The organism is Paenibacillus sp. FSL R5-0527 (assembly GCF_038008055.1).
Lineage (GTDB): Bacteria > Bacillota > Bacilli > Paenibacillales > Paenibacillaceae > Fontibacillus > Fontibacillus macerans.
Genome location: NZ_JBBOYI010000001.1, coordinates 6,304,314 through 6,361,984, shown reverse-complemented (window position 1 = coordinate 6,361,984; position 57,671 = coordinate 6,304,314). Strand labels below are relative to the sequence as shown.

Genomic DNA, 57,671 nt, shown 5'->3' with positions numbered 1-57,671 from the left:
TCTCTTGTCCGGTCTGTTTCACCTCCCCTAAACTTGATTCCTTCTCCTAAGCCCGTCTAAATTATCTCGAACCTATCTGCTACTCCACCAAATATTTTTCTCCCGAGCTTGTCTTTCTCTCTGCTACCTGATTAAACGGGATAATTGTGCAAAGACTCCGGAAAACAAGTGTTGATCTGCCGCCCCTTTCCCCCCCACTTCCCTATCCTCAAGCTTTCGGGCGCCCTTCCGCGTTTCTTGCCACGATCGGTTTTCGAATTAACCGTTATTTTCGGAAAAACGGAGGTTTGCAAAATGTAACGGCACAGATGACCCTATTTACCACAAATCTGCCTGGACAAGCCGCCCTCGGGAACATCTGCGCAAAAGTGCAAACGCCAAAATAAGCGAACGCCCGCCGTCCGTATCCGGGAAAAGGCGGATTTTCCCGGGAAAAACGGGATGAGGCTAGGTTATTTCACGGGCGGCATTCGCCAATTTCTAAGGCTTCCGGGTAGTCGTCCATGATGCACGTGTCCCCTCGGCATATATTTATTAAGACCCAGGAATCCCACAAAGATAGGATGAAGAGTTTGATGAACGAGATGGCAAATGCTCCCGGCGAAGCTTATCAGGCCGGATATAATGAGGGATACCGTTTTGGAGGATGCCGGGCCGTTCTGGACCGCATTCCGGCGGTTTCCCGGGAGAAACGCGGCTGGCGCGTACTTTATGTGCCTCAAGGATTTGAGGCGATCGACGGCGGAGTGGCGGCTGCCCTGCAGGAAGCGGTGCACGAGAGCAAGGTCGCATCTCCGGAAACGATGCTGCAGGAGGCGGAGCAGTTCCGACCCGATCTGGTGCTGGTGATGAACGCGCTGCATGTGTTCCCCGCCGATCATGCCGAGCAGATTTCCCGGATCCGCGAGATGGGTATGCGCACGGCCGTCTGGTTCGTCGATGATCCTTATTTTACGGATGATACCCGCAATCTGTCGCTATTTTACGACCTTGTATTCACACATGAGATGGAATGCGTATCCCTTTATCGGGACGCCGGCTGCCGGGAGGTTCATTATTTGCCCCTGGCGGCGAATCCGCAGGTGTTCAGGCCGGTGCGGACGGGTCCGGAGCATCGGTTTGACGTTTGTTTTATCGGCAACGCCTTTTGGAACCGCGTGGAGCTGTTTGATCATTTAACGGAGTTTTTGCAGGACAAAAAAGTGCTGATCGCCGGAGGGTATTGGGAGCGGCTGACGAATTACGACCGGCTGGCCCGGTTCATTCGTCCCGGCTGGATCCCCCCCGAGGAGACGGTCCCTTACTACAACGGCTCCAAAATCGTCATAAATATTCACCGCCCTACCTTGACGGGGCAGGACAATCGGAACGGCCTGAATATAACGGGAGGGTCCATCAATCCAAGAACGTATGAGATCGCCGCCTGCGGTGCGTTCCAAATCACGGATGTCCGATCCGACTTGACCTCCTATTATCATCCCGGTTACGACATCGAGACGTTTCGCGATGCCGCCGAGCTTAGGGATAAAATCGCGTATTATCTTGAGCGCGAACAGGAGCGTCAGCAGATCGCCTGGCGTGCTCTCTGGACGACGCGGCGCGACCATACGTTCGGCGACCGGATCGGACGTCTTCTCGAAGCCGTCTTCGCCGACGGCAGCCGTTAACGATCAAATTTTTGAAGGAGTGACATTATGTTGACAGTACAATCGCCTGAGTCCGTGATCTTTGCCCCTGTAAGCAACCCTGCCGATCCGGCGCAGCTCGGGAGAAGCTCCGGGCTGCAGGACGGATACCACGAAGGGTATTTGCGCGGCCGGGCCAGCGTTATCGTGCAGCGGGAACGGCCTCCTTTTGCGGTGCGCAACGCCAAGGTGGTATATGTCGCTTCCGGGAAAGGGTTCCCCTATGCTCCGATCGACGAAGCGATTACGGCGACGCTTCGGACATTGGTTACCGAGGTGATCGTTTTCGAGCCGGGGCAGCTTCTTCCTGATCTCGCAAACGCATTGCGACCGGATCTCGTACTCGTGCTCGACGGCATGGAAATGCCGACCGAACAAATCGACGCGGTGCGGGCCATGGGCATTGCCACGGCCGTCTGGTTCACGGACGATCCTTATTATACGGATATGACCGTCGAACTTTCCTCTCATTATGATTTCGTGTTTACACTCGAGCGCAACTGCATCGATTTATACCGCTCGGCCGGCTGCAGCCGCGTGCATTATTTGCCTTTTGCGGCGCATACGGAGCATTACCGTCCAACGCTGACGCCGTCGCCGATCCGCCGGAACCTCAGCTTTATCGGTTCGGCCTACTGGAACAGGGTGACTTACCTGCAGCCGGTGATCGGCGATTTGATGAACTATGGCTTGGTTATAAACGGCATCTGGTGGGATCGCCTGCCGGAATATGCGCTGTATGCCGACCGGATCGAGCTCGACAAATGGATGGGGCCGGTGGAAACGGCCGAAGCCTATAGCGGGACGAAAATCGTTCTGAACCTGCATCGCTCTCCGTTCGAGGAATCGGTCAACAACAATACGGCCGGCGTCCAGGCGGTGTCGCCGAATCCGCGGACGTTTGAAATCTCGGCCTGCGGCACGCTGCAGCTGGTGGATGCCCGCGATGATCTGGCGCTTTTTTACGAGCCGGGCAAAGAAATCGAAACGTTCTCTTCCCCTCAAGAGATGCTGGATAAGATCCACTTCTATCTGAACCATGAAAAAGAAAGACGAGAGATAGCGCTGAACGCTCTGGAAAGAACGTACCGCGATCATACGTACGCTAATCGCCTGGACGAAATGCTGCGTCACATTTTCGGATGACGGCAAGGTCCGGGATCTTCATAAACGGAGGTGACGGCGTTGCCGGAGCGAAAAAAGCTGTTTTTGTTCTCGCATGTCAGCAATGTCCGCAACATTACGGGGGCCGAAAAACTGCTGTTGTTTTTGGCCAGGAAGCTGTCCGCCAGCTTTGACTGCACGCTGGTCGTCCCCGGGGAAGGCCGGTTAACCTATTTGGCCCGGCGCAGAGGAATCGGCGTCCTGGTTTGCGATATTCCGCTGCTGTACGGGATGTGCTCCCCATATGAAGGACTGAACCGGGACGCTGAAGGGTTGATGGGCGGCAAGGCCGCCGAGCAGATCGCCGGCCTGCTTGCCGCACATCGGCCGGACGGCGTATTCGTCAATACCTGCGTCAATATCGTCCCGCCGGTCGCGGCCAAACGGCTTGGCATTCCGGTGGTGTGGCATATCACCGAGGTCGTGCGGGATAACGGCTATGCCGAAGAGCCGGTTCGCCTGATCGACTGTTACAGCGACCGGATCGTCGGCATATCCGAAGCGGTGTTAAGCCCCTTCCGCAGGCAGATTGCGGCGGATAAGCTGAACCTGCTGTTTCCTTCCTGGGAGAGCGGGGAGTTCCAGCCCCCCGGGAGTTGGCCGCAGCTGCGGCTGGGCAAACGGCGGGCATGGGGAGTCCGGCCGGAGGAGACGGTGGTTGGGTATATCTCCTCATTTCTCATCCGCGAGAAAGGCCCCGATCATTTTATCCAAGCCGCCCTGGGGTTGGAAAAAGCGTTTCCGCATGCCCGATTCGTCGTCATCGGCGGGGAGGCGGACCGCGCCTTCCACCGTTCTCTGCGCAAGCTGGCGGCTCAGGCGGGAAGCGGCCGCATCGTCTTCGTCGACCACGAGGACAGGATCGAGGCGGCTTACAGCGCCATGGACATTGCGGTCATTCCGAGCCTGATCAACGAAGGGTTCGGGATGACGGCGATGGAAGCGATGATCTTCGGCAAACCGGTAGTGGCTTACGCCTCCGGCGGTTTGCAGGAAATTTTAAATGGCACGGGCAACGGGGATTATCTGGTTACGGCCGGGGACATCGCCGGCCTGTCGGCCAAAATATCCGGTTTGCTGGCCTCTCCCGACACGATTGCGGCAGCCGGCCAGGCCAATCGCATTCGGGTGGAGGAGGTTTTTGGCCCGGCCGCCTATATGGGCCGGTTTCATGAGCTTTTGGAGCAGCTGCATCGCCTGACCTCCGCTCCGGGAAATACTCCTGCGGATGGAGGCAGGGCGGCGGGGGAGGCTTCGCCCCCGGCTGCCGCCGCGGAGGAGGGGGAGCAAGCGGCGCCCCCGCCTTCACTGTTGCCGGCGGCCGCGGAGCCTGCGCCTTCCGGGCATGGCGCGCCGCCCCGGCCCGCTCCTGGCGCAAAACGCCGTGCACGCCCCGCCAAAGCCAAACGCCGCCCGCGGCCTGCCGGGGCCAAGAAGCGGACGGGCGTTAGCCGTTCCGCCGGCAAGCGCAGGCCGGGTCCGGCGGCGCGAAAACATCGGCGCCGGACCCGGCCCGCGCGTTCCTCCGCGGGAAGCGTTCGTTCGCGGAAGCCCGGGCGGCAGCGCCGGCGTTCCGCTCCCGTACGCCGTCATCCTTAACGATTCTACAACAGGGAGTGAGAATGTGAAAATCATGACGATACTGGGCACCCGCCCGGAAATCATTCGCCTCAGCCTGATCATTCCGCTGCTCGACCGGTACGCGGATCGCCACGTCTTGGTGCATACCGGTCAGAACTTCACCTCCAGTTTAAGCGGTATTTTTTTTCGGCAGCTTGGTTTAAGGGAACCGGACTACTGCCTACAGGACCGCCAAACGACGCTCGGCGGCCAGCTTGCCGCCATGTTCTCGCAAATGGAGCGGATTTTGGAGGACGAGAAGCCGGACCGGGTGCTGCTGCTGGGGGATACGAACAGCGCCTTATGCGCGATTTTGGCCGAACGGATGGGGATTCCGGTCGCGCACATGGAAGCGGGCAACCGCTGCTTCGACCTGGAGGTTCCGGAGGAGAAAAACCGCAAAATCATCGATGCCGTCTCTTCGATCAACATGCCTTATACGCAGCAAAGCAAGCAGCATCTGCTCGCCGAAGGGATCCCCAGCCGCAGCATCGTGCTCACGGGCAACCCGATTTACGAAGTGCTTCAGCATTATGAACGTGAAATCTCAAGCAGCGACATTCTGCAGCGGCTGAATCTGACGGGGGGCGATTATTTTCTGGTGACGGCGCACCGCGCCGAAAACGTGGATCGCCCCGCCCATTTGCGCGAAATCCTGAACGGCCTGAATAAGGTCGCCGAAACGTACGGAAGACGCCTCATATGCAGCCTTCACCCGCGCACCCGCTCCAAGATGACGGAGGAATTGCGGATGAGCATGCATCCCCTCGTCGAGTTCCACGAGCCGTTTGGTTTTTTCGATTTCGTCAAGCTGGAACGCCACACCTGCTGCGCCTTGACCGACAGCGGCACCGTCCAGGAAGAATGCTGCATTATGGGGGTGCCGACCGTAACGTTGCGCCGGACGACGGAACGGCCGGAAACGGTCGATTGCGGAAGCAATATCGTCTCCGGACTGGACGCCGACAGCATCCTGCGGTCGGCGGCGGCGATGATCGAGCTGCCTCGGGATTGGGAGCCCCCGCAGGGCTATTTGGCGAAGGATGTATCGGTAAAGGTTGTCAAATTTCTGCTTGGAGGGAAACGGCATGTTTGAGAATAAACGTATTTTGGTCACCGGGGGGACCGGTTCCTGGGGACACGAGCTCATCCAGCAGCTGCTTCCGCAGCACCCCCGGGAAGTCATCATCTATTCTCGAAGCGAATCCGCCCAGGTCGCCATGAACCGGCAATTCGAGGATCATCGGCTCAGCTTCTGCATCGGCGACATCCGCGACAAAGAAGCGTTGTCGACCGCCTGCCAGGGCGTGGACTACGTGTTTCACCTGGCGGCGTTGAAGCACGTGCCGGTTTGCGAGGATCAGCCCTACGAGGCGCTCAAGACCAATGTGATCGGCACGCAAAACGTCATCGAGGCCGCGCTTGAAAACGACGTGGACAAAGTGATTTACATTTCAACGGATAAAGCCGCCAATCCGTCCAATTTTTACGGGATGACGAAGGCCATCGGCGAGAAGCTGATCGTTTACGCCAATTTGCTGCGCGGCAGAACCCGCTTCGTTACGGTACGGGGCGGCAACGTGCTGGGAACGAACGGCAGCGTCGTGCACCTGTTCAAGGATCAAATCCGCCAAAAGGGCGAAGTCTCGATCACCGATATGAATATGACGCGTTTTTTCCTTACGCTTCCCGACGCCATTTCCCTGCTGTTCAAAGCGTCGATCGAAAGCGTTGGCGGGGAAATTTTCGTCATGACAATGCCGACCTGCCGGATCGTCGACCTCGCCGAGGTGCTGATCGAGGATTCCGGTTTGCCGGACGTCAAGCTGGTGGAGCGGGGAATCCGTCCGGGCGAGAAGATCCATGAAATTTTGATGAGCGAATTCGAAAGCCTGTCGACGGTCGTCTACGACGAGCAATATCTCGTTATTTTGCCGACGATTAACATGCCCGAACTGAAGGAGCGCTACAAACATTGCCCGCCGGTTTCTTTCTCGAGCTTCAGTTCCGCCGACAATCTGATGTCGAAAGAGGAGATCCGGAACATCCTGCGGCGCGGGGGGTTCCTGTCATGAAGCTGCTGATTCTGGGCGGGAACGGGATGGCCGGCCACATTTTGGTGGACTATTTCCGGCGGCAGGGGCGGCACAGCGTGTTTTACACGACGCGGGATCACAGGGATCCGCACGGGCTGATCATGGACGCCGCCGACTGCGTGGCCGTCGAGAAGCTGGTCGAAGCGGTGCGGCCGGACGTCATCGTCAACGCGATCGGCGTACTGAACCAGTTTGCCGAGCAAGACAAGATCGTCGCGTATCACATCAACGGCTTCCTGCCGCACCGCCTTGCCCGGGCGGCCGATATTGCCGGTGCCCGGCTGATCCATATCAGCACGGACTGCGTGTTTTCCGGTACGCGCGGCGGCTATCGCGAGGATGACGAGCCGGACGGCACAAGCGTTTACGCGCTGACGAAAGCGCTCGGCGAAGTCCGGGCGCCCGGCCACGTGACGATCCGCACCTCCATCATCGGCCCGGAAATCCGCCCCGGCGGCATCGGGCTGATGCATTGGTTTATGAACAGCAAAGGGACGGTTTCCGGCTACCGGAAGGTGCTGTGGAACGGCGTGACGACGCTCGAACTGGCCAAAGCCGTCGACGCGCTGCTGGACTCTCCGCTTTCGGGCCTGATCCATCTCGCCTATCCGGAGCCGATCAGCAAACATGATTTGCTGCTGCTGTTCCGGGAGATTTGGGGGCGAACGGATATCGCCGTCGTGCCCAGCGACGAGCCGGTTCAGGATCGGACGCTGATCCAGACCCGCAGCGATTGGAAATACGAGGTGCCTCATTACCGCGAGATGCTGGAGGAGTTGGAACGATGGACGAAGGAGAAGCACTGCTAGGCCGCACTATTCTCGTCACGGGCGCTGCGGGGTTTACCGGCGCTCACGCCTGCCGGTATTTTGCCGGGCTTGGCATGAAGGTCGCCGGGCTCGTTCACAACCGGATCCCGGATACGTCCGGCGCCGACGCGGGGATCCGGTATTACTCCTGCGATCTGCTGGACTCGCGGCAATTACCGGCGATCGTTCGCGAAGCGGCCCCCGATTACGTGCTGCATCTCGGAGGGAAAAATTCCGTCCCCGAATCCTGGGACGACCCGCTTCTATACATGCAAACCAACGTATTTTCCCTGCTGTCCCTGCTTGAAGCGCTGCGCCCGTTTCCGGACTGCCGCGTGCTTATCGCGGGGTCGCGCTTATCGGTTCCGCTTACGCCTCCTTACCGTCCGCCTCATCCCTACAGCTTGAGCAAAAGCCTGCAGAAGGCGATCGCCCTTTCCTGGCAAGCGCTGTTCAACCAGTTCATCATGGTGGCGGAGCCGTCCAATTTGACCGGGCCGGGACCGTCGACGGGGATTTGCTCCCTGCTCGCCCGGCGGGTCGCCCGGGCGGAACTCGGCTTCACGGACGAACCGTTCCGGCTGTCGTCCCGGCTCGTCCGGCGCGATTTCCTCGATGTCCGCGACGCGGTCCGGGCTTACGGATATTTGCTCGCTTACGGCCGCAGCGGCGAGGAATATCCGGTATGCTCGGGGCAGGAGCGGAGCCTTTTGGAGGTGGCGGAAGCCGTGCAGCAGCTCGCGGGGACACGGATACCCCTGCAGTGGGGGGATTCCGATCCGCAGCCCTCCGGCGGGGAGGCCAAACCGGAGTTTCTGTCCCGGCTGGGCTGGGAGCCGCTCATTCCGTTTTCCGCCTCGCTAACCGACGTCATTGGTTATTTTCGCGGCACGAAAGGAGAATTTCGATGACACCGACGGTTTCGGTCATCATACCGTTCTATAACTGCCCGTACGTGGAGCAAGCGGTTCAAAGCGCCTTGAACCAGACCTACCGTCCGCTGGAGGTGATCGTGGTCGACGACGGCTCAACCAGTCATGCGGAGCGGCTTGCGCCGTACCGTCCGCATATTCATTATCTGGGAAAAGCAAACGGCGGAACGGCCTCGGCGCTCAATCACGGCATCCGCCATGCCAGCGGGGAATATATTGCGTGGCTCAGCTCGGACGACGTTTTTTATCCGGACAAAGTCAGCCGGCAAGTCGCTTTCATGCAGCGGCAAAACGCCGCCATATCCCATACGAATTTTCATTGCATCGACAGCGCGGGCAACGTGACGCGGCATCATGCCGTCCCGCCCGGTATGCTGCGGAACAACGCCGATTTATACCGGTGTTTTCTGCACGCGAATCCGGTTAACGGCTGCACGGTGATGATCCGGCGGGACCTGTTCGCGGCCGTTGGTTTGTTTGACGAGTCGCTGCCGTATACGCATGATCTCGATTTCTGGTACCGGGCGATTCTGAGCGGAACGTATTTTCCGTTTCTGAACGAATCTTTGACCGGCTACCGCTGGCATGACGGAATGGGAACGCTGCGGCACCGCGAGCAGATCCAGCAGGAGATCGCCCATACTCAAAACCGATACCGGGAGCGGGTAATCCGGATTTTGTCCTTGATGAACATCTGATCCCGGACTTTAACCATTCTAATGACATATAGAGATTTCAGCGCGAGAGCAGGAGGCTGACGCTTCCGGCCCTCGCGTTTTTTTGCGCCTGGGTTCGGAATTACGCGCTTGGCTCAAACCTCTTACTTTTTAAGAGAATATAGTAAACTACGAAACTAAAAAAATCTGAGAGGAGGTTGGCGGTGGCAATTCATAGAATTCAAAAATTTTCACTTCGCGATTTTAAAGTTTACCGATATTCTTCAGGTTTGAACCGAAATCCCAAGAAAAAGGAGGGGCAGCATGAAACAAACCGGAATAAAGGTTGATCCCGCGGTGTTTTCCTTCAAATTCGTTACCGATTTTATGAAGCTTGAAGCCGCCAAAGGCCCCGTGATCGAAGCCAAGATTCGCGCCAAGTGGTTATCCCTCCTATGTCCTGCTGATTTGAATATCGCTTTCACTTTGCGGAAGGAAGATACTCGTCCGCAGGGAATGGAGCATGTTAATCTGGTTGCCATGAACGAACCCGGTTATTGGAATCACTATTTCTTCAATTCGTGGCAGTACGATCAAGAAACACGGAGCCGCGGCTGGAGCATGGGACCTAATATCGAATTATCCAAACCGCCGAAAGCCATGGTTCCCGTGGTGGTATATTCAGAGTTCCAGAAAAAGAATTTGCTGGACCGTTGGAAGGGGTATGATCCGAATCTCGTCACAATCATCCCCAATATGATTGACCGTACGTTGTTTTATCCGGGCCAGCGAGCCGGCCATCCCGTGGTCGGTTGGATCGGATACGATCACCCCAGCAAATATACGAAGGGGGCTGAAGTTATCCCCTATTTGGCCAAACGGTTCCCGAAGGTCACCTTTGAGATGGTCCATGCCGAACCCCCAAAATTCAAACATGAATGGATGAAGGAACCGTTGCCTAACGTTAAAATTTTGACCGCCGTTCCGCACTCCAGAATGCCGGAGATCGTACGTCGCTGGCATGTGTTGGTATGCGGCAGCAAGTGGGAAAATTGTCCTTCCCATGTCCGGGAGGCCATGGCCTGCGGCGTGCCGGTTATCGCGGCAAAAGTAGCTGCGCTGCCTGAAGTCGCCGGGAGCCAAATGCTGCTGGAGGAAATGAAATGGGGACATCCCCCGGCCACGAGCATGCCGTACGAATGGACGGAGCCGTCGTTGAACAAGTATGCCGACGCTTTGTCCATACTCCTCAACGATTCCGCAAAAGCGAAACGTTTGTCGGAAGCGGCGATCCAGGAAAGCTTACGGGGAGAACCCCATGAAATTGCCAAGCTTTGGTATGAATTTATTCGCAAATGCCGCGATCAATACAGTAAGTAGAAGGGGGATTTCGTTCATGAATACGCCCGTAACGGTATTAATGCCTTTCTACAACCCCGGGCGGTTTTTACGCGAAGCCGTCGAAAGCGTCATCGGGCAGACGTTTACGGACTGGAAGCTGATTTTGATCGATGACGGATCCACGCAAAATGATCATTCGCAAATCCAAAAATATCTTCAAGATCCCCGGATCAAGCTGCTTAAACTGGAGAAGAACGTCGGCCAATCCCAGGCGCTGAACCGGGGGCTTGAATTGGTGGATACGCCGTTTATCGTTCAATTGGACAGCGACGACAAATTTTTCCCTCACACGCTCCGGATCCTGACCGACGAAACGTGGAAACAGCCGGAAGACGTCGCGGTGTTCTCCGGAAACATGCAGGTGATTCATGAGGACGATCGGGGCAACCTGATGTTTACCACGACCAACCAAGGCCGTCCATTCACCGACAAATACGACTTTATTTTGGCGAATACTTCCTTGTGGCCCCGCTTCTACCGGACGAGCGCGCTCCGCGCCATCGGAGGGTGGCCGACGGACGACCCGTATGGCGGCCGGGTAATGGAGGATAAGCAGGTATTGCTGCGGCTTATTGAACGTTACCGGTTCCATTGGGTCGACCAAATGCTGTATATCCACCGCCGGCATCCAAACAACCATACGAATCAGGTCGCCTTATACGCCGAGATGGTGGAATGGTCCATCCGTCAAGCTTTGATACGATGGGGCGGGACATACGAACCCGTGTTTGTTACTTACGGGATTGGGTGGAAAAGGTTGGAGCGGCTGATTCCCGTCTCGCCCATAGAAGTTTAGAAAGGTGGTTTCTAATAAATGAGTACTTTGGTAACGGTCTTGATTCCATTTTATAATCCTGCCGGCTTCCTCAAGGATGCTGTGGAGAGTGTTTTTAAACAAATCGAGAAAGGCTGGAGGCTGATTCTGATCGATGACGCCTCCACGGAAAACTACCTGCCGCAAATCGAACAGTATTTATCGGATTCACGGGTCGATTTAATCCGTTTGCCCCGAAATGTCGGCCAGTCCCAAGCTCTGAATAAAGGCCTGGAACTGGTGAAAACGCCGTATATGATACAACTGGACAGCGATGACTGGTTTTACCCGCACACGCTAACCGTGCTGCTGAACGAAGCTTCAAAGCTGCCGGAGGACATCGCGGTGGTATCCGGCAATATTCAGTATGTTTACGAGGACGCTTCCGGAAACCGGATCAAAACGGCGGTCTACAAAGGCCGCGAGTTTAAGGATATTTACGATTTTCTCCTGGCCAATTCTTCCGTCTGGCCCCGGTTTTACCGGGTCAGCGCCGTCCGCTCCGTCGGCGGGTGGCCGACCGACGATCCGTACGAAGGCAGGGTAATGGAGGATAGACGGATCCTGCTGCGGCTTATGGAAAAATACCGCTTCCATTGGGTAGATCAAATGCTTTATATTCACCGCAAACACGGCAAAAACCACACTGCCCTTCAAACAGAACGTTACGCGGAAATGACGGAATGGACCACTCGTGACGCTTTGGAACGCCTGGGAGGAAGATATAAACCGGTGTTTGCTCAAAACGCGGCCACCGGATGGAAAACGGTCGAGCGGTTGATTCCAATATCCCCCGTTCTCCCCGTTTCTTCCAAGCCGCAGCCGAGCTCCGCGCCGCCGAAACTGGATTCATCCGTAAAAGCTCCCGAATCGCCAGTAAAAGCTTCCGAATCGCCAACGAAAACTCCAGCCTTACTTGTAACAACTCCCGAAGCCAAACCAGCTTGGCAAGCCCGATCCGCCACACCTTCGGTTTCGCCGCTTCCGGTACCCCAGCTTCAGGACCAACCTGCCGTCCCGGCACTGCAGCCTGTATTCGCCGCCCCCGCTTTCGAAGCGGTACCCGTGCCGCAATATCTATATATCAATGCCGGCCCGGGAACGGGGCCGTATACAGGTCCCGGTACTGCGCCGTATACAGGACCCGGTACGGCACCATATACAGGTCCCGGCACCGCGCCGGGAACCGGCCCGGGAACAGGGCTGGCTACATTATAGGAGGGATGAGAAATGAGCCTAGTTACCGTTGTTGTACCCGCCTACAATAAAGCCGCTTATATCGAGGAAGCGCTGAAATCCATCGAAAATCAGACCTACCGGGACTGGAGGCTGCTGGTTGTCGATGACGGCTCAACCGACAATACGGTATCCATCGTGAAACGGGTCATGGACCCCGCTCGAACGCAAGTGATTGAACGCAAGCAGAATCAAGGCATTTGCCATGTACTGAATCAGGCGCTGCAAACGATCCAGACGAAATATTTCATTCAGGTGGACGGCGACGATTGGATCGTCCCCGAAACGATTGAGGTTCTCCTGAACGAAATGGAACGCCAATCGGAGAACGTCGCCCTGGCTTATGCGAATACTTGCCATTGGCACGAGAAGAACGGAATTCTCCATTATTTCAAAACCATGAAGCATCGGCCGTTTAAAGACCGCTACGATTTTGTGGTCTACGGCTCAATGGTGCAGCCTAGATTTTATCGAACGAGCTGCGTCAAAAACGTCGGCGGTTGGGAGATCGATGAACTGACGGGCGGCAGAATGCTGGAGGATCGGCGAATGCTGCTTCGCCTGCTGGATCAGTACAATTTTGTCCATGTCGACCGTGATTTGTATCAATTTCGCTATCATCACAATAATTTGAGTCAATTTCGAAACGCCGCAACGTATAACTTGTTAATCAAAATGTTTACGGACAAAGCGTTAAAACGCTGGGGGGACCGCTACCGGGCCGAAATGATCGGCCCTCCCCACCTTTGGCAAACCGTTGTCCTCACCCCTACAAACCAAGGAAAGGAGTAATCCTTTATGGGAAAAGTGACCGTTGTCATCACATTGTATAATAAAGAACGCTACATTGATCAAGCGATCGGCAGCGTGCTGCGACAAACGTATTCGGACTGGGAACTTCTGATTATCGACGACGCATCCACCGACGGGTCTGTAGCCAAGGCGCGCCAATTCAGGGACCCGCGGATCCGAATCGTCCCTCTGGCTGAGAATCTCGGGCAATGCCATGTTTTGAACTACGCGCTTACGATGATAACCTCTCCCTATTTCATGCAGCTTGACGCCGATGACTGGTTGGACAAAGAAACGCTCCGGATAATGGTAGAAGCGGCTGAGGCGAATCCGCATGCTGCGCTTTTTTACGGCAATCATCTCACTTATTGGCTGGATAACCAGGAACGCGTCGTCAGGAAGGAACCGATCATCCTTGAACAATATCAAGACCGCTATGACTTGATGCTTAAAATGAGCAACGCGATGGTGCCGCGTTTTTACCGGACGGAAGCCGTTCGGGATGTCGGCGGCTGGATGGCGCAGGTATACGGTGACCGGATAGCCGACGATGTCCAAATCGCTTTAAGGCTTGCCCGAAAATACCGTTTGGTCTGGATCAATGAATTCCTGTACCATCGGAGGAGAGACACGGAAAACTGGAAAAAATTCGAGCAATCGCGGCCGCTGCGGCGCCAATACCGCTATGAATTGTATAACCAAATCTTGCGGGAATGGGGGGACGAATACAAAGCCGATTGGGTGCTGCAACCGGACGGCAGCTATTATTTGCGCGGGTTTATTCGAAAATAGGATATTGGCTATCCAATGAAAAAAGCCGGGCCAAGATAATATCTTAGCCCGGCTTTGTCGATATTTCAGCCTTGATTCATCACATACTGGTACGTTTCCTGCAATCCGCGGTACAGGTCGTACGTCGGCTTCCAGCCAAGCGATTCGAACGCCCGGATGTTGCTTAAGCAGCTGTGCCGGATATCGCCGGGCCGCTCGGGCTGGTGCACGGCCAGCAAAGGCTCGCCGTGAATATCCTGCAATATCATGAGCAGTTCCTTAATCGAAGTGGGCAGGGCCGTGCCGATCTGGATGATCTGGCCATCGCCCTGCCGGACGGCGGCAAGGTTGGCTCTGACGACATCCTTCACGTACACGAAATCCCGGGTTTGTTCGCCGTCTCCGAAAACGACCAGGGGTGTTCCTTTTTTGATCCGGTCCATATAGATGGAGATGACGCCCCCCTCGCCTTTTGGCGTTTGCCGCGGCCCGAACACATTGGCGTAACGGAGGATGGTGTAATTTAAGCCGTACAGTTTGTGGAATACGCGCAAATACAATTCGGGCGTGCGTTTGGAGATGCCGTAGAAGGAAACGGGGCGGGCCGGATCCTGCTCGTGAATCAGTGCCGTCGTCAGCTCCCCGTAAACGGCGCAGGAGGAAGCATACACGACCTTTTTGACCCCGGCTTCACAGCATGCCTGCAAAATATTCGCCGCTCCTACGATGTTTATGATCGCGTCATAGGCGGGAGCCTTGACGGAGCGCTGGACGTCGACCTGGGCCGCCTCATGGAAGACGATGTCCGGCTTCAGCCGTTTGATCAGCCCGGCGGCCTCCTCGCTTTGGATGTCCAGGGTGTGCAATGCTGCGTTTTTGGGCAAGTAGTCCCGGTTTCCCGTCGAAAGGTTGTCGATCACGTGAACTTCGGCGCCCTGCGCAAGCAGCGCTTCGGCCAGATGAGAACCGATAAAGCCGGCCCCGCCGGTGACGAGCATTTTCATGACAAGTTCCCGTCTTTCATTTGCTCGCGGAACCAGTCGATCGACAGCTTCAGCCCTTCGTCCAGGGAAACGGAAGGCTCGTAACTCAGAACGTTCCGGGAGCGGGTCAGGTCGGGCATGCGCACGGGCATATCTTCATAGCCGGGACCGTACGCTTTAGCGTAGGGCACGTAAACGATCGGCGAGGAGGACCCGGCCAAATCGCGGATTTTATGGGCCAGGTCGCGGATCGTAATCGCGTGTTCGGAGCCGATATTAAACGCCTGTCCGTTGGCATGGCTGCCCATTGCGGCGAGCGTGCCCTCCACCGTATCGCGGATATACGTAAAGCAGCGGATTTGCGATCCGTCATGATACACCTCAAGCGGCTGATTCCGCAGCGCGGCCCGGATGAACCGGGCGACCACGCCGCCGTACTGCGACGACGTCTGTCTCGGCCCGTAAGCGTTGAAGTACCGCACGACGGAGACCCGCAGCCCCTTCTCCGCATAAGCGAAACAGAGATGCTCGTCGATCGCTTTGGCCGTGGCGTAACTCCAGCGGTGGATGGACGGGGCTCCCAATACCCGGTCCGAATCCTCGTTGAACGGAAGTTTGTTGTTTTTGCCGTAGATTTCCGAGGTGGAGGCGAATACGACCTTAACCCCGTTATGATGGGCCAGCTCCAAAATATTGCGCGTTCCGTCGATGTTGCCTTCGATCACCTTGAGCGGATTTTCCACCGTGTTTTTGACCCCGAGCACGGCGGCCAAGTGGAATACGACATCGCAGCGCTCTATCAGACCGCGCAGCAAATATTTGTCCGTCACCGATCCGTAGATCATCGAATGGCGGTTGTTTTCCGTCGCTTCATTCAAAAATTGCAGTTTTCCCGTAGACATATCGTCCAGCGTCCAAACGTAATGTCCCTGTTCAAGCAGCCGCTCCACCAGATGGGATCCGATAAAGCCGGCGCCGCCGGTTACCAATATATTCATTGCTGATATACACCTCGTTTCCTCTGAATTCAGATGACAATGATATTTTTGCGGTCCTCGATATTTTTGGTGGCGTTCCGGGTGTCGAATATCAAATGGGAGAAAGATGCGAGTGTTTCATAGGAGATCGAGGAGTGGTCCGTTAGGATGAGCACGCAGTCGTGCTGCTGAATGTTCCGTTTGGTTAAGGCAACGCCGTCAAGGGAACGCCCGCCGACTTCGATCCGGTTGATATAAGGATCGTGGAAATTCACGGTCGCGCCCGCTTCCATCAGCTTTTGAACAATCGGCAGCGCCGACGATTCGCGCAGATCGTTCACGTCTTTTTTGTAGGTCACTCCAAGCACAAACACCTTGCTTTCCGCGAGCGGTTTGTTGGCGGACAGATGGCGGGTTACCTTTTCCACGACGTAATCCGGCATTGACTCGTTCACCCGGTGGGCGAGCTCGATAAATTTCGAGTCTCCCCCGTACTGCTTCGCTTTCCACTGCAAATAAAGCGGGTCGACCGGAATGCAGTGGCCGCCGATTCCCGGTCCGGGATAATAAGGCGTAAATCCGTAAGGTTTCGTGCTGGCCGCTTCAATGGCTTCCCAGAGGTTAATGTTCATTTTTTCACACAGAATGGCTAGTTCGTTCATAAAAGAGATGTTGATCAGTCTTTGGCAGTTCTCGAGCAGCTTGGTAAACTCGGCCACACGCGGGGAAGAGACGACGACGACGCGGTCAAAGATGCTTTCGTATACGGCTTTGGCCGTTTCCGTGCATTTTTCGGTGACTCCTCCGAGCACCTTCGGGATCAGATGCAGTTCCTTCTGATCGGGGCCCGGGTCGATGCGTTCCGGCGAATAAGCAAGAAATGCGGTTTGGCCGACGACGAGCCCCGTCGATTCGATCATCGGCAGCAGCACTTCCTCCGTCGTGCCGGGATAAGTGGAGCTTTCCAGAACGATCAGCTGGCCTTTTTGCAGATAGGGTAAGGCGTTGTTCATGGCCCCCCGCACATAGGTCAAATCCGGTTCAAAGTTTCGGTCCAGCGGAGTCGGTACGCACATAATGACCGCATCCGCCCGGCTGATGTCGCTGAATGAATCGCTGACATGAAACCGTCCTCCCGCGAACATGGCTCTAATCTCTCTGGATGTAAAATCGGATAAATAACTTTGCAGGTTTCTCAATTTGGCAATTTTACTAGCATCCACGTCGATGCCGTAAACGGTATGGCCGTTCTGCAGAAATAGAGAAGCTAACGGAAGTCCGACGTACCCGAGGCCGATGACGGCGATGCTGGCTTTTGCCTGATTCATAGGTTTTCACTCCTTTTCTGGTAGATGGTATATCCTACTCAAGCAAGTCTTTCATTGATATAGATAGAAGTACCCGTGATAGAAAAAATGGTAGAATATCCTGCCGGCGCAATAGATTCGTATAGACGAAAATAAACGTGCTTGTCCTTCGGCGATTTGGTCGAATGCCCCTTACGGCGGATTAGGTAAGTACATAGGATATACGGAGTTCCACAAGGAAGGGCTGGGGACATGAATATTTTGTTAACCACTTATTTTTATCTGCCGCACGTCGGCGGGGTTTCGACGTACGTGGACACGCTGAAGCGCGAGCTGGAGCGGCTCGGCCACCGGGTGGATATTTTCGCCCACCATCCCGATATGCAGCATTATTACATGCCGAACAACGGGCGCACCTTGGTGAAATCGAAAGTGAAAGACCGCATCTATGAGCAGGTCTACGCCTACTACGATCAGCAGATGAAGCATGTCGATCCGTGGATTCGCTGGCGGGATATCGAAAGGTACTGCTTCGAGGCTGCGGCGTCGGTATTCGGGCTGCAAAAATACGACCTGATCCACACCCAGGACATTGTGTCGACCCGGGCGCTGTGGCGCGTCAAAAACAAAACGACGCCGCTGATCGCCACGATCCACGGTTGCTTGGCCACGGAATTTATCTACTCCGGCGAAGTCACCGGAAAAGACACGCTGCCCTGGAAATACGCCGCGGCCGAGGAGTTTTACGGAGCGATTTCCAGCGATGCCACGATCGTTCCTACCGATTGGCTCAAAGCGCTATCCATGAGCGAATTTGCCGTTCCCGGCAAGCATTTGCAGGTCATTCCCTACGGAATGGACGTCGAGGTGTTCCAGAAGCGGCTGGCATCCGCTCCTGCCCCGGCGCGCTCCGAAAAAAGAGTTCTGATCTGCCCCGCCAGACTCGTTCCGGTGAAGGGTCACAAGCATCTGATTGAAGCGTTGGCCATGCTCAAAGGGGTTCGCGAGGATTGGGAATGCTGGCTGTTGGGCGACGGGCCGCTGGAGAACCAGCTGAGGGAGCAGGTCCGGAGCTTGGGATTGGAAGCGCATGTGCAGTTTTGGGGCCCAAGGCAGGACGTTCCGGAACTGCTGAGCCAAGCTGACGTGTTTGTGCTTCCGAGCCTTCAGGATAATCTCCCGTTTTCCATTATGGAGGCGCAAATCGCCGGGAAAGCCGCGGTCGTATCGGATGCGGGCGGCATTCCGGAAATGGTGAAGCACGGCAAAACCGGGCTTGTGTCTCCGGCCGGCCAGAGCGAACCGCTATTCCAAAACCTCCGCCGGATGCTGGAGAGCGACAGGCTGAGAACCCGGTTAGGGGAGCAAGCCAAACGGTGGGCGCTGGAGCATTGGTCCATCGAAACGATGATGAAGAAAACATTGAAGGTGTACGATACGGTGATGAAACGGCGGTTTGTGAATAGGGAGGGAGCATAAAGCATGGAGGTAAGCGCAGTCTCCGTTCCGAGACGGGGAAGGGTTGTGCCGCAGCGGGGAAAACCTGCGGCAGGGCGAAGCGGTCAGGTAAGGTTGATTCATCTCGGAGCAGTCAAAAAGATCGCCACCATCGAGAAAATTCAAGAGGAGAAAGCGCGCCGGAAATCCGCGGCGCAGCGGCCCAAACGGAAGTCGCTCAGGACGCGGAAACTAGCGGCATGGAGAAAAAGAAAGGCTAGACGGAAAAGATGGGCCAAAGGGCAGCGGCGGAGGATTCACCGGAGATTAGCGCGTGTTGTCGTCCGCCGGCCGGCGGCAGGGAACCGCCGGCATAACGCGTCGGCGAACCCGGCCGCAGCGCCGGATCAGGCGGCGGGAACTTCGCCGCAGAACCTAGCGAAACCTGCGGGAGAACCCGGGGCACCGGCCGGAATTCGGCCCGCCGGGAATCCGGCCGCGGGGAATATCGGAGGTGGAGCGGCTTTGACGCCGCCGGCGGAACATCCCGGCACGTTAAAACATCCTTTTGCCGCGGAAGCACATCGCGGTTTGATCCCCCTGCCGGACCCGTTTAGAACAGGAGGTGACCCGGCTGCCGCAGGGGTAGCCGTGGATACGGCGATCGGGCAGGTCCTGTCGCCTGGACCGGAGCCGGCGGAACCCGCTATTGCGGCAGACCCGGCAGGGGCGGCGGTTCCGGAGGAAATGTTCGCCGCGGCCGAAGTGGTCCCCGTCGCGGAGCCGTTTGTGCCAAGTAGACCGGGACCGGAGAGCGAAGTTGATCGCACACCCGCTCCCGTAGCCGTAATCGCTCCGGCCGAACATGAGGCGGTGCAGGAGCAGGTCCCGGCCGCGCCGGAGCTAAACGTCGTGCTGGAAGAAACCATGATTCCCGATCCCGCCTTCATTCATATTTTGCAGTCCGGCACCGAGCCGGTCGAACTGGGCAATGAATGGAGACAGGTCGAATCGGATGAGTCGATCGGTTCGGTCCTTCGCCCGGAGACGGTTCAGGCGTTGGCCGCCGAGGTTTCGCCTCCGTCCATCCCCGAGCCTGCGGATGGAGGAAGCGAAACTTCAAATCCTGGCAGCGGCGCCGCGAACGGAGAATCGTAGCAGACTATTATTCTAAAACTATATATTTTTCCCTTGAGGCTGGTTCTTATATATAAGTTGAACAACTGAAAAAAGCGAGTTAGGCAAAAGTGTGAAATGATTCTGAAGAAACGGTAGTAATCGTAAGAACATTTCACACGGCTGCCCTGATCCGTTCTATCAACAGTTCAACTTATAGACTAATCGAACCGCCTCTTTTTTTGATTCGAACGGATGTCCCTGCCATTCTATTTTTTCTCGGAATATACTGACTAGCGTAGCAAGCAAGATTTTGAAGCAGATTATTTTGCAGAGGAGTTGAATGTCGTGTTCACAAGAAACAAAGGGGAAGACGCAAGTCAGGTTCTTCAAAAAATGCTGGCCAAAATTCCGCCTGTCTATCACGGGATGATTCCTTCCGACCTGTCGGATGAAGAAAAAGTAGCTTATCTCGAAGAACAGGAGCAGCGGGGAATTTTTAGAACGAAGCCGTTTTTTATGTGGCTGAACAAAGCTCCGGGTTCGGGGTTGTTCACCGGTCCGGGAACAGGCCCGGGAACGGGCCCCGGAACCGGGCTGCTGGGCGACAATATTACCCCGTACATTCCTTTTGGCCAACGCCAGGCGTATCAGGAGGAATACACCGGTGTATATTTCCACGAACTTCCCGACCCTGTGGTCATTAAGCCGGCCCCCGTAGAAGTTCAGCCACCCGTCTATGAAGTGGAAGTGGATAAAGAATTGATTGACGAGCTGGATGAGGAGATGGACCTCGAAGACCTGTTGGAGGAAGACGAGGACAACGAGGAAGAAAGCCTGCAAAAATAAACGGGAGTTTAATCTAACCACCGGACATGATGTCTAGTGGTTTTTCTTTAAACAGCGCGGTTTCAGCTTTCTGGTCCACAATCACTTTATAGAAGGAGGAGGTCTTGCTTGAACATATTGTTGGCCACCTATTGGCCGTTTCCGCATATCGGCGGCGTGTCGACCTACCTGAACATCCTTCGTTCCCGGCTTGCGGAAGCCGGGCATGAGGTGGAAATCCTTGCCCAGCATCCCGGCCTCGCACACTACTATCTTGTTCGCGGCGGGCTCCGGCTCTGGAAACAAGACTTTCTTCCGCAGGCGGAGGAGGCGGTGAAAGCCCGGTTCCGGCGGCGTAAAATCCCGCTAAGTCCATGGATGCTCTGGAGGGAAAGCGAAAAATACGCTTTCGAGCTGGCCTGCCGAGGGCTTCCTTTGCAAGACTATGATTTGATTCATACGCAAGATATTATCTCAACCTTTGTACTCCGCAAGGCCAAGCCGGGGCGTGTTCCTCTGGTAGCGACGATTCACGGTTGTCTGGCTACCGAATGGGCGGCAAGTAACGAGATTCAGGCTCGCTCTCCGTTGGAACAGCATTATCTGTCTTTGGAAGAATACTACGGCTCCATGTCCCCGGACGGTCTGATTTTGCCCAGCCGCTGGTTGTCGGGCAGACTATCGACGTTCGGAATCCGGCATCCCCGCGCTTACATTATTCCTTACGGCTTGAACCAGGAAGCGTACCGGGACAGGCAAGACAAGCAGCAAATGAACTTAAGAGTGTCTTCCTCGGTCCGGCCAAACAAAATCATTGCCTGCCCTGCGCGCCTCGTCGCCATCAAAGGACAAAAATACCTGATCGACGCGATGAAGCTGCTTGTGCAGAAGCGCAGCGACGTCGTCTGCTGGCTGATTGGGGACGGGATGATGCGCCAGGATCTGGAGCGGCAAACGAAGGAGCTTGGTCTTGAGAAGCATGTCATCTTTTGGGGCAAACGTCATGATGTTCCGGAGTTGATTGAAGGCGCCGACGTCGTGGTGCTCCCTTCGCTGCAGGATAACTTGCCGTTTACGATCATCGAAGCGCATAGCCTGGGCAAACCGGTCGTCGCTTCCCGAACCGGCGGAATCGTGGAGATGGTCGAGGACGGGGTCAACGGATTGCTGGCGGAACCGGGCAATGCCGTTGATTTGTACGAAAAGCTGCTAAGGCTTGTGGAGGATGACCGGCTCCGGGAAAAGCAGTCCGCCGAAGCGCGAAAACATGCCTTAACCGTATGGAACGACATGGCCATGCTCGGGCAAACGTTCGAGGTTTACGGGCAGGCAACCGTCAGCCGGCCGCTGCCGCTGCTGAGGCAGGACTTTGTTTCCAGGTTAAGCGATGATTACTGGGCGAATGCACGCCTGGCAGCCGGCCATATACGGAATTTTTCCATCCTGTCCGGAACGGTGGCCGACGCCGAAACGGGTCTCCCGCTGCCGGACACCCCAATTCATTTGCTGGATACGGCCGGCGTCGTCCTTCGGAGTACGGCGAGCGGCAGCGGCGGGCAGTTTGAAATTTGCGATCTTCAGCCCGGAACCTATGAATTGGCGCTGTCCCACCCCCAGGCTGGGCTGAAGACGCGAAAAATCGCCGTTCTTTCGGCCGAATCGACCCGGATCGACATTTCGCTATAGAGGAGGGGATGAGGTGAGCAATCGGCTGCCTTTTTATTTATGGAAGCGACTGGAGGGTGAACGGGAGCATGACCGCTTTGGCGATGTGGTGCTTGCCGGAGACATCAATGGGGACGGGATGGACGAATGGATCATTGCCGCCAGCACGGCAACCTTTGTCGAAGACGAAGACGGTGTGAATCCGATCCCCCATTATTACCGGGGAAAAGTTTATGTATATTCGCACGACCTGAAGCCGCTCTTCACGCTGCAGGGCGATCGTTACGGCGACTGTTTCGGGGCTTCGGTCGCTTTGGGGGACATCAACGGCGACGGCAACCCGGAAATTATCGTCGGGGCCCCGCGGGCAAGCGCCGGTTCCCTGCTGGAATGCGGAACCGTATCGGTTTACTCCGGACGTACCGGGAACTTGCTTGGGAAGTGGAGCGGCGAAGAAAATTACGCTCGTTTGGGAGCGGCGCTGACTGTTTTGGATTGGAACCAGGACGGCATCCCGGATGTGGCGGTGTCTTCGCATAACTTGGACCCGAACGGGGCCGACCGGGATGGACGGGTGACCGTTTACTCCGGCCGGGATCATTCGATCCTGGAGAGCTGGGAGGGCAAGAACGGGGAAGGTTTGGGGCTTTCGCTCGCTTCCGGCGATGTGGACGGCGACGGCAAACCCGAACTTATCGTAAGCGCGCCGCTATATTCCGGCGCGGATATGACCCGCAACGGACGCGTCCTGGTGTTTCGCGGCGGGTCGGCGCCGATGTTCGAGTCCAGAGGAAAGCGAAGCTATGACGAACACGGACGCAAAGTGGCCGCGTTCGACCTTGACGGGGACGGCATCGCCGATTTGGTCATCGGCTCGCCCAAAGCTGGGGGCGAATTTACCCGCGGCGGGGCGGTGACTGCCTACAATCTGGTCTCAGGCGAACTGGTGATGGAAAAGGAAGGCTGGTTCGGCCTTCAGGAGCTGGGGACCGATATTGTCCCGTTTGCCCAACGCGGGCAGGAGCCGGCCGTGCTTGCCGGATCGCGGGTCGGGGCCGCCTATCTGCTGGGCCGGGACGGCAAGCTGATTCACGAGTTTAACGGCGACGAAGCGGAGGTGTTCGGCCATTCCCTGGCGGTTATGTACGGGACGGACGAAGCGCAAATTGCGGTGGGCGCCGTTTCGGGCTTGAACCAAAACCGGTTTATGTCCGGATGCGTATATTTCCTGTCCACCGAGCCGCCAGCCGCCAGTAAACGGGATGCGCCTGTGTTGCCTGAAGCCGCTGCGGCCGATTCCGGCGGAGCTTTACAGGCGCATTCACAGCCGGCCTTCCCCGCGGGTGATATTCCGGCTGCGGCTGCGGTTTCGCCGAAGCGGATTTTGCTGGCAACCTACTGGTATTTGCCTCATGTCGGCGGGGTCGATGTCTATGTGCGTCTGCTGAAAAAAGAGCTGGAGCGCAAAGGGCATCAAGTCGATGTGCTGGCCCATCATCCGGATATGGCCCACTACTATCTTGTGGACGGAAACAAAAAGATCAATAAATGGAAGATCAAAAACCTGGTTTACGATCAAGTCATCCGTTTCTACCAGAAGTATTTGGCCCATGTCGACCCTTGGGTGCGTTATCGCGACGTCGAGCGCTATTGCTACGAACTGGCCGCCGCCTTGTTTGATTTGGATCAATACGACATCATTCATACGCAGGACATCATTTCCACCCGGGCGTTGTCCCGCGTCAAGCCGTCCCGCACCGCCCTGGTCGCCACCATTCACGGCTTGCTGGCCAAAGAGCATATGATTGCCGGAGATATTGAAAGCAAGGACAGTTTGGCTTGGAAATACGTGGCCGATGAAGAGTATTACGGGTGCGTGTCGGCGAACGCCGCCATTTTGCCTACCGAATGGCTTCGCCGTGAAATGGTCCGGTTCTCCGTGCCCCCGGACATCTTCAGCGTCATACCTTATGGTATGGATTTCGCCGAATTCGAGCAAAGATCGCAAGCGCCGCTTACGGATCCGCTTCCGCAAGCAGCGGAATTCACGATCAGCTGCCCGGCCCGGCTCGTCCCGGTCAAAGGCCATCGTACCCTGATCGGGGCGCTAAGCCGAATAAGCTCCGATCCGCGTTGGCATTGCTGGCTGCTCGGCGACGGAGTTCTTCGCGCCGACGTGGAACGCTGGATTTCCGAAGCCGGCTTGACGGACCGCGTCACCCTGCTCGGCGACCGCCGGGACGTGCCGGCGATTCTGCGGCAAAGCGACTGTATGGTGTTGCCTTCCTTGCAGGATAACCTGCCGTTTTCCATCATGGAGGCGCAGCTGTCCGGTACCCCTATCGTCGCCTCGAACGCCGGCGGAATCCCCGAGATGATCCGGCATGAGGAAACCGGATTGCTGTTCGAAACCGGCAACGATCGGGAGCTTGCCCAGCAGTTGACCCGCCTGATGGAGGATCAGCCGCTGAGACGATCTTTGGCTAAACGGGCCAAGGAGTGGGCGAATCGGCAATGGTCCCCGGACACCCTGCTGGAGCGGACCCTGGCGGTTTATGATTTGGCGATGCAAAGGGTGAGAACATGATGATTTTTTCCTTTACCGTGTACGAAAAGCCGGATCCTATTTTCTGGCAGGAGCTGGCGGTCAAGCTTCCGGAAGGCTACAACTACCCCGATCCTTGCTTTCTGCGAACGCTCGATCCGGAGCTCTCCAGCCTGCCGTATGTCATGGACCGCTCGTGCCTGACCCCGGACATAACCAAAGGGGACGAGGCTTTCCGGGCGTCTCTTCCCGCCAAGCTGCCTCCGGAATACCGCATCCCGGACACCGGATTAATCAAGCGCTTATGCGAGTTGTGAACGCGGGTAAACCTCTATAAGTCAGGAATGATGGTGTATGAATGAACGTGTGCTGTTCGTGTTTTACGTGCCGAGCGGGGGGATGGAAACCGTAAATCGCCAGCGGTGCAGGGCATTGCGGCGTTTTGGAATTGAGGCGGAATGCTTGTACTACAGGTGGGGAGCCGGGCTGCAAAACAAAACGGACTTTCCGGTTTATGTCACGGATGAAGACGATGAAATTCGCCGGCTTATCCAAACGCGCCGCTACGATTGCATCGTGGTGACGACGGATTACGCCAGCTTTCCCCGCTTTCGCAGACTCGGTTACGAGGGCAAGCTCGTGCTGGAAATCCAAGGATTCGGATCCGTGGATACCGCCGAAAAAGAGCTTCGCGCCGCAGTCCCGATCGTCCGTCAGCATGCCGCCGCTTTAATGAATCCGAAAACGCCTCATATTACGGCCTTGTTTCAGCAATTGTACCCGGCCATTCCGCAATTTTATTTAAATAATTGTTTTGACGCCAAAGCTTTTTCGTACCGTCCTTCGCAAAAACAAAAGGAACCCGTAGTCGCCTGGGTCGGACGGATTGAGGACAATAAAAACTGGCGGGAGTTTCTTTATATTGCCCATTCCTTGCTTTTTTATGACCGGAGCATTCAAATCTGGATGTTTGAAGACCATTATTTATCGAGCCCCGCGGAGCGCGGAAAATTCGAAAGTTTGGTGGACCGGCTGCAGCTTCGCAGCCGTTTAAAGGTTCGCTCCAATGTGCCCAATCGGGAAATGATCCATTATTATTCCTCCATCGGCGATTCCGGCGGATTCCTGTGCAGCACCTCCAAAGTCGAAGGAGCGCCGATGTCCATCATCGAAGCGATGAGCTGCCGCTGCCCCGTGCTGGCAAGCGGTTCGGACGGCGTCGTCTCCTGCATTAAGCATAATAAAACGGGGAAAAGCTATGTCCTTGGCGATATCGGCCAGGCCGTTCGGGAAGGGCGCGAGCTGATGCTGAACAAACCGCTGCGAAACGGGATACAAACCCAAGCTTTACAGCTTGTAAAAAGCGAATTTCATCCGGATAAATACAGCCGGGAATTTATGAACATGCTGCAAACCATTTAATATACCATACCGTCAAGAAAAACTGTTCCCTGCGTTAAAAGGGACGCTTTCGGGAACAGTTCTTTTTTTCCCGCTGCGGTGAAACTTCCCTGAATGTCGTTCACGGATGCGGCGCACTCTAACGCATGTAATCATACACATTAAAATCTTTGATGGGGGATGACTACATGCCTGGAGCCAAAAGCAAAATCGTGAATTTGTCGTTGTCCGCCGCATTGCTGGCCAGCGTGATCGGCATTGCGGGCTGCGGTGACGGCACAGCCAAGAACAACGTACGGACGCAAAGCGTTCGGAACAACAACAACCGGAACTATGATGTCAACTCCCTTCCCAACGGGAACCGTCTGTTTTCGCGTAGCGCGGGGAACGGTCAGGATCAGCGGATTCGCTCCTTGAGATACAGTCCTGCGCTAAGCAATAAAGTCGCCCAGCTGGGCGATGTGCAGACGGCTCATGTCGTCGTGACGGACCGCGACGCATATGTGGCTGTTACGCTCCACGGTAACAACAACGCCGCCACGGGGAATACGGCGGGCCGGACAAACACTTACGGCATGCGTTCCACCGGCATCGGTACGGGAACGACGAATCTCGGCGGACCTTACGGTGCCGGCTACGGAACGCGCGGCGCCTATGACAACGGGCTTGGCCGCGGGCTGACGGCCCCTAACGGAGCCGGCGGTCTTTTCGGAACTCGCGGCAACAATTTGTTCGGCATGGGTGGAACGAACACGACCGGCACCGGGACACCCGGATACGGCACCGCCGGAAATGGTCCGGCCGGCTATGGAACGACAGGTTATGGGACAACCGGAACCGGGACCATGTACAATGGCGCCGGGAATATGGGGATGAGCAGCGTAAACCGCGGCACTACGATTTACGGTACCGGCACGCGCAGCGGAGCCGGAACTTATGACGGTGTAGGCGCAGGCCGCTTTAATGTCAACGGCGCGGTTACCGATAACGTCCCTCAGGACGTTAAGGACCGTATTGCCCATGTCGTGAAGCAAACGGCCCCTCATATCCGCAACGTGTATGTTTCCGGGAATCCCGACTTCGTAACCAGCATGGGGAACTATGCTACCCAAACGCGCGGAGGCGGGACGCTGAACAACGTCATCGGCGATTTCCAAACGTTGATCAACCGGATTTTCCCGGGGCGCACCGGGACGATGACCGGCCCGAACGGGTATACGCCTACCGGCCCGAATGCCGGCATGGGCAACGGTACGAGAGGCATGACGGGAACCGGTGGAGGTCTTCGCACCGGCACCAACGGCGGTTTTTCGGGCGGCACGACCCGTTAACGGAGAAACCGGCTAAATTAAAGCAATACAGGCTAGGCCCCCTTTCTCGCCAGAAGGGGGCCTAATTATTGTAGCCGAGAACCCGCAGATGGAATTTTACGTAATCTAACGAAGCTAACGAAATCTAACGTAATCTAAACGTACCGCCAGCGCGCTAATGGTTGTTAAAAACCAGGCGGCTTCATTTTTATGCAGATGTACTATGTGGTTTGCTCATAAGTATTTCCATTACATTAAGACATCAAGACTGAAGGTGATTCGCCGTTTGCTAGGACGGGCCGTTGAGATCAACTGCAAAAGTGCATTCTATTTTCCGTAGTTCATCCTTTTAGAGCGTTTGAAATGCAAAATGCATCTGAATATCCGCGATTTGATAAAAAAGTGACTTTTAACCGGAAATGAACTGCACATTTGCATTTGAACCGCCTGTTTCAGGGAGTTTCGACGAAATTCGCCTGCACTTTTGCATTTCATGGTGGGATACCTCGTTTTTAAAGACTTATTCGGCTTCGCCGTTTAGCAGCCGCCCTTTCACCCAAACCCGCTGCAGTTCCAGATCGCCGCTTACAAGCAGCAGATCGGCTTGTTTTCCGGTTTCCACCGCGCCGGTCAAATGATCGATCCGGATCAGCTTGGCCGGGTTGCCGCTGGCCAGTTCGGAGGCACGCTCCACGGACAAGCCAACTTCCTGCACCAGATAACGGAAGCCGCGGATCATTGTCAGCGTGCTGCCGGCCAATGTGCCTTCGCTATCTTTGAGGGTGCAGACCCGATCCTTCACAACGACCGGCAGATCGCCGAGCATATATTCGCCGTCCCCAAGACCGGCAGCCGACATCGCGTCCGTGATCAGCATCAGGTTGCTGCCGGTTTTCACGCTGGCGAGCAGCCGGATTGCGGCGGGGTGCACATGGATGCCGTCGGCGATAATTTCCGCGCTGATGCCGGGCGTGCTTAAAATCGTGCCGGCGGTGCCGGGCTTCCGGTGATGGAGCGGCGTCATGGCGTTGAACATATGCACGGAGTGGTTTAATCCGACTTCATACGCGGCCATCATTTGCTCGTAGGTTGCGTCCGTATGTCCGGCCGCCGCCACGATGCCCCGCTTGCGCAAATAGCGGATCAGCTCGTGCGAGCCTTCCCGCTCCGGCGCGAACGTCACCTGTTTGATCAGCCCGGGATAGCGTGTATCCCATGCTTCGATCCATTCCCGGTTCGGCGGCACGATATGCTCCGGATTTTGCGCTCCAGGCCATTTCGGGCTGATAAACGGCCCTTCCAAATGGACGCCGACGAGTTGGGCATAAGGCATATCGCCCTGCATATAACGATGCACTTCCTCGAGTACGTGTTCGATTACGTGCTTCGGCATCGTCATCGTGGTGGCCAGCATCGATGTCGTCCCCTGGCTGCAATGAAGCTTCGTAATCGCATCAAAGCCGCGCTGGCTGGGGGCGGAGAAATCCTCGAGCATGCCGCCGTGCACATGAACATCGATAAAACCGGGCAGCACGTAATGGCCGCTTGCGTCGATCGTTTCACATTCGGCCGGGAGCGAAAGCGGCGCGCCGGACGCGGAGCCGACATAAACGATAAGTCCGTTCTCTACGGCAACCGCACCGTCGTGAATGATTCCCCGGGGCGTAACGACTTCGGCATGGGTCAGGAGAAAATTTCGGCCGCTCATTATAGCCACTTCCCTGCAGCTTGATCTACAACGACAACGACATTGGAGTGGGTTTGCAGGAACGAAGCCGGGCATTTCGTCGTAATCGGTCCTTTCAGCGCCCGGGCGATCACTTCCGCTTTGTCTTCGCCTTTGGCCATCAGCAAAATTTGCTTGGCATGCAAAATGGAGCCGATCCCCATCGTGATCGCGTGCGTCGGCACCTCTTCGATGGAGTTGAAAAAACGCGCATTGGCCAGGCGGGTCCGTTCATCTAGCTTGACGATATGCGGCGGTCCCTGCAGCTCCTCGCCCGGTTCATTGAAGCCGATATGACCGTTGTGGCCCAGACCGAGCAGCTGCAAATCGATCTGACCGGCTTCATCCAGCAGACGCGAGTAATCTTCGGCCGCTTTTTGCGGATCGGCTTCCACGCCGGATGGAACATGGGTGTTTTCGGGCAAAATATCGATATGGTTAAACAGCTTCTCGTCCATGAATCGGCGGTAGCTTTCCGGATGATCGGCCGGAAGGCCGATGTATTCGTCGAGATTGTAGGTCGTAGCCTGCTTGAAGCTTACGCTGCCCTTCCGGTAAAGCTCGATCAATTTCCCGTAAACGCCGACCGGCGTACTACCGGTCGCCAGGCCGAGAATCGCCCGCGGATTGGATTGCAGCAGGCTGGCGATAATGCCTGCGCCGGTTTCGTTAAAATGGTCCTCGCTGCTCGTTTTGATGATGTTCAGCATAAGTTTTGCCCTCCTTGTGTTTTGCGGTAAATCTGCACGTTTTGATACGAACTTTCCAGCTTGGGAATATAGTCTTCAAACTCCAGACTAACCATTCCCGTAAATAAAATATCGATGACATGGAGTTGGGCGATCCGCGATGCCATGTCGCCCCGGCGCATTCCTTCCTCCAAGGAGGAAGAAAATAACGCGATGTCCGCCAAAGACGCCAGGCGGTTTTGCCCGTATTGCGTCAAGGAGAGCGTCACCGCGCCGCTGTCTTTGGCGCAGCGCAGCGCATCGATCGTCTCCGGCGTTTCCCCGGAATAGGAAATCGCCAGCGCGGCATCGCCCGCTCCCAGCGAAGACGCGGAGGTGATCTGCATATGGGAGTCGGCGAAAGCGGTGCAGTTTTTGCCGATGCGGATCAGCTTTTGATAGAAGTCCTGAGCCACCACCGATGAGGTGGCCACGCCGTACAAATCGATGCGCTTGGCCCCGCACAACGCCTTTACCGCCTGAGCCAGCTGGTTCATGTCCAGCAAGCGGGTGGTGTCGGTAATGGAGGCGAGGTGGTTCGCTTCCATGGCCTCGACGATTTTTTGCAGGTCATTGCCGGCAATAATGTCCTGATATTGCGTGTCCGCCGGTTTATGCGCCAGCTCTCCGGCAAGCTTCATCTTAAAATCGGGGAACCCTTTAAAATGAAACGTCTTGCAAAAACGCGTTATGGTCGAAGGGCTGACTCCGCACGTATTGGCCAATTCCGTAATGCCCAAATGAAGAACGGCCGCCGGCGATTCCAAAATATATTCCCCGAGTTTGCGCTCCTGCGGCGGCAGCGCGTCCAAATGGCTGGAGAGTGCGTGCAGTATTGGCGTCAAAAAGACCCCCTCCTGTAGATGGTGTGAAAATTATTTTTAAATATTATGCATTATACATGAAAATCATTTTGATTCCATCATAATGGATTCTTCACCGGTTTTCAAGGCCGTTTGCTGACGAAAGCTGGAGAGTTTCCTTGAATTCTGCCTGGCTGCATAATACACTTACATTAGGTTGGACCCTGTGGGGGGAGGAAGGAATCCTGTGTCAAAAGATGATCTCGACACATACATCGAGCGTATCGAAGCCGCTTGGTCGAGCACGTTCCGCAAAATGAAAAGCGAGCTGATGCATCATCAGGAGCTGGGGCTGACCGGACCGCAATTTCACATGCTGGCGCTGATCGACCGGCAAAAGACGTGCAACGTCAGCTATTTGGCGGACAAGCTCGAGGTGAAGCCCAGCGCCATTACGGTGATGATCGACCGGCTCGTGCAAAACGGATACGTCGAACGCCGGCATGATGAAAAAGACCGGAGGTCGGTTCTGCTGTCGGTGACAACGCGGGGCGCCGAGGTATGCGAAGAAGCCAGGAAGAGGTCCCGGGAGGTGCTGAAATCCCATTTGTCCGTATTGGACCGGCATGAGCTGGACGTGCTGGTGGGGATTCTGGAGAAATTCGGCAAGAACAAAAGGCAAGTAAGGGAGTAAGAAGAGGAGATGCAAAAGACCGCCGGAAGGTTGATCCGGCGGTCTTTTGCATGCGCTGGCAAGCGCGTTCTTTTCGGTAAAGCAATACGTTCTTTTCGGTAAAGCAGGTGCGGTCGTTTCTTCCAATCGCGGGAGAAAACTGCCGCCTGACTCGGTCTGCCTTCTTATGGAGTGCGTTGATAGACGTTTCTTTTATGTTTCTGCTTCTCCTGCTTCTCCCCGGCCAGCAAACGCCAAAGCACAAACAGCAGCAAAACGCTTTGCGGCAAGAACGTTTCCCAGGTCGGGTAGGCGCCGACCCATCCGGCGGCCGGCAGCCAGCTCCGGCTGTGCGCGGGGAGCACCCCCGCCACCTGCAGGGCGTGCAGGCTTTCTCCCGTGAAGCGAATGACCAGGAAATAGATGAACAGGCTGGCCGTCAGCATAAAAGGCTTGATCGGCAGCTTGACGCTAAACCGAATAAGCGCAAAGCCGAGCACCGCAAGCGCGGCCAACGCGCCAAGCATGCCGATCAGCAAGTGGGACAGCTCGATGGAGGGGGCCATTCCGATATAAAAGACGGCGGTTTCCGCGCCTTCGCGCAAGATCGCCAGCCCCGACAAAACAAACAGCGACCACAAGCTTCCGCGCTCCATTGCGCCCCCGAATTGTTTGGCGATGTATTGGTTCCAGGCCTGCGCGCTGGATTTGCTGTGCAAAAAATGCCCGACCGCCAGCATCATGACGACGGCCGCCAGGCCGATGAACCCTTCCAGCAGTTCGCGCGCGCCTCCCGACACCGCCTGGGCGACGGCATAGGTAAGCACAACTGCCAACGCGGCGGACAACGCCAGGCCCGACCCGGCTCCCGCCCAAATAAACCGGCGCGCAGCCGGCTGGTTCGCCCGCTTGGCAAAAGCGAGGAGCGCGGCCAGCACAAGGATGGCTTCCAGCCCTTCGCGCAGCAGAACGAGCGCTGCGTCCCAGGCGGTATAGGAGGTTTTAGCGCCCAGAGGCTCCAGATCGCTCAGCATTTGGCTGATGATATTCGCGGCCCGCGTAAAATCGGGAGGGCTGGACAGCAGATAGCTTTGCGCTTCGGTCATACGGTTTTCCGTAGCCGTGTATGCCGCCGGCGAGGAAATCGAAACCTCGCCTTCAACGCGGGGCCACATGACGATGAAGGCCTGCATTTGCTCCGCCGCCCCCGCGGCATCGCCGGCAGCGGCTGCCTGGGCCACCGCCTTAAGCAAAGCGATCGCATCCTCCAGGCCGGTTTGTCCGGCCGCGGGGAGGGCTGTGGCGGCCGAATCGTCCAGCTTGCCTCCGATATAGTTTTGCAGCAGATCCGCCAGCTTTTGCAATTCGCCGGCCGCCTGCTCCGTTTTCACAGGGTCTGCTTGCAGCGCGATGCGGATCAGGCTCATATGCGTCTCCACATCACTGTACACGCCGAAATGCCCGCTGCGGATCGGGCCCTCCATTTTGCTCCAGCCGTCCAAAATTTGCTTGAAGCGGCTTTGGGCTTCGTCGGGATTCCCGTTTTCCAGCGGCTTTAACGTGTTATTGACCATCTTCAGCAGCCGCCCGGCGGCTTCTTTTCCCATAGCGTCCGTTTCCGCCCGATCCCCGCCGCTTTGGATAAACTCGTTAACCTGCTTGGCTAACGTGGAGAGCCGGGTTTTGGCGTCGTCCGCGTCCTCGTGCCGGACCGCCTCCTTGGCTGCGGTCAACGCCTCGGAAACCGCCGCTGCCGCCTCGTCTGCCTGAGCGGAATCGATTTGTCCCCACGCTGCCTCGAACTTCTCCAGTTCGGCGGAAGCCTCGTCCCAATTGCCGCCGCCGGCTTCGACGAGGGCGCCGCCGACCAGCGGGAGCAGCGAATCGGATGCGGCGGACTTCGGCGTTTCGGCGGCGGCCCCGGCCCCGGACGCGAGGCAGGTGCAGACGGTTGCGAGCACCATAAGGCATACCGCGAGGCGCAGCGCACGGGAAGAAAGCCGGCGATCGCCCCGAAAACGTACCGGACTAGGCTGCGGCGCGTACGGTGTAATTGACATAAAACATGGCACTCCTTTCCTAGATCAGCTGTTCCCCGATGTATCCGCCTTCGCGGATGCCGGGGAAGCAGGCGAATACGGCGCTGCCGATATGCAGGATATATTCGTTTAATTTATCGCTCTGCGCCAGCGTTTGCTGGATCGGGACGAATTGCTGCAGCAGGTTTCTTTGAAAGCTGATGAAAATAAGCCCGGCGTCGAGCTGCCCGGTTTTGGCGTCGATCCCCCCGGTATAGGAGTACGACCGGCGCAATATTTTGATCTTCCCGTCCATATGCGCCAGGCGCGTGTGGGAAGTCATCGGCAGGACCGGCTGCCCGGAGGCGTCTTTGGCCGCAAGGTCAAGCGGGGCGAATTCGTCGGCCGAGCCCAGCGGCGCTCCTGTATCCCGGTACCGGCCGAAGGTTTGCTCCTGGTCGGCGAGCGACGAGCGGTCCCAGATCTCGATACGCATCCGGATGCGGCGGACGGCCATATAGCTGCCGCCTTCCATCCAGCCGGCGCCGTCCCCGGGCTGCACCCAAACGGATTCGTTCATCGCTGCGGCATCCGAAGCGTCGGGATTGCCGGTCCCGTCCTTGAATCCCATCAGGTTGCGCGGCGTCCCAGCGGACGGATCCGCCGCTCCCGTCCGCTGGAAGCCTTCCTGCATCCAGCGCAGCACGGCGGTGCCCCGCCCGATCCGGGCAAGGTTGCGGACGGCGTGGAACGCCACCTGCATATCATCGGCGCACACCTGCACGGACAGATCGCCGCCGCACCACTCCGGCTGCAGGGCGTCGCCGTTAAACGCCGGCAAGCCGGCGAAGGCGGCGGGGCGTTGGCCGGCCAGGCCGAAGCGCCCGTCAAAAAAGGAAGGGCCGACGCCAAACGTCAGCGTTAGCCTGGATGGGGATAGGCCGGCCGCCTCGCCGGTGTCGGACGGGGGCAGGTTGAGCTTGTTGTTGCTGTCGCCGATCATTGCGCCTTTGGCCATCGCCGCCGCGGCTTCCGTCCAAGCCTGAAACAGCTTGCGCACGTCGGCGAGAGAGCCGGTCGTCAGGTCGAAGGCGGCTAGGCAAAGGAAGTTTTGAGCCGGCGTGACGATGCCTGCCTGGCGGCTCCCGTAAAAAGGCACCCGGCCGCCCGCCGCCGCGGCTGACGATCCTTTCTTACGGGCCAGCGCTTTTTGGGCCGCCATCACGCCGTACGCGCCGCCGCCTCCGAGCAGCAGGCCCAGTCCGCCTGCACCGGCCAGCTTCAGCACATCGCGGCGGCTAAGCCGCTCGTTAAGCAGGCCGCCGCTTCCGGAGCCGCCGGCAGGATCGCCCGAGCTTTTTTGGGCGCCTTGCCGGACGTCTGTTTTCAGGTCCGTTTTCTTCATCGTTCTAAACTCCCAAAAGCGTGCCCATGTTGGACAAAGGTTCGGCCAGGGCGTCTAGATTTTGGCTTAACTTGCGGACATCCTCTTCCTTGAGCTGATCGTAGTTCATATATCCTTCGCCCTCTTTGAACTGGGCGAGCTCCTGCTCCAGGGCGGCAAACCGTTCGGCGATTTGCTTATCCAGTTCGGCGTCCTGCTTCGCCAGCTGCGGCGACAGCAGCTCGTAGATTTTTTTCGCGCCTTCCACGTTGGCGGCGAAATCGTACAAGTCGGTGCGGGAGTACCGCTCCTCTTCGCCCGTTACTTTGGATGTGGACACTTCGTTCAACAGTTCGACGGCTCCGGTAACGAGCAGGGGAGCCTGGATATCGACCGTTTCCACCAAAGCCCGCAGTTGTTTGGCGTCGCTGAGCAGGCGGTCGGCAAACTCCTTCTGCCCGTCCGTCGATCCGTCTTCCCACAGCGCCTTTTCGATACGGTGGAAGCCGCGCCATTCCGCGGCGTCGACATCGCCTTCGCGCGCGTCAATGTTTGGATCGAGATCGCCCAGCGCCTCGGCGATCGGCTCAATGCGTTCATAATGCATGCGGGCCGGCGCATACAGCGCTTTGGCCGTTTCGATGTCCCCGCCGTTCACGGCCTCGACGAATTTGCCCGTTTCGGTAACGAAAGCGTCGCATTCCTGAATGACGTATTCCCGGTATTGCCCGATCGCCGTTTGAAAATCCGGCTTGGCCGCCTCTGCTCCGTTTCCGTTTGCGCCGTTATGGCCGTCGGCGCCGTTCCCGCCGGCCGCGCCGCCGCTTACCTCAGTGCCGCTCTTCGCACCGCCGCTTGCCGCCTGGGCGGGGCTGCCGTTTTCGGCTTGTTTTCCGTCCCCGCAGCCGGACAAAAGCAATGCCGCGGATAAGATCAACGCGGTGGAAACCGTATAACGATAATTCATGATCAAAAATGCCCCCTTATCGGTTAACCTAAAGTTTCTTAGTCGAATGGCTATGAGAAAAAGCCATCAAAACTACGAATGATAATGATTATCACTTTCACCAAATAACATCTTAATCAGAAGCGATTTCGGCGTCAATAAAAATTTTAGTTAAATGGGCATCGCCGGGCTAGCGTGCTTCGGGCCGCCGGGTTATGATGTTATATACCATGGCGTTCAAGTAGGGCAGCGCCCATTTTGCCGCAGCACCGCACCATTACTACGGTTTCTTCATAAGATGTGTTGACTGTATCCCTTAACCTTGTTAAACCATAAAACCCGAGCAAGGAGGGGTGACGCATTATGAAGAGCAGCGATCGTAACAGCAAATTTCTGTTGACTCATCGTGAGCGGGAAGTTTTCGAGCTTCTCGTGCAGGATAAAACGACGCGCGACATCGCGGGGCAGCTGTTTATCAGCGAAAAAACCGTACGTAATCACATTTCGAACGTAATGTATTTTGAAACACACAAACGAAATTCGCTTTAATTTCAAGGAAAAAATTGAGAAAAAAAAGCGAAATCATTGTGAGTCACTGCGTTTTTAACGTGATAATCTTGTATCGTGGACAATCGAGAGAGGACACCGAGGGGCGTTAACGCCTCAGCGAAATGCCTGGCCGCGGACGGCAATAAAAGGTTACGGTGAAAGCTCCGATCCGATGATCCCAAACAACAACATATTGGTGTACAAGCGACTTGCTGCCAGCAGCGCGCGGGCTGGCCGGCAGGGAGCGAAACATGATGTGGTGGCGGAAGAGGTAGACGCTTTGAGGTGCATAAGGCAGATACCACAAAGGGACTCTTTAGTTCTCCGGGTTGAAAATCTGCTATGCAAGGTGCAAATCCTTGCCCACATCTTCTTAATGTGAGGGTTTCGCGTTGGCCGGTGCTGTTTTCCCTCTTCAAAAAGCCTGAACCGGACGGATTGGCGGTATCCGATATAATTACCGCCTTTTAATTTTGGGAAATGCAGGAAGTTGGCTCCTGGTGTCGAACTATGATGCTGGGAGGTGATATTAGAATGGATGAGGCAATAAAAAACGGTGTACATGACTGGTTGGATTCATTAAAGGCTGAACTTGGCATGCTTTTAAATCAATGCACTGAAAAGAAAATTGAATTAGAAGTTTTAAAGCTGCGCAAAGAGGTTGCTGAAGAAGCAGTTGATAAGATTGAGGACGGTTTTTTAAGAGAAAAGTTTTATAACAAGTATGTAAATGAAGTTGACGAAGAAATTAAAAAATGCAGCTCGGAATTAGAAATGCTGAGAAAATCTCGTAAAGAACTGAATATTTCTGTAGCTGCACTTGAGAAAACTATCCAATCTAGTAGCTTCAGAAAGGCACCCTAACCGGTGCTTTTTCTTTTGCCCTGAGCATGCGATAATCGAAGGAAACGGAGGGATGGACGATGCGTGATGGCTGAATCTAAAGAGAATTACGTTAAGGTGCCGCACTGGCTGATGGACTACCTGAAAACGGCCGATCTGAATATGACCCAGTTCAGGATCCTGCATGCGGTGATTCGCCACACGTTCGGGTATCACAAAACCTGGAACCAGTTTTCGCTGGCGTTTCTCTCCGAACAGACCGGCTGCAATAAGCGGCAGGTAACACGAGAGCTCGGGAAGCTCATTGAGCAAAATATTCTGACCGAACGATATGACGAAGATGGAAGACGGCTGCTCAAAATCAGTGCTTCGCTCAAAAACGACAAAGGTAGTGACTCGTTAGACACTACTGGTAGTGACTCATTAGACACTAGAAGTAGTGACTCATCAGTCACCCATATAAAGAAAGAAATAAAGAAAGATAGTAAAGAAAGAATATACATCACTTTGACAAGTGACGATCATCAATACATCAAAATCTATCTCAAACAATTCGAGAAAGTGATGAAGAAAAAGCACCCCAGAGTATCAGCAGCAAACTATGCATTTATCGAAAATCAGATAGATCATTTGATCTCATTCGATATTGATGAGGCAGCATGGGAAGAGCAGGTAAAATATCACCTGAACAATTTACCGAAGAATAATAACGGCAGCATTCTACCTTTTCTCAAGGCTTCACATAGATATTTTGAGGTTGGTGTATACGACCAGTTTTAAACGAGGTGAAAACCATGCTTCAACAATTCCTTGACGATATGATACATATGACCGAGGGTGAAAAGCTTATTGCGTACTGGCCGCTATGGTTGAGCATTTTAATCTTCGGCATCATAGCCAGAATAATCGTGGATAGGAAAAGAGAGCTCAGGAAGGGGAAATGAACATGCAGATGGATCTGGACAAGGATGATTTGGTGTCGCTGGTAAGAGGGACATCACCCTGGTATTCCGCAATGGACCACCCGCTTGTACAGAGATATGGCGAGTACTATGGCGGACATAAAGAGGGATGGGCATGGCATACAGAACGTCTCAAGGGATGTTCAGAGGAAGAACTTCTTTATATCTACCAGATATGTAAGGACAGCTGGAAGAAATAAGAATACGGCAATTCAAGGTCATCCAAACGGGTGGCCTTTTTATATTTCAGAGAAAAGGTGAAACGATATGAGTCGAACAAATGGTAATGAGTGCTTTGGAACTCCTCCAAAGGGAGAATCGGCGATCAAAGAGCAGAGCCCCGCAACTTCATATGCATCTCTGCTGCGTGAATCGGGGCTGTTTGAACTGCATGAAAAGGTAACGCTGAAGTTAAAGGTAATTGAACAGTTGGACCAAATCACTAGATTCGGTGATATTGACATCAAAAAGGAATTGTATGCGGTCATCGAATCAATGCTGCTTGATCTTGGTGTGGCTGTGATAAAGGATGACGAACAATGCCAATGATCAAGGCAGACGATGATGAACTGATCATAGTAAAGAGCACCGCTGTAGGAAGGACAGAGGATATGACAGAGGCAGCAGAGTTCTTTCGAGAGTTAGCCCTTAGGCCCGCGCTTGAAACTATGATACCTAAGGCTATGATTGATCGTGTCTTGCCACGGTCGATAGACACTGTGAAGGGCATTGAATAGCGCACGTCACCAGACGCACAGAATGGCCCTTCTGAGCGCTTGGATTAAAACGCGGACGAACACAAGCGGAATATCTGGAATGAGGAAATCGGGGCGATTCTGGCGGTCACGGGTCCTTCTGGAGAGGGAGATTGACTGCGGGTGCGCGTGAGCCCGAAAAGCCGCTAGAATTTTTTTAAAAAAATTAGTTCCGCTTCCGCTTCGGATTTATCGAAATGGGGGCTTTTTTAATTTTCGCTACGAATTAAGCGGTTGGGGGAGCAAACTGTAAAAATTGGTCAAAAAACGGAAGTTGAGGTGAGATGATGGCCAAAAATAAAGCGGAAGAGACAAAACTGCATGAGCGAGTCGTCGGAACCGGGGAATTGGCGGCCATTATCGGGAAATCGGATCGCTGGGTCCGGCAGCTGACCGGGGAAAAAGTGCTCACGCAGGTGGAGCGTGGCAAGTATATCCTTGGCGACGCGATCCAAGCGTACATAGAGCACGCCTCTGGTGGTAAGGAAGACGACAAAAAGCCGCGGCTCATCGATTATAAGACAGAGCACGAAAAGGCGAAGGCCGAAAAAGCTGCGCTCGAACTGGAGCAGATGAAAGGGAACCTCCATGAAGCAGCTGACGTTGAGCGGCTGTTGTCCGATCTCATCCTGACAACAAAATCCCGGCTACTTGGGGTGCCGAGTCGGATCGCAACGGAGTGTGAAAACGAACCTGCCGACGTTGTAGAGGGGGTTGTTCGCCGGGAGATTGAAACGGTGCTGGCAGCTCTGGCGAAATACACCCCAGATAAGATTGGGGGCGAAATAGATCATGGTAGCGCAGAAGACGGTTGATCTATTCGCCCGGGCAAATAAACAATGGGAACCAAAGAGGCGGCTTACCGTTTCTGAATGGGCAGACGCTAACCGGATTCTAACGACAGAAAGCAGCGCGGAGCCGGGGCCATGGCGGACCGACCGGGCTCCTTATCAGCGAGAGATCATGGATTCAATTGAGAAATGGGAAGAAGTCGTGATCATGGCCTCGGCGCAGGTCGGTAAGACGGAATTTCTGCTGAATGTCACTGGGTCATATATCGATCAGGAGCCTTGCCCCATTTTACACGTTCTACCCAATGACACGTTGATTCAAGCGTACTCGAAAAAGCGGCTCACCCCGATGATCAACAGCAGCGAAGTACTGAGGTCGAAAATTGGAGTTGCTAAGTCACGCGGCAGCAGCAATACCATAGAGGAAAAATCCTTCCCAGGTGGTTATGTGGCAATCGCGGGAGCTAACGTTCCAGAGGATCTCTCGTCACGGCCGATTCAGATAGTATTATGCGACGAGGTTGATAGGTTCCCGGTTTCATCCGGGAAAGAAGGTGATCCGATTGCACTTGCAACGGCTCGGACAAAAACCTACCGGCATAAGCGGCGCCATCTGTTCGTATCGACACCAGTGGACAAAGAGACATCCCGAATCTATCAGCTTTATGAGGACAGCACAATGGAGCAGTGGTGCTTACCATGCCCGCACTGTGGAGAACTGCAGCCGCTGCGCTTCAAAGATGGGATTGTTTACGATCATTATGTATCTGAAAGCGGCGAAATCGTTGTAACAAAAGCTGAACACCGCTGCGCATACTGCGGCATACTCGGCACAGAGAAGGAATGGAAGCGCGGAGAGGGCCAATGGATTGCTCGCAAAGAGCATTCAACCCGGCGCGGTTTTCACATTAATCAGCTTTCCAGCCCGTGGTCAGATTGGCGCGAGGTTGCGAAAGCTTTTTTGGTTGCAAAAAGAGAAGGCGTTGACAAGCTGAAAGTTTTCGTCAACACCGTTCTGGGCGAGCCATGGGTGATGAAGGAGAAAGGGGCCGACGAGAAAACGCTGGCCGCTCGCCGTGAAGTGTATGAATATGATGTGCCGGCCGGCGTGAAGGTCATCACGGCAGCCGTTGATACGCAGGATGACCGTTTTGAGGTGGAAGTCATCGGCTGGGGCGCGGGTAAGGAGTCTTGGCGAATAGAGTATCACAAGATTTACGGAAATCTGGATACCCCTGAGCCATGGAAACGACTCGACGAATTTTTGACCCGAACATGGATCGGGGAAGGCGGCCGGGAGTTTAGGATAATCGGCGCATGCATTGACTCAGGCGGCCACTACACCAAAGAGGTCTACGAATTTACTCGGCCGCGGAATCACCGCCATATATATGCGATCAAAGGCCAGGGCATAACACCCAAGACGGCGAAGCACGTCCCGTTTATCCATAAAAAGTCCAAGACGCAGCGGGAAGGAGCCGTGCTTTGGAGTTTAGGGGTCGATGACGGGAAAGTTAAAATCTTCGACAGTCTCAATGTGAAGGAACCAGGTCCTCTGTATTGCCATTTTCCCGGCGAGGACAAGGGGTATACAGAAGAATATTTCCTCGGGCTGACAGCTGAAGCACCCGTCTATCAAATCATTGGCGGCCAAAAATTCAAGACATGGAAGAAGATTCGGGATCGAAATGAACCGTTTGACCTTGCGGTTTACAATCGGGCGATCATTGAAATCCTCCGGCCGAATCTATCTCTACCGATTGAGCGACAACCCAACGGCCCTAAGGTTCTCCCAGGCGGAGTTGGTCCGGCAAAAAAACGGCGCAAATCGGGAGTTTCCAGCAGCATTTAGACCACATGAAAGGGGGTGAAGGGGAAAATGCCGAGAATGACACTTGAAGAAGCAAAGGCAATGTATAAGCTGTGGCACGATGCTGAGATCGCGCTTGCGACAGCTGCCTCATACAGCATTGCGGGGCGGACGTTGACAAGAACTGATATGGCCACCGTTTTGGAACGAAAAAAATACTATGGCCGTCTGTGTGATGAATTGCAGACAGGCCGGCGCCGCACGAAGGTTAGGAGCATAACCCCGTTTGATTTATGAACAAGCTGGATAAACTCATCGGTTATGTTGCTCCCAGCATCGCAGAGCGCCGGGCCGCAGCCCGAGCTGAAGCCGCACGGCATGAAGCAGTACAAAACGTCCTGAGTAGTTACGGTAAAGGCTACGGCCGGCATGGAGCCAGCAGGACCAAAAAATCCATGGTCATGTGGCAGACACCAATCGGGGACGCCGATGCCGACATCCATCAAAACCTTGATGAGCTTCGGGCGCGTGCGCGGGATCTGCATATGGGTTCCGATATTGTTGCGGCCGCGCATAAAGGTTTGAGGACCAACATTGTGGGTACAGGTCTACGGCTTAAGCCGGCTTTCGACGCAGATTTTTTAGGATTGAGCAAGAACCAGGCAAAGAAGCTGCGGGATAGCATTTATCGTGAATGGGCCATGTGGTCGGAGTCTACGAAGTGCGACGCGGCCGGGTTGAATGATTTTTACGAGCTCCAATCCTTGGCCTTTTTATCGATGCTGATGAGCGGTGACGTGTTCGCCCTGCTGCCGTTATTGCCGCGGAAACATTCTATTTATGACCTCCGGATTAATCTGGTTGAGGCCGATCGGTGCGATACTCCACTAACCAAGGCGTTGGAAAATCCTGAACGAATACAGTCCGGCGTGGAGGTTGACGCTGACGGCATGGTTGTAGCTTATTACTTTTCAAACGAACATCCTGGCAGCGATCGAGTTGCGGTGTCACCAAAGGATTGGGTGAGAGTCGAGAAGTATGGGGCACGTACCGGGAGACTGAATGTTATCCATCTGTTTGAAGCGGAGCGGCCAGGGCAGCGCCGGGGAATCCCAGTTATATCTCCGATCATTGAGTCACTCAAGCAACTGGACCAGTACACCGAGGCGGAACTGATGGCCGCAGTCATCTCCGCGATGTACACCGTTTTCATCAAAAGTCCAGCTGAGGACGACGATGGAACGTATGGCATGGAGGAGCCGGAGACAGAAAATCAATACGATGAACCGATCCCAGGAACCGGCGGAGACAACATCAAGATGGGCCGGGGAGCTATCGTATATTTGGATCCTGGAGAGGAGGCACAGTTTGCAAATCCGACACGCCCTAATCCGGATTATGTTGGATTCGTAAATGCCTTGTTGCGACAGATTGCGGCAGCTCTGGAGTTGCCGTTCGAAATCCTCACCAAGCAGTTCACGTCCTCGTATTCGGCAAGCCGTGGAGCTCTTTTGGAAGCTTGGAAAATGTATCGCATGCGCCGGTCATGGCTGGCAAAGTCGTTTTGTCAGCCAGTTTATGAAGAGTGGTTTGTGGAAGCTGTAAGCAAAGGAAGAATTGACGCGCCTGGCATCTTTGATGACCCGGCTATTTTTGCTGCCTACACAAAAGCCGAATGGCATGGGCCATCACAGGGCTTGCTCGATCCCACCAAGGAAGTGCAAGCGGCTGTTATGCGTATTGATAATAACCTCTCCACGGCCGAGCGCGAAACGACGGAATTGACGGGTGGATCATGGGAGCAGAACATCGAGCAGCGGGCCTATGAGCAATCACGCTTAGCCGAATTGGGATTGTCCGGTGGTGCCAAAGCTTCAGAACACAAGCCAAGTGAAAACGAAAGCGGCGAAGATGATGACCAGGAAGATGATTCCGAAGACGGAACGATGAAAGGGGATGAGGAAGAAGATGCCAAAGAAAATAAAACTTAGCGGAACCGTAATCGGAGATAGGGACGTGTGGATATATGAATGGCTTGAACTGCCGTATATTAGCCCCTCGTCTGTTCACAAAGCACTTGAAGAAGCTGGCGGGGAAGATATAGAGTTGTACATCAACTCCGGCGGAGGGTCAACGTGGACGGGATCAGAGATTTACACAGCTATAAAAGAATACCCCGGATTCAAGACAGTAAAGATCCCTTCGATAGCAGGAAGTGCGGCATCAATTATTGCCATGGCAGGAGATAAAGTTTTAATTTCCCCTACTGCTCAAATCATGATCCACCGATCGGCCATCTGGACAGATGGTAACAAACAGGTACATGAGCAGCGCGTACAGATGCTGACCAGTGTCGATGAAGGAATGATTAATGCGTATGTGGCTAAAACGGGACGTACTCGCGAAGAGATTCGCAATTTGATGGAAAACGAGACATTTTTCAATGCTCAACAGGCGCTTGAATGGGGATTTGCGGATGAGATCATGTTTGCAACAGAAGAATTGACCCCTGTTGCCAGCGCAAATTTGGGAGCTGAACTGCCCCCCGATGTGCTAGACAAGCTCCGCACTAAACTGTTGACTGCGAATAAGAGTCAAAAAGAGCCACCAGCTGCTCAGATTATAGAGCCGAAGACAAAGGAGGAACCGAAAACGATGGATTTTAAAGAACTGCAAGCAAAACACCCCGAATTAGTCCAAGAGATCATGGGCACCGCCTCCCAGGAGGCTATTAAAGCCGAACGCAAACGCATTGCTGATCTGAACGCAATGGCCGGCGCACCTGGCGCCGCTGAATTCATCCGCGCCGCTATTGAAAACGGTGAAACGGCCGCAGAGGTTGCGATGAAGATCGTCCAAGCCTCGGCTGATCGAGTCAAGGCGGAGGGCAAGGATCGCCTCGATGATTCTCAAAACAGCAATGTTAATAAGGTTGTCGCACAGGCACCGGCCGATCCGGCCCAACATGATGAAGAGGACGAAGAAAAGTCCGTCAATGCCATGGTTGAATTTGCTCGGGAGTTTATTGCCAAAAAAGGAGGACTGGTGTAAATGCCAGCTTACGAAAGCCAAAAATTTGATGATCTTTTTGCAGGCGGCGTCAAACCGCCCACGGCCATTGCCATTATCGTAAAAGGCGGCGCCGGCATTGTAACTCGCGGAACGGTGTTGGGCAAGGTTTCTCAGCTTGCTGAAACCGACGTGTACGCAGGCACCCCTGTCATGCTGCCTGTTGACTCTAAGGCTACAGACGGTTCGAAAGATCCGTATGCAATACTGGCTGACGTAGAGGTTGACGCCACTACAAAGGATGTCCGGGCCGTAGCGTACACCGATGGAGAGTACAATCGCAGCGCTTTGAAATTCGGTGGCACGGATACAATCGCGACGCACGAGGATGCTCTGCGCAAAATCGGAATTATCACAAAACGAGTGGTTAAATAAGGAGGTTTACCTGACAATGGCAAAAGACATTTATTCGTTTCCGTACCTGTTTCGTGTAGTCGAGGCTATGCCTAAGCCAAGCACATACATCTTGGACCAATTCTTCTCCGAGGGCGAAACTTCTGAAAAAGAAGAGATCGAAATCCAAACAAAGAAAGGCCATAAGCCGATCGCTCCGTATGTAAACGAACTGCTTCCCGGTAAGATTGTGCTGCGGACGGGTTTTACAGCAAGACAATATACACCGGCCCTTGTTAAACCGATGCGCGCCATTACGACCATCGACTTGAAAGTTCGACAGGCTGGAGAATCGCTGTACAACCCGGATAGCCCGGAAGTGCGAGCTCAAAAACTCCTTGCTCAAGATATTGTTGATCTGACAAGCACAATTACTCAGCGAAAAATGCAAATGGGGTCCAGTCTTATGTTCACTGGTAAAGTTGTGCAGATCGGCGAGGGTGTGAACCAGGAGTTGGATTACGATTTCGAAAATATCTATACCCTTTCCGGAACGGACCTGTTTAGTAATGACGATGCCGATGTAATTGGTATTTTGGCCGAAATCAAACGCGACGTCATGCAAAAGAGCGGGCGTACTCCACGTAAAATCTTCACTACCTTTGAAGTTGCTGAACGGATTATGCGCCACCCGAAAGTTTTGGAACTTGCTAAGATCAACAACAATTCTGTCATCTCCGCCGGCAATCTCAATATGGAGCAGCTGCCGGATGGCGTAACATATCACGGTTACCTTGACCAAGTGCAACTCCACGTATATAGCTTAATTGCAAGCTATACGGACGAGGATGGCAAAGAGGTTGATTTCATTCCTGCTGGAACACTAGCCATGCTTCCTGATGGCAAGCCTTTCGAATTCGCTTATGGAGCCAATGTAATTATGGGTGATAATGGGCAATTCCAATATGTTAAGGCGCAAATCACACCGCAGTCGTGGACGTCCAAAGAGCCGGCGGCGCGCTTCCTTCAATTGTTGTCCCGTCCTTTCCCGATTCCACTGGACGTTCACGGCTGGGCAGTCGCTAAGGTACTTTAAGGGAGGAATAGACCGTGAACATTAAAGCTTTAGGGAAAATCCGTCACAACGGTAAGAGTTATAAGCCCGGGGACATCGTTCCGGATCTGACCGAAGAAGAATACGACCGTCTCATTCGGCTTGGGGATGGCGAGCCGTTGGAAGGCCAATCGGTCAATCCGCCTGGTCTAGCTGTTGGAGGCCAGCTCCCGCTTGTTGGCCTGGTCCTCTCCGTCGAACAATTCGCCGATCTGAAAGCCGACGAGCAAAAGGCGCATCTTAAAGCCTTGGAAATCGACCCGGCCGGAAAAGAAGAGGAGCGGATCGTGCAGTACGAAGAATGGTATGCCAGCCAACTTCCGGAGGATGAGTTGAATGTCCAGCTTTAAGGACCAACTTGCGGCGGATGTTGAGAAGGTATTTATGAACCCCAACGAGTTCGCGGAAGTTCACACCGTCACGACCTATACCGATGACGAGAAGAGAACAGGTCGCAAGGACAGGGAACTTAGTATGATCGTCGAAAAATTCACGCTCGATGGTCGCCCAATTCAAACGGCTGATGGTGTTTCTGCTCATAATGCAATCATCCATATTAATCCGCGAATTCTGGCCTATACCCCACGGGTTGACCAGAATTTTTATTTGGACTTTTTGCAGTATACGGTGACTGGTGTATCTAACGATACGGGCATCTTGAAAATCATTCTTAACAGAAACGGAGCACGGCCATGAGCGACTCTATCGAGATCCGGAATAACCTGCGGCAGGCCAGAAGGTCGCTCAGACAAATGGACAGGGCCGTTCAGCAGGCGTTCCGTTCCAGCATAAATAGAGCGACACAGCGGGCAAAGACTGAAACCGGGCGGAAGGTCCGAGAGAAGTACATCGTCAAGCAGAAAGTGGTCGTGGACACGATCAGCATCAGGAAAGCCAAAGGCACCGAGTTATCAGCAACTTTGATCTCCAAGGGGCGCCCCCTCCCATTGATCCGATTTGGTGTTACACCAAAAAAGAAGCTCAAAAAAGCGCCAAGGGCATTGAAGGTGGCGGTATATCGGGGCGGAGCGAAGAAGCCCATTCCGGGAGCGTTTATCGCCACGTCGAGCAGTCAATTGGGCGTTTTTGAGCGGAAAGGGAAGAAGCGGCTACCGATTCAGGAACTTCGAGGGCCTGCGGTGCCGTCGATGGTGGGGAACCAAGAGGTCCTTGAGCATGTACAGCATGTTTATGCTGATGAAATGGAGAAGCGCCTGCCGCATGAGCTCAATCGTACATTAGGGAGGCTGAATGCATGACGACACCAAACTTGATGATGGATAAACTGCAGGAATACCTGCAGGAGATCACCGGCGAGATGTTCCTGGGACCACTGCGGCTCCGGCCGAACGTTTATAAGGTCGATCTGCCTCCGCGGGCAACGCCGGATTATGATCCGTCTCTGCCGTCTTTGCCTGATACGGATATTCCACCCTCGACGGCGGACACGACGCTGTCGGATGAGCGGGATGAACGTTGGCCGTTTATCATTATTGTTTACTCAGCTTCTGAGGACAATGAGGAAGGCTACAGGACGGCCACGATTGATTTTACATTCGGCTGCGAAGGTAGGGGCGCTGATGGCTACATGGATGTGCTGCACTTGATGGAGCACGTCAGGGCATCTTTTTTACGAGAAACTTGGAACGGGTGGTCGTTCCGGCTAACCCGACCGCTTTCAATGGGATTTTATGAAGAGCAGGCCGACCCATATTGGATGGGCTATATGTCAACCACGTGGGAAGTGCCTGGATTTGAAATGGAGGTATGGAAGGATGGCTACTAAACGGGAACAAGATACCAATGCGCCCGATAAGTCGCAAGAAAAGGTCGAGGCCGTAAAGGAAGTCACCCTGGTGGTCGAAAATCAGTCGCCATCAGTCACCGAACCGCCGGAGCAACTGATCTACATCGGCCCAACTATCCGCAAAAACGGCATTGGGCTGCGGACAAATCAGGTGTATCTCGGCGGGCATCCGGTGCATCTGAAGGCTCTATACGAGGAGTATCCGACGATCAAAACATTGTTTGTCCCCGTAGACGAACTGCAGGAATCCCTGCGGAAAATCAAGCAGACCGGAACGGCGCTGAACACAGCCCTCCGATCTATGGAAGGAGTGTAATCTATGTCAGAATTTCATGGCGTCAAGGCGTCGGAAACATTTATCCCCAAGGCAGCGGTGGTGCAAGCCAATACGCTGCCTATTTATTTTGGTACCGCTCCGATTAACTTGGTTGCAGATCCGGCTGCAGCCGTTAACAGGGTGATCATGGCAAATGATCTCGATGAGTTCAAGGCAAAATTGGGCTACTCGGATGATTGGAAATCATTCACGCTCTGCGAAGCGGCCCATGCTCATTTTGTTGTGAACGAGCAGGGTCCAATCGCCTTTGTAAACGTCCTGGACGTAGCGGACGTGGAAGCCGTCTCGCCGGCTGCAGCCACTTTTGTGGACGGTATTCACACGATCGACAAGGAGGGCGTCCTGAAATCGTCTGTGACGGTCGGCGACGGGACAAAGACGTACGTCAAGGACAAAGACTACACTCTCACCTTTAACGAGGCCGGAAAGCTCGTCATTGCCATCGTAAGCGGCGGAGTTATCCCGACCGGCACAACATCCCTGCAAGTCGGGTACAGCGCCCTGAAACCGTCGGCTGTAAATGCCGCTCGGATTATCGGCGGCACGGATGCGGAGACGGGGGTTAGAACCGGCTTGGAACTGATTGAGGACGTTTTTGTAGAAACCTCTTTTGTTCCGAACCTGATCGTCGCTCCGGGATGGTCCCATGATCCGGTGATTGCTGCCGTGATGGTAGCAAAGGCGAAGGATATTAATGGGCTTTTTGAAGCCCACGCCGTGACCGATCTGGACGCAAGTAAAAAGTACCCGGCGATCCCCGAGTGGAAAAAGGAGAACGGGTACACAGACCACTTGCAAACGAATACCTACCCAATGGCGACTTATCAGGGGCGTGTATACCATATGTCTACTCTGGTTACAGCGGACATGGTCGCCACAGACCAGGCCAATGGCGGCATACCTGTTCAGACGCCATCGAATCAGCCGATCACGGCCGACGGATTGGTTTATGCCGACAAATCACCTGTTGCCATCCCGTTCGATCAAGCCAACATTCTGAATTCTAACGGCATTGTAACGGGGATTCGCTGGCAAGACGGATTCCGAGCATGGGGAAACCGTACCGGGGCCTATCCGGAATATACGGATGCCCAACGGACGTTTATTCCGGTCCGCCGGATGTTCTCGTACATCAAAAACAATCTGATCCTGCGCTACTGGCAGCAAGTGGATGACCCTCTTGACCGCCGGCTGATTGAGTCCGTTACGGATGACGCAAATATTTGGATCAACGGCCTCGTAGGAGCTGGGTATCTGCTCGGCGGGCGAGTGGAGTTCCGAGCATCCGACAACCCGACAGACCAGTTGGGGAACGGGAAAATGGTTTATCGCGTGTTCATAACTCCGCCGAGCCCTGCCCAGGAGATCGAATTCATCGTCACTTATGACGCATCTTATTTAGCTGCACTGACCGCAGCCTAAAGAAAGGAGTGAACGAACACCATGGCACAAAAAATTCCGGTAAAATTGGTGGGCCTCCGTACGTTTCTGAACAATACGGAGTTTGCAACCTCGGATATCACGCTGCCTTCACTTACTCAAATGACGGACACCCTGTCCGGGGCTGGCATCTTAGGGGAGTTGGACCTTCCTTCCCCCGGACACTACTCATCCCTCGAAGTGGGAATAGCATGGAAGACGATAAACGAGGGAGTATTTAGTATCGCTGGTGCAGAGGAAACTTCCATCGAATTCAAGGGAGCTTTCCAAGAATACGAAGTCAGCAAGGGGCTTGTTACAAAGGCGATAAAAATAGTGATTCGAGGCCACAGCAAGGGGATTGATCTCGGTACACTGGCGCAAAACGCTGCCACAGACACCTCAAATACAATCGAAATCACGTACATTAAGATTTTTATCGAAGGCGCCGAAGTCTTTGAGTTGGACAAATTCAGCTACATTTTCCGCATCAACGGCAAGGATGCTTTGTACGACGTCAGAAAAGCCCTTGGATTGGCTTAATAGAAAGGAGAAAAACGATTATGAGCGAAGAAGCGGTAAAAACGGAAGATTTGCAGGCAGTACAAACGGCCGGGACGGTGATTAAGCTGTCCCGGCCTATTCTTTGGGAAGACGTAGAGTACAAGGAACTGATATTGAATTTTGAAGGTCTTTCCGGGGAGGACATCATTGATGTTGAGTCCGATTTCATGGAATTTATCCGCGGGCAGAAGAACGTCTACGTCCAATTCAAAAACGATCACCCAGGATATCGGGCAGTAGTTGCCGCTAAGGCCGCCGGTGTCCATCCCAACATGATGAAAAAGCTTACGGCCAAAGACTTTTTGAAAGTGACAGGTGCTGCGAAAGATTTTTTGTCCGGTTCGGCTTAAATCAAGACGCTATCGGCGAACTGATGAAAATATCCATAAGATCACAGAGATCAATGGGCGGCAATCCAGAGTACTGGATGAGCCGCCCTCTTTGGGTTTTGAAAAAATGGCTCGAAGCTAACCGCGAGCTATACGAAGAAGATCAGCGGGCGAAGGGAGGGGGTTGATAGTGGCGAGAGAATACGAGCTGCGCTTTGAGCTCAATGGTGAGATTGATCCTCAACTAAGAAGGGCTTTCGATTCCCTTGAGCGCACAGTAAATGACATGGGTCAAGAGCTCGAAGAATTAAGGAATTCCGGCAACGAAGCATTCGACGATCTGACTTCTGGTGCCATGCAATTCGGAGAAGTATTCGAAAAAACACTGCAGTTTACCGGGGCTCATGAGCTCATTACCAGCGTCGGCGATATGTTCACAAATATGATTGCCGAGGTTGGCTCATTGGACGATTCTGTTCGCCAAATGGGAGCAGCCACCGGGGCAACAACCGAAGAAATGGCCCAGTTCAAAGACATTATCAGGGAGATTTACGCGGGCAACTTCGGCGAAGGATTCGATGATATCGCAGATTCTCTCGTAAATGTACGGCGGGTTACTGGACTAACCGGAGATGCACTGGAAGACGCCACGAAAAACGCCCTGATATTACGTGATACTTTTGGCTATGAAGTAAATGAAACCGTCCAAACAGTCGATACCATGATGAGAAATATGGGTCTCACGGCAGATGAGGCGTTTAGTTTGATTGCCCAGGGCAGCCAGAAGGGCCTGGACCGATCCGGCGACTTTTTGGACACGCTCAATGAGTACTCCGTGCAGTTCAAAGACGCAGGGTACAACGCTGAGGAAATGTTCAGCGTGCTGGAATCAGGGCTTAAGAGCGGCAACTTCAACCTAGACAAGACGGCGGATTTGCTCAAAGAATTCAATCTCCGTATCCAATCCGGGGACGATAATGTCTTGCAATCCCTTGAACTGCTCATGGCTCCGGAAGGAATTGAGGATTTCATCACGGCTCTGAAAAAGGGCGGTACCCAAACAAAAGAGTATTCTGAGTTGCTAAAACACGTCAGCAAGGATACGGCCAAAGAATTGCTGAAAAACCTCAGTGGATCGGCCAAAGACTATTCGACGGCTGCCCAAGCCATAACTGGAATCATGGGCGACAGCGGCAAGATATTGAGCGGGCTTTCGGACGGATCGGTTAAGGCCAAGGATGCGCTCAATGAAGTAATCAAAGCCCTCGGTGATATTGACGATGCCCAATACCGGAATCAACTCTCCGTCGAGCTCTTCGGGTCCCAGTACGAAGACCTTCGAGGGGCAGCTGTCCAGGCTCTTCAAGAGACAAACGGTGAATTCGACAAAACGCTGAACACCATGCAGCAGATCGAAGATGTCAAATACAGCGTCACAGACTTCCAGGGCCTTGGCCGAATGCTAATGAACGAAGTAATTATCCCAATTGGCGATGAATTGTTACCCATACTTTATGACATGACGGAGTGGGCAAAAGAAAATAAGGACCTGGTTAAAGCACTTGCCTTATCTGTCCCTGCTGGGCTGCTCGCAAAAAATGCGTACAACATGGGTAAGTCCCTGCTCGGCACGACTGGTCTCGTCTCAAAATTCGGCGGCGCAGTTGGTCTGCTGACTAACCCGATCGGGCTGGCCGTGGGCGCTGTCGGTGCTCTAACCCTTGGCGTAATGGCCTACAAAAAGCACCAGGAGGAAGCCCGGCAAGAACTCATCAACATGGGGGACGCCCTCGACAAAGCCTATGACGATTACACTGCTGTTGACAATCAGACCCGTAAAACACGTGAGCTGATTACCGAATACGACCGTCTGATCAACAAGATCAACGACAGTCAAACCCCTGCCGAACAGCTTACAGAAGCTCGGAGAAAGCTGAAGAATGTTGAGCAAGAACTTATTGACCTAAATCCAGATATCCTACGGGCTGAAGATGCCAAAAGCGACAGCTTCCGTGAACAGCTGGGGCTGGCCGACCAGTTGAACGAATCGCGGTCAGAAATGGCACGCCGGGAACTGGAAATGTCGGTGATGGAAGGGGAAGCAGACCTTCCCCAACTGGAAGAGGAATATGACCGCCTTAATCAAAAATTGGCGGAGACAAACAAGGCTTATCAAGATGCCCAGGCCAGTTATGCGCAATATTCCGATTATGTTAATCGGCAGAACGAGATCGTTAATAATCAAAGTCTCTCTTACGAGGAACAGGATGAAAAACTGAGAGCGTTGGCGCAAGAGATTCAGAATGCAACAGGGTTGGATTACTCCGGTAATTGGGCAAACCTGTTTTTCGATTTCAACGAATTAAAGGATACCATCAACGACAACTACGAATCTTGGAAGAACACCCAAGAAGAGATCTTGACTACTGAGCAGAGCTTCCAATCCCTTTACGACAACCAAAAAAAGCTCATCGAGTTGGATTTGGGTGGCACGATCAAGGATCAGGCTGCCAAATATAAAGACTTGAACGATGCCGAGAAACAGCGGTTTGATGAGGCCTTGCATAAAATAAGAGAGCTTAACTCTGAGATGGATATGCTCCCAACTGCCAAAAAGATCGACGTCGATGTTGTAATGCGGCAAGTTGGTACGCTTCCCGATTTTTCAAAACTCGATGAGTCAAAAAAGCAGGTATTTTTGCACGATCCAGACTTCAGGGGTTACGCCGATGGCGGAATTATCGATTCACCGGAATTAGCTTGGGTAGGCGAAGGCGGCGACCGAGAATTTATCATCCCGGATAATAATTCCAAACGCTCCCACGCGCTCTACGCGGCTGCTGGCGAGGCATTAGGGTATAGCCCTGGTGGAACCTTCGCCCCTGTCTATAGCCCTGTCCTTAACTTCTACGGTCCGGCTGATGAAGCAAAAGTACAAGCCGTTGTAAAGGATTCGCAGCGCGAGTGGGAGCAGAATATGGCGGCTTGGCAGCGGCAGCAGCAAAGGAGGAATCTAGCATGACGACATACCGGACGATTCAAGGCGATACTTGGGACTCTATAGCCTACAAAGTGGCCGGCACTGAGACGTTTATGACGGACCTCATGCTGGCTAATCTGGAGCACATCGAAACCGTCATTTTCCCGGCCGGGGTGACTCTCAATATCCCGGACATAAAGATCGAGTCGGCAGCCGATACCCTGCCGCCTTGGAGGGCTGATTCATGAGCAAATTGGTTGAAAACGGCCGATATGCGTTTGTCTCACTATTTTTTAACGGCAAACAGGTGGATGCTGATCTCGCCCCGTACCTGATGTCCTTTACATTCAATGACGGTTACAGCGGCCAGGCTGACGATATCACGATCCAATTGGATGACCGAGAAGGGCAATGGATCAAAGGCTGGGTCCCAGTGATCGGAGATGAAATCAAGGCCGAGATCGTAACCTGGCACTGGGAAAAGCAGGGCGAGAAGAAAAAGCTGCCCTGCGGCAAGTTCTATCTCAAGTCGTTTACCTACGGCGGCCCGCCGAATGTGGCGACTATGGAAGCCAGCGCGCTGCCGATTGACGGGAACGCGGCCAAACAGGAGAAAAGATCGAAGTCATGGGAAAAGGTTAAGCTGAGGACCGTTGCTGCCGAGATCGCGGCGCGTGCGAAGCTAAATCTGGTCTATGAGTCGTCGTCAAATCCCAGCTATGAGCGGCTGGATCAGACTCAGCAGACGGATTTTGAGTTTTTATTAGGCATAGCCCTGAAAGAGGGCGTCACCTTAAAGGTCAGCGGCGCTTCGCTGGTCCTTTTTGATGAGGAGAAGTATGAGGCTGCGAAGGCTGCTTTTGATTTGGAGTTAGGGAAAGACAACATCATTTCCTACAGTTTCGAATCAAACAGTGAGAGCGCGGCGTACGGGTCCTGTGAGGTCGTTTATACGGCCCCGAAAACTGCCAAAACAGCGGCAAAGACGATCAAAGGATCGTATAAGTTGCCGAAAGCGAGCGGCCTTCCGGTGCTGCGCGTTAATGAGCGGGTCGATTCCGTGGCCGAAGCTAATCGGGTAGCCAAGAACCGACTCCGCGAGCAAAACAAAAAGTCCGGAAAGGCCCGCCTTACGCTTGAAGGGGATACGCGGATCGCAGCCGGCCAGACGCTTAATATTAAGGGCTTTGGCTATTTTGATGGTAAATACATCGTCGAAAATGCGACGCATCAAATCAGCGCTTCGGCGGCGTATACGACCGAAATTCAAATTAGAAAGGTGTTGGGATGGTAATGTCAATTGTGGCGGAGTTGATCAAGATCGGCACCTGTTCTACCTCAGACTTTGGATCGGGGACCATTACAGCTACCTTTCCTGACCGCCAGGACACGGTTTCTCGTTCCATCCCCGTCATCTTCGCGCCCGGCGAAGGGGCAACCAATGGAATGCCGCAACCAGGCGATACGGTTGTCTGCCTGATGCTCGGGAACGGCCCGAGTAATGGGGTCTGCCTGGGAGTCATTCCGGACGATCTCCCGGGGACGGCCACGCAGCAGGGAGTATATTTTCCAGACGGTAGCCATGCCTATTATGATGAGGCGGAGAAAAAGCTTGTTGTTAATGCGGCGGGCGGGGTGGTGCAAATCGATGCGAACGGGGTAAAGGTCGATGGGGATATATCCGTATCCCGCAGCGTGACCATCAACGAGAACTTAACAGTCAAGTCCAAAGCCTATTTTTCGAATGATTGTTACGTCTATTATGACCCGGATGAAGAACAGCTTGTTGTAAAAGCCAAAAAAGGGGTCCGGATCGAGAAAGAAGATGGTTAGGAGGGCATGTTTATGGCGCTGCCTGATGGAATCGGGGTGCTTGGCGATATCGTTTTTATCGTATCAAGCTTCAAGGTGCGCACGTTCTCGGAATTTTCCCGGACAACAGCCGACCGGTGGGGCAATAATGACATCATACAAAAAAAGCCACGCAGCCAGTATCTCGGCCCTGGGCTTGATACCTTTGACCTGACCGTCCGAGTCGATGCGCGACTAGGTCTGAATCCTCGGGCCGAGGTGGATAAGCTGGTCACCTACAGTCGTGAGGGCAAAGTCATGAAATTTACAATCGGAGGCAAAGGCATGGGGGTAGACAGGGTGAAAATCACGAGTTTGGTTCAGAACTGGGAGAAGCTCGATAATCGCGGAAATCTTATTAGTGCGACCTATAATCTAACGTTGGAGGAATACGTATGACGACAACCTACAGCGTGACGGCGGACGGTTCACCGGAAATAAAATTTGGACTAATCGGGGTTGAGTCGGTAAAGCAAAATATTCGGACTATACTCACTACGATAGAGGGTACATGTCCGCTTGCCCGAGGCTTTGGTATTGACCCTGCAATTATTGACTCACCCACACCGGCAGCCTTAGCGCTTCTTGAGGTGAACATAAGGGATGCTATTAGTCAGTTTGAACCCCGAGCGACAGTGACTGAGGTTGACATCCATGTGGACGGGGATAAATTGATCCCAGTCGTTAAATTCACCCTGGCCGAGGAGGCGAACGAATTTGGCTGATCTAAAATTTATAGATGACGATCCGCAGACAATCATCGACAGCATAATAACTATACACGAGGCGATTACGGGCCGCACGCTTTACCCTGCGGATCCGGAACGCCTTTTTTTATTGTCGCTGGCGCAAATCATTGTACAACAACGGGTGCTGATTAATTCGACAGCTCGGCAAAACCTTCTACGTTATGCGACTGGAGACGTTCTGGACGGTATAGGCGAAATGTATGATACAAGCAGGCTCCCTGCCGAGGCGGCAAGGACAACTATTCAAATTTCGCTTTCTATACCGCTCGCGTCAGCAACCATCATTCCAGCCGGGACCAGAGTCGGGCCGCAAGGCGGGGGAGGGGAGTTATTTTTCATAACTTCCGACGTACTGCAAATACCCGCAGGGGCGGTTACTGGCAGCGTACCGGCCTTGTGTTCGGTTCCTGGGATTGCTGGCAATGGTTTTACCGCCGGACAAATAAATGCGCTGATAGACCCCCTCCCGTTCGTCCAGAGCGTCACCAACACGACAGAGAGCTCCGGCGGTGCGGATACGGAGACAGATGATGCGTACCGGCAGCGTATCAGATCAGCTCCAGAGAGTTTTTCGGTTGCGGGCCCCGCTGGTGCGTATGAGATCAGGGCCAAGTCAGCCAGCAGCGCCATTATTGATGTGGCAGTCGATTCGCCCGCTCCCGTGGAGGTTGTATTAGCCCCTTTGTTGGCCGGAGGGAAAATACCTACACAGGACGTGCTGGATGCCGTATTAGCTGCGGTGACCGAAAGGGATGTGCGTCCATTGACTGACAAAGTTACTGTGCAGGCTCCCGTGGCTGTCCCGTATAACATCAATTTGACCTATTACATCGCCCGCTCACGTGCCGCTGAGACAACGTCAATACAGCAGGGAGTTACCGCAGCAGTAAACGGCTATGTAACCTGGCAAAAATCAAAGCTTGGCCGGGATATAAATCCCTCGGAGCTGATTGCGCGGGTTATGGCTGCTGGTGCTTTAAGGGTGCGGGTGACCGAGCCGGCGTTTACCGATTTATCGAGGTTCCAGGTCGCTCAAGATGCCACCGTGACAACTACATTCGGAGGGCTCGAAGATGATTGATATCCAAAACGTAAGCCTCTTGGATTTATTGCCTCCTAACCTTAAACACGATCCGAAAGTTGCGGCTGCGGCACAGGCGATCCAGGACGAGCTACAGCAGACAACGCTGGCCATTTCGAAACTGTCTATTTTCGACCGGTTGAATACGCTCAACGATGCGGAAGCGGATGAGTTGGCTTGGCAACTGCACGTCGATTTTTACGACGCGACATTGCCAATCGAACAAAAACGGGCACTCGTCAAAAACGCTATCCGGTTCCATCGGCGCAAAGGTACGCCGGCCGCTGTGGAGGAATTGGTGGCCATCCTGTTCGGGACCGGCCAAGTGGAGGAATGGTGGGAATACGGCGGCGAGCCGGGATATTTCCGGGTACGCACCAGCGACCCGAGCGCCACAAGCGAGCGGGCCAAAGAATTTGTGCAGGCGGTCGATTCGATCAAACGGCTGAGTGCTTGGCTTGAGGCCGTTATTTTGGAAGAGACGATTGAAATGAACGATATGTAT

Annotated in this window: 59 protein-coding genes (1 of these 59 only partly in view); 50 read left to right on the top strand and 9 right to left on the bottom strand. The window is 54.3% G+C overall.

Going from position 1 to position 57,671, the window contains the following annotated elements; translation table 11 throughout:
• The first annotated feature begins 563 nt into the window (after positions 1-563).
• The 13 genes from NYE69_RS28605 (at position 564) to NYE69_RS28545 (ending at position 13,997) form a co-directional block, all read left to right on the top strand.
• On the top strand, positions 564-1,667 hold the full coding sequence (locus tag NYE69_RS28605) for a CgeB family protein (RefSeq protein WP_445744796.1): 1,104 nt from the start codon (positions 564-566) through the stop codon (positions 1,665-1,667).
• A 27-nt stretch (positions 1,668-1,694) separates the two neighbouring features.
• The gene (locus NYE69_RS28600; protein ID WP_340929302.1) at positions 1,695-2,831 is read left to right on the top strand and encodes a CgeB family protein; all 1,137 of its coding nucleotides are present in this window, start codon (positions 1,695-1,697) and stop codon (positions 2,829-2,831) included.
• A 39-nt stretch (positions 2,832-2,870) separates the two neighbouring features.
• Entirely contained in the window at positions 2,871-4,448 is a 1,578-nt protein-coding gene (locus tag NYE69_RS28595) for a glycosyltransferase family 4 protein (protein ID WP_340929301.1), read from the top strand.
• 25 nt (positions 4,449-4,473) lie between these two features.
• A complete protein-coding gene (gene wecB, locus NYE69_RS28590; protein ID WP_270620066.1) occupies positions 4,474-5,565 on the top strand; it encodes a non-hydrolyzing UDP-N-acetylglucosamine 2-epimerase in 1,092 nt (363 codons plus the stop codon).
• A complete protein-coding gene (locus NYE69_RS28585) occupies positions 5,558-6,544 on the top strand; it encodes a polysaccharide biosynthesis protein (RefSeq protein WP_340929300.1) in 987 nt (328 codons plus the stop codon). Before wecB ends, NYE69_RS28585 begins: the two co-directional genes overlap by 8 nt.
• Complete coding sequence (locus NYE69_RS28580) at positions 6,541-7,374, top strand: SDR family oxidoreductase (protein WP_340929299.1); 834 nt, start codon at positions 6,541-6,543, stop codon at positions 7,372-7,374. The genes NYE69_RS28585 and NYE69_RS28580 overlap by 4 nt, the downstream gene beginning before the upstream one ends.
• Positions 7,350-8,285, top strand: a complete 936-nt coding sequence (locus tag NYE69_RS28575) for an NAD-dependent epimerase/dehydratase family protein (RefSeq protein ID WP_340929296.1) — start codon at positions 7,350-7,352, stop codon at positions 8,283-8,285. The genes NYE69_RS28580 and NYE69_RS28575 overlap by 25 nt, the downstream gene beginning before the upstream one ends.
• Positions 8,282-9,004, top strand: coding sequence for a glycosyltransferase (locus NYE69_RS28570; RefSeq protein ID WP_328270928.1), 723 nt, complete (start codon positions 8,282-8,284; stop codon positions 9,002-9,004). The genes NYE69_RS28575 and NYE69_RS28570 overlap by 4 nt, the downstream gene beginning before the upstream one ends.
• 282 nt (positions 9,005-9,286) lie before the next feature.
• A complete protein-coding gene (locus NYE69_RS28565) occupies positions 9,287-10,342 on the top strand; it encodes a glycosyltransferase family 4 protein (protein WP_328270930.1) in 1,056 nt (351 codons plus the stop codon).
• Between the two features lie 16 nt (positions 10,343-10,358).
• On the top strand, positions 10,359-11,159 hold the full coding sequence (locus NYE69_RS28560) for a glycosyltransferase family 2 protein (RefSeq protein WP_328270932.1): 801 nt from the start codon (positions 10,359-10,361) through the stop codon (positions 11,157-11,159).
• 18 nt (positions 11,160-11,177) lie between these two features.
• Positions 11,178-12,395 carry a glycosyltransferase family 2 protein gene (locus NYE69_RS28555; protein ID WP_328270933.1) on the top strand — a complete coding sequence of 406 codons (1,218 nt, stop codon included), beginning with the start codon at positions 11,178-11,180 and terminating at the stop codon, positions 12,393-12,395.
• A gap of 12 nt (positions 12,396-12,407) precedes the next feature.
• Entirely contained in the window at positions 12,408-13,205 is a 798-nt protein-coding gene (locus NYE69_RS28550) for a glycosyltransferase family 2 protein (protein ID WP_328270934.1), read from the top strand.
• Positions 13,206-13,211: 6 nt separating this feature from the next.
• Positions 13,212-13,997 (top strand): glycosyltransferase family 2 protein, encoded by a 786-nt coding sequence (locus NYE69_RS28545; RefSeq protein ID WP_328270935.1) that lies wholly within the window; start codon positions 13,212-13,214, stop codon positions 13,995-13,997.
• 65 nt (positions 13,998-14,062) lie between these two features.
• Here NYE69_RS28545 and NYE69_RS28540 read toward each other — a convergent pair whose 3' ends face one another.
• Genes NYE69_RS28540 through NYE69_RS28530 form a run of 3 tightly spaced genes read right to left on the bottom strand, consistent with a single transcriptional unit; the run spans position 14,063 to position 17,264 of the window.
• Complete coding sequence (locus NYE69_RS28540) at positions 14,063-14,980, bottom strand: NAD-dependent epimerase/dehydratase family protein (protein ID WP_340929292.1); 918 nt, start codon at positions 14,978-14,980, stop codon at positions 14,063-14,065.
• The gene (locus NYE69_RS28535; protein ID WP_328270938.1) at positions 14,977-15,957 is read right to left on the bottom strand and encodes an NAD-dependent epimerase/dehydratase family protein; all 981 of its coding nucleotides are present in this window, start codon (positions 15,955-15,957) and stop codon (positions 14,977-14,979) included. The genes NYE69_RS28540 and NYE69_RS28535 overlap by 4 nt, the downstream gene beginning before the upstream one ends.
• 29 nt (positions 15,958-15,986) lie before the next feature.
• Positions 15,987-17,264 carry a nucleotide sugar dehydrogenase gene (locus NYE69_RS28530; protein WP_328270940.1) on the bottom strand — a complete coding sequence of 426 codons (1,278 nt, stop codon included), beginning with the start codon at positions 17,262-17,264 and terminating at the stop codon, positions 15,987-15,989.
• A 231-nt stretch (positions 17,265-17,495) separates the two neighbouring features.
• Here NYE69_RS28530 and NYE69_RS28525 point away from each other — a divergent pair, with 231 nt between their 5' ends.
• From NYE69_RS28525 to NYE69_RS28490, 8 genes are all read left to right on the top strand, one after another.
• Positions 17,496-18,722 (top strand): glycosyltransferase family 4 protein, encoded by a 1,227-nt coding sequence (locus NYE69_RS28525; RefSeq protein ID WP_328270941.1) that lies wholly within the window; start codon positions 17,496-17,498, stop codon positions 18,720-18,722.
• A gap of 3 nt (positions 18,723-18,725) precedes the next feature.
• Positions 18,726-19,838 carry a hypothetical protein gene (locus tag NYE69_RS28520; RefSeq protein WP_340929290.1) on the top strand — a complete coding sequence of 371 codons (1,113 nt, stop codon included), beginning with the start codon at positions 18,726-18,728 and terminating at the stop codon, positions 19,836-19,838.
• Between the two features lie 306 nt (positions 19,839-20,144).
• Positions 20,145-20,645 (top strand): hypothetical protein, encoded by a 501-nt coding sequence (locus tag NYE69_RS28515; RefSeq protein ID WP_328270954.1) that lies wholly within the window; start codon positions 20,145-20,147, stop codon positions 20,643-20,645.
• 108 nt (positions 20,646-20,753) lie between these two features.
• Positions 20,754-22,310: a glycosyltransferase gene (locus NYE69_RS28510; protein WP_340929289.1), complete on the top strand. Its 1,557-nt coding sequence runs from the start codon at positions 20,754-20,756 to the stop codon at positions 22,308-22,310.
• Positions 22,311-22,323: 13 nt separating this feature from the next.
• Positions 22,324-24,876 (top strand): glycosyltransferase, encoded by a 2,553-nt coding sequence (locus NYE69_RS28505; protein ID WP_340929288.1) that lies wholly within the window; start codon positions 22,324-22,326, stop codon positions 24,874-24,876.
• On the top strand, positions 24,873-25,151 hold the full coding sequence (locus NYE69_RS28500; protein WP_340929287.1) for a hypothetical protein: 279 nt from the start codon (positions 24,873-24,875) through the stop codon (positions 25,149-25,151). The genes NYE69_RS28505 and NYE69_RS28500 overlap by 4 nt, the downstream gene beginning before the upstream one ends.
• Before the next feature lie 37 nt (positions 25,152-25,188).
• The gene (locus NYE69_RS28495) at positions 25,189-26,256 is read left to right on the top strand and encodes a glycosyltransferase family 4 protein (protein ID WP_340929285.1); all 1,068 of its coding nucleotides are present in this window, start codon (positions 25,189-25,191) and stop codon (positions 26,254-26,256) included.
• Positions 26,257-26,423: 167 nt separating this feature from the next.
• Positions 26,424-27,566 carry a YhcN/YlaJ family sporulation lipoprotein gene (locus NYE69_RS28490; protein ID WP_051985311.1) on the top strand — a complete coding sequence of 381 codons (1,143 nt, stop codon included), beginning with the start codon at positions 26,424-26,426 and terminating at the stop codon, positions 27,564-27,566.
• A 499-nt stretch (positions 27,567-28,065) separates the two neighbouring features.
• Here NYE69_RS28490 and nagA read toward each other — a convergent pair whose 3' ends face one another.
• The 3 genes from nagA to NYE69_RS28475 are packed head-to-tail and all read right to left on the bottom strand — an operon-like array spanning position 28,066 to position 30,844.
• Positions 28,066-29,253: an N-acetylglucosamine-6-phosphate deacetylase gene (nagA, locus tag NYE69_RS28485; protein WP_340929283.1), complete on the bottom strand. Its 1,188-nt coding sequence runs from the start codon at positions 29,251-29,253 to the stop codon at positions 28,066-28,068.
• Complete coding sequence (gene nagB / locus NYE69_RS28480) at positions 29,253-29,981, bottom strand: glucosamine-6-phosphate deaminase (RefSeq protein WP_340929282.1); 729 nt, start codon at positions 29,979-29,981, stop codon at positions 29,253-29,255. Before nagB ends, nagA begins: the two co-directional genes overlap by 1 nt.
• Positions 29,975-30,844 (bottom strand): MurR/RpiR family transcriptional regulator, encoded by an 870-nt coding sequence (locus NYE69_RS28475; protein ID WP_340929281.1) that lies wholly within the window; start codon positions 30,842-30,844, stop codon positions 29,975-29,977. Before NYE69_RS28475 ends, nagB begins: the two co-directional genes overlap by 7 nt.
• Positions 30,845-31,049: 205 nt before the next feature.
• Here NYE69_RS28475 and NYE69_RS28470 point away from each other — a divergent pair, with 205 nt between their 5' ends.
• Entirely contained in the window at positions 31,050-31,496 is a 447-nt protein-coding gene (locus NYE69_RS28470) for a MarR family winged helix-turn-helix transcriptional regulator (protein ID WP_340929280.1), read from the top strand.
• A gap of 164 nt (positions 31,497-31,660) precedes the next feature.
• Here NYE69_RS28470 and NYE69_RS28465 read toward each other — a convergent pair whose 3' ends face one another.
• From NYE69_RS28465 to efeO, 3 genes are read right to left on the bottom strand one after another with little or no spacing between them, the layout of a single operon-like run.
• Positions 31,661-33,535 carry an FTR1 family protein gene (locus NYE69_RS28465; RefSeq protein WP_340929278.1) on the bottom strand — a complete coding sequence of 625 codons (1,875 nt, stop codon included), beginning with the start codon at positions 33,533-33,535 and terminating at the stop codon, positions 31,661-31,663.
• Between the two features lie 19 nt (positions 33,536-33,554).
• Complete coding sequence (gene efeB, locus NYE69_RS28460; RefSeq protein WP_340929277.1) at positions 33,555-34,898, bottom strand: iron uptake transporter deferrochelatase/peroxidase subunit; 1,344 nt, start codon at positions 34,896-34,898, stop codon at positions 33,555-33,557.
• A gap of 4 nt (positions 34,899-34,902) precedes the next feature.
• Entirely contained in the window at positions 34,903-35,844 is a 942-nt protein-coding gene (gene efeO, locus NYE69_RS28455; RefSeq protein ID WP_340929276.1) for an iron uptake system protein EfeO, read from the bottom strand.
• 342 nt (positions 35,845-36,186) lie between these two features.
• Here efeO and NYE69_RS28450 point away from each other — a divergent pair, with 342 nt between their 5' ends.
• From NYE69_RS28450 to NYE69_RS28315, 28 genes are all read left to right on the top strand, one after another.
• Positions 36,187-36,372 carry a helix-turn-helix domain-containing protein gene (locus tag NYE69_RS28450; protein WP_340929273.1) on the top strand — a complete coding sequence of 62 codons (186 nt, stop codon included), beginning with the start codon at positions 36,187-36,189 and terminating at the stop codon, positions 36,370-36,372.
• 534 nt (positions 36,373-36,906) lie between these two features.
• The gene (locus NYE69_RS28445) at positions 36,907-37,236 is read left to right on the top strand and encodes a hypothetical protein (RefSeq protein ID WP_340929272.1); all 330 of its coding nucleotides are present in this window, start codon (positions 36,907-36,909) and stop codon (positions 37,234-37,236) included.
• Positions 37,237-37,302: 66 nt separating this feature from the next.
• Positions 37,303-37,995 (top strand): replication protein, encoded by a 693-nt coding sequence (locus NYE69_RS28440; RefSeq protein WP_340929270.1) that lies wholly within the window; start codon positions 37,303-37,305, stop codon positions 37,993-37,995.
• 166 nt (positions 37,996-38,161) lie between these two features.
• Complete coding sequence (locus tag NYE69_RS28435; RefSeq protein WP_340929268.1) at positions 38,162-38,377, top strand: hypothetical protein; 216 nt, start codon at positions 38,162-38,164, stop codon at positions 38,375-38,377.
• A gap of 67 nt (positions 38,378-38,444) precedes the next feature.
• Positions 38,445-38,726: a hypothetical protein gene (locus NYE69_RS28430; RefSeq protein WP_340929266.1), complete on the top strand. Its 282-nt coding sequence runs from the start codon at positions 38,445-38,447 to the stop codon at positions 38,724-38,726.
• Positions 38,727-39,216: 490 nt separating this feature from the next.
• The gene (locus tag NYE69_RS28425) at positions 39,217-39,747 is read left to right on the top strand and encodes a hypothetical protein (protein WP_340929265.1); all 531 of its coding nucleotides are present in this window, start codon (positions 39,217-39,219) and stop codon (positions 39,745-39,747) included.
• The gene (locus NYE69_RS28420) at positions 39,725-41,575 is read left to right on the top strand and encodes a phage terminase large subunit family protein (RefSeq protein WP_340929262.1); all 1,851 of its coding nucleotides are present in this window, start codon (positions 39,725-39,727) and stop codon (positions 41,573-41,575) included. The genes NYE69_RS28425 and NYE69_RS28420 overlap by 23 nt, the downstream gene beginning before the upstream one ends.
• A gap of 27 nt (positions 41,576-41,602) precedes the next feature.
• Positions 41,603-41,830 carry a DUF6148 family protein gene (locus tag NYE69_RS28415; RefSeq protein WP_340929260.1) on the top strand — a complete coding sequence of 76 codons (228 nt, stop codon included), beginning with the start codon at positions 41,603-41,605 and terminating at the stop codon, positions 41,828-41,830.
• Positions 41,827-43,524 (top strand): phage portal protein, encoded by a 1,698-nt coding sequence (locus tag NYE69_RS28410; protein ID WP_340929258.1) that lies wholly within the window; start codon positions 41,827-41,829, stop codon positions 43,522-43,524. Before NYE69_RS28415 ends, NYE69_RS28410 begins: the two co-directional genes overlap by 4 nt.
• The gene (locus NYE69_RS28405) at positions 43,502-44,584 is read left to right on the top strand and encodes a head maturation protease, ClpP-related (RefSeq protein WP_340929256.1); all 1,083 of its coding nucleotides are present in this window, start codon (positions 43,502-43,504) and stop codon (positions 44,582-44,584) included. The genes NYE69_RS28410 and NYE69_RS28405 overlap by 23 nt, the downstream gene beginning before the upstream one ends.
• Entirely contained in the window at positions 44,585-44,977 is a 393-nt protein-coding gene (locus NYE69_RS28400; RefSeq protein ID WP_340929254.1) for a head decoration protein, read from the top strand.
• Positions 44,978-44,993: 16 nt separating this feature from the next.
• On the top strand, positions 44,994-46,031 hold the full coding sequence (locus NYE69_RS28395; protein ID WP_340929252.1) for a major capsid protein: 1,038 nt from the start codon (positions 44,994-44,996) through the stop codon (positions 46,029-46,031).
• Between the two features lie 14 nt (positions 46,032-46,045).
• Complete coding sequence (locus NYE69_RS28390) at positions 46,046-46,399, top strand: DUF7210 family protein (protein ID WP_340929251.1); 354 nt, start codon at positions 46,046-46,048, stop codon at positions 46,397-46,399.
• Positions 46,386-46,745, top strand: coding sequence for a hypothetical protein (locus tag NYE69_RS28385; protein WP_340929250.1), 360 nt, complete (start codon positions 46,386-46,388; stop codon positions 46,743-46,745). The genes NYE69_RS28390 and NYE69_RS28385 overlap by 14 nt, the downstream gene beginning before the upstream one ends.
• The gene (locus NYE69_RS28380) at positions 46,742-47,308 is read left to right on the top strand and encodes a phage tail protein (RefSeq protein WP_340929249.1); all 567 of its coding nucleotides are present in this window, start codon (positions 46,742-46,744) and stop codon (positions 47,306-47,308) included. The genes NYE69_RS28385 and NYE69_RS28380 overlap by 4 nt, the downstream gene beginning before the upstream one ends.
• On the top strand, positions 47,305-47,835 hold the full coding sequence (locus NYE69_RS28375; protein ID WP_340929247.1) for a hypothetical protein: 531 nt from the start codon (positions 47,305-47,307) through the stop codon (positions 47,833-47,835). The genes NYE69_RS28380 and NYE69_RS28375 overlap by 4 nt, the downstream gene beginning before the upstream one ends.
• Positions 47,825-48,172 (top strand): hypothetical protein, encoded by a 348-nt coding sequence (locus tag NYE69_RS28370; protein ID WP_340929246.1) that lies wholly within the window; start codon positions 47,825-47,827, stop codon positions 48,170-48,172. Before NYE69_RS28375 ends, NYE69_RS28370 begins: the two co-directional genes overlap by 11 nt.
• Before the next feature lie 3 nt (positions 48,173-48,175).
• Positions 48,176-49,615, top strand: a complete 1,440-nt coding sequence (locus tag NYE69_RS28365) for a phage tail sheath family protein (RefSeq protein WP_340929245.1) — start codon at positions 48,176-48,178, stop codon at positions 49,613-49,615.
• A 21-nt stretch (positions 49,616-49,636) separates the two neighbouring features.
• On the top strand, positions 49,637-50,155 hold the full coding sequence (locus NYE69_RS28360; RefSeq protein WP_340929243.1) for a phage major tail tube protein: 519 nt from the start codon (positions 49,637-49,639) through the stop codon (positions 50,153-50,155).
• 20 nt (positions 50,156-50,175) lie between these two features.
• A complete protein-coding gene (locus tag NYE69_RS28355; RefSeq protein ID WP_340929241.1) occupies positions 50,176-50,526 on the top strand; it encodes a phage tail assembly protein in 351 nt (116 codons plus the stop codon).
• Positions 50,527-50,695: 169 nt separating this feature from the next.
• The gene (locus NYE69_RS28350) at positions 50,696-53,527 is read left to right on the top strand and encodes a phage tail tape measure protein (RefSeq protein ID WP_340929240.1); all 2,832 of its coding nucleotides are present in this window, start codon (positions 50,696-50,698) and stop codon (positions 53,525-53,527) included.
• Positions 53,524-53,733 (top strand): tail protein X, encoded by a 210-nt coding sequence (locus NYE69_RS28345; RefSeq protein ID WP_340929239.1) that lies wholly within the window; start codon positions 53,524-53,526, stop codon positions 53,731-53,733. The genes NYE69_RS28350 and NYE69_RS28345 overlap by 4 nt, the downstream gene beginning before the upstream one ends.
• Positions 53,730-54,779 (top strand): phage late control D family protein, encoded by a 1,050-nt coding sequence (locus NYE69_RS28340; RefSeq protein ID WP_340929237.1) that lies wholly within the window; start codon positions 53,730-53,732, stop codon positions 54,777-54,779. The genes NYE69_RS28345 and NYE69_RS28340 overlap by 4 nt, the downstream gene beginning before the upstream one ends.
• A complete protein-coding gene (locus tag NYE69_RS28335; protein ID WP_340929235.1) occupies positions 54,779-55,318 on the top strand; it encodes a hypothetical protein in 540 nt (179 codons plus the stop codon). The genes NYE69_RS28340 and NYE69_RS28335 overlap by 1 nt, the downstream gene beginning before the upstream one ends.
• A gap of 12 nt (positions 55,319-55,330) precedes the next feature.
• Positions 55,331-55,735 (top strand): phage tail protein, encoded by a 405-nt coding sequence (locus NYE69_RS28330; RefSeq protein ID WP_340929233.1) that lies wholly within the window; start codon positions 55,331-55,333, stop codon positions 55,733-55,735.
• The gene (locus NYE69_RS28325; RefSeq protein WP_340929232.1) at positions 55,732-56,061 is read left to right on the top strand and encodes a GPW/gp25 family protein; all 330 of its coding nucleotides are present in this window, start codon (positions 55,732-55,734) and stop codon (positions 56,059-56,061) included. The genes NYE69_RS28330 and NYE69_RS28325 overlap by 4 nt, the downstream gene beginning before the upstream one ends.
• Complete coding sequence (locus tag NYE69_RS28320; RefSeq protein WP_340929231.1) at positions 56,054-57,166, top strand: baseplate assembly protein; 1,113 nt, start codon at positions 56,054-56,056, stop codon at positions 57,164-57,166. Before NYE69_RS28325 ends, NYE69_RS28320 begins: the two co-directional genes overlap by 8 nt.
• Positions 57,159-57,671: the 5' portion of a phage tail protein I gene (locus NYE69_RS28315; protein WP_340929230.1), read on the top strand. The gene runs 42 nt beyond the window's last position; the window shows 513 of its 555 coding nt (coding positions 1-513); it begins with the start codon at positions 57,159-57,161; its stop codon lies beyond the right edge, outside the window. Before NYE69_RS28320 ends, NYE69_RS28315 begins: the two co-directional genes overlap by 8 nt.

Coding starts and splice junctions, on each gene's coding strand:
- NYE69_RS28530 (WP_328270940.1), bottom strand. CDS start 17,264: ATGAATCAGGCAAAAGCCAGCATCGCCGTCATCGGCCTCGGGTACGTC.
- NYE69_RS28365 (WP_340929245.1), top strand. CDS start 48,176: ATGTCAGAATTTCATGGCGTCAAGGCGTCGGAAACATTTATCCCCAAG.
- NYE69_RS28325 (WP_340929232.1), top strand. CDS start 55,732: ATGACGACAACCTACAGCGTGACGGCGGACGGTTCACCGGAAATAAAA.
- NYE69_RS28585 (WP_340929300.1), top strand. CDS start 5,558: ATGTTTGAGAATAAACGTATTTTGGTCACCGGGGGGACCGGTTCCTGG.
- NYE69_RS28600 (WP_340929302.1), top strand. CDS start 1,695: ATGTTGACAGTACAATCGCCTGAGTCCGTGATCTTTGCCCCTGTAAGC.
- NYE69_RS28465 (WP_340929278.1), bottom strand. CDS start 33,535: ATGTCAATTACACCGTACGCGCCGCAGCCTAGTCCGGTACGTTTTCGG.
- NYE69_RS28405 (WP_340929256.1), top strand. CDS start 43,502: ATGCCAAAGAAAATAAAACTTAGCGGAACCGTAATCGGAGATAGGGAC.
- NYE69_RS28330 (WP_340929233.1), top strand. CDS start 55,331: ATGGCGCTGCCTGATGGAATCGGGGTGCTTGGCGATATCGTTTTTATC.
- NYE69_RS28440 (WP_340929270.1), top strand. CDS start 37,303: ATGGCTGAATCTAAAGAGAATTACGTTAAGGTGCCGCACTGGCTGATG.
- NYE69_RS28425 (WP_340929265.1), top strand. CDS start 39,217: ATGATGGCCAAAAATAAAGCGGAAGAGACAAAACTGCATGAGCGAGTC.
- NYE69_RS28520 (WP_340929290.1), top strand. CDS start 18,726: ATGGAGGTAAGCGCAGTCTCCGTTCCGAGACGGGGAAGGGTTGTGCCG.
- NYE69_RS28550 (WP_328270934.1), top strand. CDS start 12,408: ATGAGCCTAGTTACCGTTGTTGTACCCGCCTACAATAAAGCCGCTTAT.
- NYE69_RS28410 (WP_340929258.1), top strand. CDS start 41,827: ATGAACAAGCTGGATAAACTCATCGGTTATGTTGCTCCCAGCATCGCA.
- NYE69_RS28450 (WP_340929273.1), top strand. CDS start 36,187: ATGAAGAGCAGCGATCGTAACAGCAAATTTCTGTTGACTCATCGTGAG.
- NYE69_RS28345 (WP_340929239.1), top strand. CDS start 53,524: ATGACGACATACCGGACGATTCAAGGCGATACTTGGGACTCTATAGCC.
- NYE69_RS28395 (WP_340929252.1), top strand. CDS start 44,994: ATGGCAAAAGACATTTATTCGTTTCCGTACCTGTTTCGTGTAGTCGAG.
- NYE69_RS28360 (WP_340929243.1), top strand. CDS start 49,637: ATGGCACAAAAAATTCCGGTAAAATTGGTGGGCCTCCGTACGTTTCTG.
- NYE69_RS28335 (WP_340929235.1), top strand. CDS start 54,779: ATGTCAATTGTGGCGGAGTTGATCAAGATCGGCACCTGTTCTACCTCA.
- efeB (WP_340929277.1), bottom strand. CDS start 34,898: ATGAAGAAAACGGACCTGAAAACAGACGTCCGGCAAGGCGCCCAAAAA.
- NYE69_RS28525 (WP_328270941.1), top strand. CDS start 17,496: ATGAATATTTTGTTAACCACTTATTTTTATCTGCCGCACGTCGGCGGG.
- NYE69_RS28370 (WP_340929246.1), top strand. CDS start 47,825: ATGGCTACTAAACGGGAACAAGATACCAATGCGCCCGATAAGTCGCAA.
- NYE69_RS28380 (WP_340929249.1), top strand. CDS start 46,742: ATGAGCGACTCTATCGAGATCCGGAATAACCTGCGGCAGGCCAGAAGG.
- nagB (WP_340929282.1), bottom strand. CDS start 29,981: ATGCTGAACATCATCAAAACGAGCAGCGAGGACCATTTTAACGAAACC.
- NYE69_RS28535 (WP_328270938.1), bottom strand. CDS start 15,957: ATGAATATATTGGTAACCGGCGGCGCCGGCTTTATCGGATCCCATCTG.
- NYE69_RS28445 (WP_340929272.1), top strand. CDS start 36,907: ATGGATGAGGCAATAAAAAACGGTGTACATGACTGGTTGGATTCATTA.
- NYE69_RS28500 (WP_340929287.1), top strand. CDS start 24,873: ATGATGATTTTTTCCTTTACCGTGTACGAAAAGCCGGATCCTATTTTC.
- NYE69_RS28555 (WP_328270933.1), top strand. CDS start 11,178: ATGAGTACTTTGGTAACGGTCTTGATTCCATTTTATAATCCTGCCGGC.
- NYE69_RS28415 (WP_340929260.1), top strand. CDS start 41,603: ATGCCGAGAATGACACTTGAAGAAGCAAAGGCAATGTATAAGCTGTGG.
- NYE69_RS28355 (WP_340929241.1), top strand. CDS start 50,176: ATGAGCGAAGAAGCGGTAAAAACGGAAGATTTGCAGGCAGTACAAACG.
- NYE69_RS28545 (WP_328270935.1), top strand. CDS start 13,212: ATGGGAAAAGTGACCGTTGTCATCACATTGTATAATAAAGAACGCTAC.
- NYE69_RS28490 (WP_051985311.1), top strand. CDS start 26,424: ATGCCTGGAGCCAAAAGCAAAATCGTGAATTTGTCGTTGTCCGCCGCA.
- nagA (WP_340929283.1), bottom strand. CDS start 29,253: ATGAGCGGCCGAAATTTTCTCCTGACCCATGCCGAAGTCGTTACGCCC.
- NYE69_RS28340 (WP_340929237.1), top strand. CDS start 53,730: ATGAGCAAATTGGTTGAAAACGGCCGATATGCGTTTGTCTCACTATTT.
- NYE69_RS28575 (WP_340929296.1), top strand. CDS start 7,350: ATGGACGAAGGAGAAGCACTGCTAGGCCGCACTATTCTCGTCACGGGC.
- NYE69_RS28495 (WP_340929285.1), top strand. CDS start 25,189: ATGAATGAACGTGTGCTGTTCGTGTTTTACGTGCCGAGCGGGGGGATG.
- NYE69_RS28385 (WP_340929250.1), top strand. CDS start 46,386: ATGTCCAGCTTTAAGGACCAACTTGCGGCGGATGTTGAGAAGGTATTT.
- efeO (WP_340929276.1), bottom strand. CDS start 35,844: ATGAATTATCGTTATACGGTTTCCACCGCGTTGATCTTATCCGCGGCA.
- NYE69_RS28430 (WP_340929266.1), top strand. CDS start 38,445: ATGAGTCGAACAAATGGTAATGAGTGCTTTGGAACTCCTCCAAAGGGA.
- NYE69_RS28605 (WP_445744796.1), top strand. CDS start 564: ATGAAGAGTTTGATGAACGAGATGGCAAATGCTCCCGGCGAAGCTTAT.
- NYE69_RS28580 (WP_340929299.1), top strand. CDS start 6,541: ATGAAGCTGCTGATTCTGGGCGGGAACGGGATGGCCGGCCACATTTTG.
- NYE69_RS28420 (WP_340929262.1), top strand. CDS start 39,725: ATGGTAGCGCAGAAGACGGTTGATCTATTCGCCCGGGCAAATAAACAA.
- NYE69_RS28565 (WP_328270930.1), top strand. CDS start 9,287: ATGAAACAAACCGGAATAAAGGTTGATCCCGCGGTGTTTTCCTTCAAA.
- NYE69_RS28375 (WP_340929247.1), top strand. CDS start 47,305: ATGACGACACCAAACTTGATGATGGATAAACTGCAGGAATACCTGCAG.
- NYE69_RS28400 (WP_340929254.1), top strand. CDS start 44,585: ATGCCAGCTTACGAAAGCCAAAAATTTGATGATCTTTTTGCAGGCGGC.
- NYE69_RS28540 (WP_340929292.1), bottom strand. CDS start 14,980: ATGAAAATGCTCGTCACCGGCGGGGCCGGCTTTATCGGTTCTCATCTG.
- NYE69_RS28435 (WP_340929268.1), top strand. CDS start 38,162: ATGCAGATGGATCTGGACAAGGATGATTTGGTGTCGCTGGTAAGAGGG.
- NYE69_RS28560 (WP_328270932.1), top strand. CDS start 10,359: ATGAATACGCCCGTAACGGTATTAATGCCTTTCTACAACCCCGGGCGG.
- NYE69_RS28570 (WP_328270928.1), top strand. CDS start 8,282: ATGACACCGACGGTTTCGGTCATCATACCGTTCTATAACTGCCCGTAC.